Source organism: Mesorhizobium sp. P171375, from assembly GCF_057786075.1.
The window spans coordinates 2,147,701-2,205,371 of sequence record NZ_JBYNWF010000001.1 but is presented as its reverse complement, the minus strand read 5'-3'; the positions used below and the strand labels follow the sequence as shown (position 1 = coordinate 2,205,371).

General features: G+C 60.3%; 37 protein-coding genes and 10 pseudogenes (2 of these 47 only partly in view). 15 read left to right on the top strand and 32 right to left on the bottom strand.

Annotated elements, in window-relative coordinates; genetic code table 11:
• From virB10 to ACYHH6_RS10470, 10 genes are all read right to left on the bottom strand, one after another.
• Positions 1–913: the 5' portion of a type IV secretion system protein VirB10 gene (virB10, locus tag ACYHH6_RS10515; RefSeq protein ID WP_023708086.1), read on the bottom strand. It extends 227 nt beyond the left edge of the window; the window shows 913 of its 1,140 coding nt (coding positions 1–913); it begins with the start codon at positions 911–913; its stop codon lies off the left edge, out of view.
• Positions 906–1,790, bottom strand: a complete 885-nt coding sequence (locus ACYHH6_RS10510) for a TrbG/VirB9 family P-type conjugative transfer protein (protein WP_023679588.1) — start codon at positions 1,788–1,790, stop codon at positions 906–908. Before ACYHH6_RS10510 ends, virB10 begins: the two co-directional genes overlap by 8 nt.
• Complete coding sequence (locus ACYHH6_RS10505; RefSeq protein WP_023685154.1) at positions 1,787–2,500, bottom strand: type IV secretion system protein VirB8; 714 nt, start codon at positions 2,498–2,500, stop codon at positions 1,787–1,789. The genes ACYHH6_RS10510 and ACYHH6_RS10505 overlap by 4 nt, the downstream gene beginning before the upstream one ends.
• Entirely contained in the window at positions 2,497–2,655 is a 159-nt protein-coding gene (locus ACYHH6_RS10500) for a type IV secretion system lipoprotein VirB7 (RefSeq protein WP_081726271.1), read from the bottom strand. The genes ACYHH6_RS10505 and ACYHH6_RS10500 overlap by 4 nt, the downstream gene beginning before the upstream one ends.
• Positions 2,656–2,682: 27 nt before the next feature.
• On the bottom strand, positions 2,683–3,570 hold the full coding sequence (locus ACYHH6_RS10495; RefSeq protein WP_023673703.1) for a type IV secretion system protein: 888 nt from the start codon (positions 3,568–3,570) through the stop codon (positions 2,683–2,685).
• Positions 3,571–3,628: 58 nt separating this feature from the next.
• Positions 3,629–4,312, bottom strand: a complete 684-nt coding sequence (locus tag ACYHH6_RS10490; RefSeq protein ID WP_023673704.1) for a TrbJ/VirB5 family protein — start codon at positions 4,310–4,312, stop codon at positions 3,629–3,631.
• Between the two features lie 13 nt (positions 4,313–4,325).
• On the bottom strand, positions 4,326–6,695 hold the full coding sequence (gene virB4, locus ACYHH6_RS10485) for a type IV secretion/conjugal transfer ATPase VirB4 (protein ID WP_023724243.1): 2,370 nt from the start codon (positions 6,693–6,695) through the stop codon (positions 4,326–4,328).
• Positions 6,695–7,021 (bottom strand): type IV secretion system protein VirB3, encoded by a 327-nt coding sequence (locus tag ACYHH6_RS10480; RefSeq protein ID WP_023673706.1) that lies wholly within the window; start codon positions 7,019–7,021, stop codon positions 6,695–6,697. The genes virB4 and ACYHH6_RS10480 overlap by 1 nt, the downstream gene beginning before the upstream one ends.
• Complete coding sequence (gene virB2, locus ACYHH6_RS10475; RefSeq protein WP_023673707.1) at positions 7,021–7,326, bottom strand: pilin major subunit VirB2; 306 nt, start codon at positions 7,324–7,326, stop codon at positions 7,021–7,023. The genes ACYHH6_RS10480 and virB2 overlap by 1 nt, the downstream gene beginning before the upstream one ends.
• Before the next feature lie 74 nt (positions 7,327–7,400).
• A complete protein-coding gene (locus ACYHH6_RS10470) occupies positions 7,401–8,186 on the bottom strand; it encodes a type IV secretion system lytic transglycosylase VirB1 (protein WP_023724798.1) in 786 nt (261 codons plus the stop codon).
• Between the two features lie 1,294 nt (positions 8,187–9,480).
• On the opposite strand from ACYHH6_RS10470, the gene virG (ACYHH6_RS10465) reads away from it, so the two are divergent.
• The gene (virG, locus tag ACYHH6_RS10465; RefSeq protein ID WP_023685159.1) at positions 9,481–10,206 is read left to right on the top strand and encodes a two-component system response regulator VirG; all 726 of its coding nucleotides are present in this window, start codon (positions 9,481–9,483) and stop codon (positions 10,204–10,206) included.
• Between the two features lie 421 nt (positions 10,207–10,627).
• Here the strand turns inward: virG (ACYHH6_RS10465) and istB are convergent, their stop codons facing one another.
• The 5 genes and pseudogenes from istB to ACYHH6_RS10440 all read right to left on the bottom strand — a co-directional run.
• Positions 10,628–11,356: an IS21-like element helper ATPase IstB gene (gene istB, locus ACYHH6_RS10460; protein ID WP_027038551.1), complete on the bottom strand. Its 729-nt coding sequence runs from the start codon at positions 11,354–11,356 to the stop codon at positions 10,628–10,630.
• Positions 11,289–12,855, bottom strand: a pseudogene (istA, locus tag ACYHH6_RS10455) (IS21 family transposase). The gene istB and the pseudogene istA overlap by 68 nt, the downstream one beginning before the upstream one ends.
• Before the next feature lie 547 nt (positions 12,856–13,402).
• Positions 13,403–15,148 (bottom strand): type IV secretion system ATPase VirD4, encoded by a 1,746-nt coding sequence (gene virD4, locus ACYHH6_RS10450; protein WP_488481992.1) that lies wholly within the window; start codon positions 15,146–15,148, stop codon positions 13,403–13,405.
• 246 nt (positions 15,149–15,394) lie between these two features.
• Complete coding sequence (locus ACYHH6_RS10445; RefSeq protein ID WP_352593613.1) at positions 15,395–16,171, bottom strand: hypothetical protein; 777 nt, start codon at positions 16,169–16,171, stop codon at positions 15,395–15,397.
• 301 nt (positions 16,172–16,472) lie between these two features.
• A pseudogene (locus ACYHH6_RS10440) lies at positions 16,473–16,742 on the bottom strand (integrase core domain-containing protein); the annotation flags it as partial.
• Positions 16,743–17,185: 443 nt separating this feature from the next.
• Between ACYHH6_RS10440 and ACYHH6_RS10435 the strand changes: the two are divergent.
• Entirely contained in the window at positions 17,186–19,105 is a 1,920-nt protein-coding gene (locus ACYHH6_RS10435; protein ID WP_352593616.1) for a potassium transporter Kup, read from the top strand.
• A gap of 127 nt (positions 19,106–19,232) precedes the next feature.
• Here the strand turns inward: ACYHH6_RS10435 and ACYHH6_RS10430 are convergent.
• From ACYHH6_RS10430 to ACYHH6_RS10420, 3 genes and pseudogenes are all read right to left on the bottom strand, one after another.
• Positions 19,233–19,942 (bottom strand): annotated as a pseudogene (locus ACYHH6_RS10430) (IS6 family transposase).
• A gap of 75 nt (positions 19,943–20,017) precedes the next feature.
• Positions 20,018–20,269 (bottom strand): annotated as a pseudogene (locus tag ACYHH6_RS10425) (DUF1403 family protein); the annotation flags it as partial.
• 122 nt (positions 20,270–20,391) lie between these two features.
• Positions 20,392–20,769, bottom strand: coding sequence for a hypothetical protein (locus ACYHH6_RS10420; RefSeq protein ID WP_023679574.1), 378 nt, complete (start codon positions 20,767–20,769; stop codon positions 20,392–20,394).
• 294 nt (positions 20,770–21,063) lie between these two features.
• Between ACYHH6_RS10420 and ACYHH6_RS10415 the strand changes: the two are divergent.
• The 3 genes and pseudogenes from ACYHH6_RS10415 to ACYHH6_RS10405 all read left to right on the top strand — a co-directional run bounded on the left by ACYHH6_RS10415 (position 21,064) and on the right by ACYHH6_RS10405 (position 22,587).
• Positions 21,064–21,794: pseudogene (locus tag ACYHH6_RS10415) on the top strand (IS6 family transposase).
• The gene (locus ACYHH6_RS10410; RefSeq protein WP_031194388.1) at positions 21,791–21,970 is read left to right on the top strand and encodes a hypothetical protein; all 180 of its coding nucleotides are present in this window, start codon (positions 21,791–21,793) and stop codon (positions 21,968–21,970) included. Before ACYHH6_RS10415 ends, ACYHH6_RS10410 begins: the two are co-directional and overlap by 4 nt.
• Positions 21,970–22,587, top strand: a complete 618-nt coding sequence (locus ACYHH6_RS10405) for a hypothetical protein (RefSeq protein ID WP_023737119.1) — start codon at positions 21,970–21,972, stop codon at positions 22,585–22,587. Before ACYHH6_RS10410 ends, ACYHH6_RS10405 begins: the two co-directional genes overlap by 1 nt.
• A 105-nt stretch (positions 22,588–22,692) precedes the next feature.
• Here ACYHH6_RS10405 and ACYHH6_RS10400 read toward each other — a convergent pair whose 3' ends face one another.
• Positions 22,693–22,968, bottom strand: coding sequence for an acyl carrier protein (locus tag ACYHH6_RS10400; RefSeq protein ID WP_023679571.1), 276 nt, complete (start codon positions 22,966–22,968; stop codon positions 22,693–22,695).
• Between the two features lie 79 nt (positions 22,969–23,047).
• Here ACYHH6_RS10400 and virG (ACYHH6_RS10395) point away from each other — a divergent pair, with 79 nt between their 5' ends.
• Positions 23,048–23,773 (top strand): two-component system response regulator VirG, encoded by a 726-nt coding sequence (gene virG, locus ACYHH6_RS10395; RefSeq protein ID WP_023685159.1) that lies wholly within the window; start codon positions 23,048–23,050, stop codon positions 23,771–23,773.
• 152 nt (positions 23,774–23,925) lie between these two features.
• Here virG (ACYHH6_RS10395) and ACYHH6_RS10390 read toward each other — a convergent pair whose 3' ends face one another.
• Positions 23,926–32,796, bottom strand: a complete 8,871-nt coding sequence (locus tag ACYHH6_RS10390; RefSeq protein ID WP_352593570.1) for a Ulp1 family isopeptidase — start codon at positions 32,794–32,796, stop codon at positions 23,926–23,928.
• Between the two features lie 283 nt (positions 32,797–33,079).
• Positions 33,080–33,614, bottom strand: a pseudogene (locus ACYHH6_RS10385) (aldehyde dehydrogenase family protein); the annotation flags it as partial.
• 507 nt (positions 33,615–34,121) lie between these two features.
• On the opposite strand from ACYHH6_RS10385, the pseudogene ACYHH6_RS10380 reads away from it, so the two are divergent.
• From ACYHH6_RS10380 to ACYHH6_RS10370, 3 genes and pseudogenes are all read left to right on the top strand, one after another.
• Positions 34,122–34,480: pseudogene (locus tag ACYHH6_RS10380) on the top strand (DDE-type integrase/transposase/recombinase); the annotation flags it as partial.
• Positions 34,481–34,747: 267 nt separating this feature from the next.
• Positions 34,748–35,124 (top strand): annotated as a pseudogene (locus tag ACYHH6_RS10375) (type IV secretory system conjugative DNA transfer family protein); the annotation flags it as partial.
• Positions 35,125–35,765: 641 nt separating this feature from the next.
• Positions 35,766–38,300, top strand: coding sequence for a two-component system VirA-like sensor kinase (locus tag ACYHH6_RS10370; RefSeq protein ID WP_352592946.1), 2,535 nt, complete (start codon positions 35,766–35,768; stop codon positions 38,298–38,300).
• Between the two features lie 814 nt (positions 38,301–39,114).
• Here ACYHH6_RS10370 and ACYHH6_RS10365 read toward each other — a convergent pair.
• Together ACYHH6_RS10365 and ACYHH6_RS10360 are read right to left on the bottom strand one after the other, a co-directional pair.
• Positions 39,115–39,855: pseudogene (locus ACYHH6_RS10365) on the bottom strand (oxygen-independent coproporphyrinogen III oxidase); the annotation flags it as partial.
• Positions 39,856–40,765: 910 nt separating this feature from the next.
• Positions 40,766–40,924: a hypothetical protein gene (locus tag ACYHH6_RS10360; protein ID WP_352487249.1), complete on the bottom strand. Its 159-nt coding sequence runs from the start codon at positions 40,922–40,924 to the stop codon at positions 40,766–40,768.
• Positions 40,925–41,073: 149 nt separating this feature from the next.
• Between ACYHH6_RS10360 and ACYHH6_RS10355 the strand changes: the two genes are divergently transcribed.
• Both ACYHH6_RS10355 and ACYHH6_RS10350 read left to right on the top strand, forming a co-directional pair.
• The gene (locus ACYHH6_RS10355) at positions 41,074–41,817 is read left to right on the top strand and encodes a Fic family protein (RefSeq protein ID WP_352487248.1); all 744 of its coding nucleotides are present in this window, start codon (positions 41,074–41,076) and stop codon (positions 41,815–41,817) included.
• 23 nt (positions 41,818–41,840) lie between these two features.
• A complete protein-coding gene (locus ACYHH6_RS10350; protein ID WP_352487246.1) occupies positions 41,841–42,269 on the top strand; it encodes a Fic family protein in 429 nt (142 codons plus the stop codon).
• A gap of 70 nt (positions 42,270–42,339) precedes the next feature.
• Here ACYHH6_RS10350 and ACYHH6_RS10345 read toward each other — a convergent pair whose 3' ends face one another.
• Together ACYHH6_RS10345 and ACYHH6_RS10340 are read right to left on the bottom strand one after the other, a co-directional pair.
• Positions 42,340–43,833: an NAD-dependent succinate-semialdehyde dehydrogenase gene (locus tag ACYHH6_RS10345; protein WP_352592941.1), complete on the bottom strand. Its 1,494-nt coding sequence runs from the start codon at positions 43,831–43,833 to the stop codon at positions 42,340–42,342.
• A 123-nt stretch (positions 43,834–43,956) separates the two neighbouring features.
• Entirely contained in the window at positions 43,957–45,336 is a 1,380-nt protein-coding gene (locus ACYHH6_RS10340; protein WP_352487244.1) for an aminotransferase, read from the bottom strand.
• Between the two features lie 161 nt (positions 45,337–45,497).
• Between ACYHH6_RS10340 and ACYHH6_RS10335 the strand changes: the two genes are divergently transcribed.
• From ACYHH6_RS10335 to ACYHH6_RS10320, 4 genes are all read left to right on the top strand, one after another.
• Positions 45,498–46,316 carry a transketolase gene (locus tag ACYHH6_RS10335; protein WP_245263162.1) on the top strand — a complete coding sequence of 273 codons (819 nt, stop codon included), beginning with the start codon at positions 45,498–45,500 and terminating at the stop codon, positions 46,314–46,316.
• Positions 46,313–47,293, top strand: a complete 981-nt coding sequence (locus tag ACYHH6_RS10330; protein WP_352592935.1) for a transketolase family protein — start codon at positions 46,313–46,315, stop codon at positions 47,291–47,293. The genes ACYHH6_RS10335 and ACYHH6_RS10330 overlap by 4 nt, the downstream gene beginning before the upstream one ends.
• Before the next feature lie 33 nt (positions 47,294–47,326).
• Positions 47,327–48,640, top strand: coding sequence for an aspartate aminotransferase family protein (locus tag ACYHH6_RS10325; protein WP_352592932.1), 1,314 nt, complete (start codon positions 47,327–47,329; stop codon positions 48,638–48,640).
• Positions 48,641–48,728: 88 nt separating this feature from the next.
• Positions 48,729–49,412, top strand: coding sequence for a GntR family transcriptional regulator (locus tag ACYHH6_RS10320; protein ID WP_023737066.1), 684 nt, complete (start codon positions 48,729–48,731; stop codon positions 49,410–49,412).
• A 45-nt stretch (positions 49,413–49,457) separates the two neighbouring features.
• On the opposite strand, the gene ACYHH6_RS10315 is transcribed toward ACYHH6_RS10320, so the two are convergent.
• The 7 genes and pseudogenes from ACYHH6_RS10315 to torT all read right to left on the bottom strand — a co-directional run.
• Positions 49,458–51,251, bottom strand: a complete 1,794-nt coding sequence (locus tag ACYHH6_RS10315) for a hydantoinase B/oxoprolinase family protein (RefSeq protein WP_352592929.1) — start codon at positions 51,249–51,251, stop codon at positions 49,458–49,460.
• Between the two features lie 30 nt (positions 51,252–51,281).
• Positions 51,282–53,342, bottom strand: a complete 2,061-nt coding sequence (locus ACYHH6_RS10310; protein WP_352592926.1) for a hydantoinase/oxoprolinase family protein — start codon at positions 53,340–53,342, stop codon at positions 51,282–51,284.
• Between the two features lie 16 nt (positions 53,343–53,358).
• A complete protein-coding gene (locus ACYHH6_RS10305) occupies positions 53,359–54,348 on the bottom strand; it encodes an ABC transporter permease (protein WP_031258573.1) in 990 nt (329 codons plus the stop codon).
• Entirely contained in the window at positions 54,341–55,315 is a 975-nt protein-coding gene (locus tag ACYHH6_RS10300) for an ABC transporter permease (RefSeq protein WP_023768623.1), read from the bottom strand. The genes ACYHH6_RS10305 and ACYHH6_RS10300 overlap by 8 nt, the downstream gene beginning before the upstream one ends.
• A complete protein-coding gene (locus tag ACYHH6_RS10295; protein WP_352592921.1) occupies positions 55,312–56,382 on the bottom strand; it encodes a sugar ABC transporter ATP-binding protein in 1,071 nt (356 codons plus the stop codon). Before ACYHH6_RS10295 ends, ACYHH6_RS10300 begins: the two co-directional genes overlap by 4 nt.
• Before the next feature lie 104 nt (positions 56,383–56,486).
• A pseudogene (locus ACYHH6_RS10290) lies at positions 56,487–56,642 on the bottom strand (ATP-binding cassette domain-containing protein); the annotation flags it as partial.
• Between the two features lie 146 nt (positions 56,643–56,788).
• Positions 56,789–57,671, bottom strand: the 3' portion of a protein-coding gene (gene torT / locus ACYHH6_RS10285) for a TMAO reductase system periplasmic protein TorT (protein ID WP_352480520.1). Its footprint extends 188 nt past the window's final position; 883 of the gene's 1,071 nt are visible here — the last part of the coding sequence; its start codon lies off the right edge, out of view; the stop codon is at positions 56,789–56,791.

The window sequence follows — 57,671 nt, the reverse complement described above, 5'->3', positions numbered from 1 at the left end:
TTCCTCCACCTGAGCTGCCAGCGTATTGACCGGCGGCCTGAAACGCGCCTTGAATGACGCTCATGAGCATTGCTCCGCCAAAGCGCTGCCAGAAGTGATTATCCACCGTGCCAGGCATTCCGGAGCGGCCGAGCTCGTCAGCGCCCGGCGACGCTAGCGAAACGAGGGCATGGTCAGGCGTTTCGATGCGCGTCCACAGCACGAAGACACGCGCATCCCCCTGTTGGAGACCACGCTGGATCTCGCCAATCACGGTCGTCCCGCGATCCAAAAGCACCACGTTGTTGGTGGCGCCGCGGACGTCTTTAGGTAAGACGCACTTCACATAACCCGGTAAATTTGTGTCGACTGCCGTTTGCAAAATGCAGGGAATTATCGTTCCTTGGGTAATCACGAGATCAGGGTGCGGCAAAAGTGTGGCCCGGCTTGGCTCCTGTATATCTGGTTTCAATCGCCCCGTCAGATCGCCAGCGTCTGAAATCTCATGCGAGGTCGCGGGAGCATCCCTATGGTTGTCTTCGCTCCGCTGACCGTCGTTGGGCATTTGACCGCTGCCACTGTAGGCGAAAATTGGTGTTTCCTCCGGCGGCGGATCAGCTGGCGTCGGAGGCGGCGTGGATGGCGCAGAATCTCCTGCCTGCGCCGCCTGTACGGGTGCTGGAGCTTCGGGAGCAATCTCAATCGGCACGGGGCGGAATGGCTCGGCGTCGGCGACAATTGGAGGTTTTGGCTGAGTTGGCTCGTCTTGTGTGCTGGGACGACCGCCGAGCCAGATGAGCGATAGAGATGAGATGAGAACAAGAGCAGCGACGGCCAACTTCTGCAATCCCGAAACATGCCGGCGGGCCGGCTCCGAGACCATCGATCCTGAGGCATGGACATCATGTCCCGACTGTGGGCCGGTTTCATTCATCGGCCGGGCCTTTCAAAACGCGCCACACGTCGGGTGTCACTGTACCGGTCCCTGGCGCTCGTCCCACAGGGTCATAAGCCCTGTTGAAAATGGACAAGACCGTATTGCCATCTCTCAGACGCCATTCCCGGGCGACTGCGGATACTTCAACATAGTCTCCTTTGACCGTGTAATTGGCAGCGGCTTCCTTGCCGTCGGGATTGATAATGTAGAGGGAGGGTATGCGGGAATTGCTTGCGAAGCCAAATACGGTGGTAAAGCCATTATCGAAAACTTCCAGCGGCGCCAGCGATCGATCGCCCTTTGCGACGTAGTGAAAATTGCTTTCGTCCGGACTGGTAGTTGCGGCGGGCCGATTCAACAAATCCTGAACTCTCTCGTCGCGCAGCACTTTCGCCCGGGCCTGACCAAGGATCGAGCGCCTTTCTGCGTCCTTTCTCTGAGCAGCAGCCTCATCAGCAGGATAGGTGAACTGCACACTGTAGTATAGGTCAGGTTGCTGCTCATCGAGTTTTGGCATCGCTCTCGTTGAAATACTGAAGACGTATCTCCGTGTACCGGACTCACTCTCGGCCAGCACGATGACCGGCTGCGGCGGGAGCATCCGGCTAGCCTTAAAAAAGAGATAGTTGGCGCGCGGGAGCGCAGCCAGGTCTTTGCTATTGGAAACGGCCACGGCTGCGACTGTCTCGTTGGCCGCGAATGTGACAACCAGCGTTGCCCCCACTGCGGTAGACAGGCGCACCACTTCGTCAGGACGGTAAGCCAGGTAGCGCATGCGCGCATCGTGCTTGCCGGCAAGTGGTGTGTCTTCCGCGGACGCTTCCATCGTTAAGAAGAGTGAACAGACCAGCGCGAGAAACGCTCTTTTTGTCATGGCTGCACATAGCCCAGGTTCGATACGCTATCTTCCGAGCTTTGATAGGAAGTGACGAGTAGACCTCCCGGATTGGTGAGCCTCGATTGCCCAGGCAGACCCGTCAAGCGCTCGTAGCGGATGGTAGCTGTCCAGGTGGTCACTATCGGCATCTGCCCATCGACAACAAGCGAACGTTTGTAACGGATCTGTTGAACGTCCGGACTGATGTCGTTTGAAGAAATATGCCCGACCTCGAGCTTGCCGCGTTTGCCGACCGTGACTTGCGGGGAGGTGGGATTCGGATAGTTGAAGAAATCTTGATATTGCTGTCGCACAGCCGGCGCGCTGAAACTGGATACGAGGTCATAGGCGTATTGGGCTGTATCTGCTGTGTACCCCTCGCGCAGGCGTACATATTCCCACAGCGAAGCATTTATGACGGCTCGGTCTTGGGTTGCCGGCAGTCGAGAGACTGACACTTCGCTGTCGACGGTCCCATCCGGCCGGACCCAGAGGAACACAGGTACGAGCTTGGCCAACGGGACCATGGCAGCAATGGTAAATGCCTGTGCAACATTTCCTAGGACCGCCGCTGCGGCAAAGGCTATCAGGGCCTTTGACAGGCGCCGCGCAGACTTCGCTCGTGAAGTTTGAAACGCTTCCACCTTCTTATAGTGGGCGGCTAGCGTTTCTCTCTCCACCAGAAGGGCATGTTCAGGAACTTTCACTTTGGCTCTTCCGCGCATTCGACCCGAAGATCCTCAGGGGTGGTTTCCCATTGTCCCACGTTCAGTTGGAATGGGGCACCCGCGCATGTCGCAAGCCCATGGCTCGTCTTGCAGGCGGCCAAAGCGAGGATTGACAGAAGTAGGCAATATTTCATGTTTTTGGCACCGAGCTTGTCGATTGATTAAGCACCCGCCGTTTTGGCAAAGTGGCGATTGAGGCTGTTAAGAGGTCGGTTCGCACCTCCCCAAGAGCCGCCGGCGATGCTGCTGGCGATCGTCGGAAGCGCGACGATCAGAGCGTCACCAGCTAGGAAAAGCATGTCGAGCTCGTAAAGCCCGATGATCTTGGCTGCTGTCGTGCCCGAGAATTTGATCATCAAAAGCATGGCTGCCAGCGAGACTGCTTCGGCAGCGATTACTATCGTTGCAACGATGTTGAGGAGGAGAAGCAGCAGCCCGTACGAGAGCAGTTGGCCGATCCATCTGGTGGCTATGTCTCGAGTGTGATCAAAAAGGTAGCCTACGAGGACCAGGGGGCCGATCGTCAAGAGCACCTTCGTCAGAATTCCAACGGCATCGTAGATCTCGAACGCTGTCCACAGCGCGCCGTAGAAAATCCATTGCGCTCCCTCGAAAGCAAGTATGTCCTGGCCGTTCATAGGCCCAATTTCGGAAGCAATCAGCTGAAAGACATACTGGCTTGAAGCAAACATGAGATCGAGCTTCTGGGGGATTCCGATGAAGGGCAAGTCGCTGCCACTGATGTCGTGAGCCAACCTCGGAATCGTGTCGTCGAAGAGCGCTTCAATGTACTGCTGATAGTTGGCCTGCCCTAAGATAAGGGCGACGACAATCGACACCATAATTACGCGCGAGATACCCCCGCGCGCATCGACTTGACCACGCATGACCAGACAGCCTTGGATTATTATCCAGAGCGTGACACACGCAACCAGAGGCGCACTGACCGCCGCTTGGACGTTTTCAAGCACTTTGTGCAGCCCGGACGTGAAGGCCCCATGAAAGATCGTGTGTATAGTCGTGAATGGCGCGGGAATTTTGAAATTCATGGCGTGAGCCTGATGTGTCCCTGATCAGCGCAGCTGAGCCTGATGAACTCTGTGTGGTTTACGGGAGGATGCTAAACATATTAGCGGTGTCCTGATGTTCGCGACGCTGCGTGGCGGCCTCCTCCACGGCGTGAAGGCTCCCTTGTGCAGTGGCCATTGTCAGCAGACTCGTGGCCTGGACATTTTGGATCATCGCATCGTGAATCTGCTTGAGGACCAGACCGTTGGTCACGGTGGCCTGCATAATATTTCCCGAGCGGGAAAGCTGACCAAGCGTGCCGGCGTTATCCTTAAGGCGCTTGTCCATCATGCCCAAAGTGTCGGCTGCAATAGCTGCGGCATTGGCGGCCCCGGCGATTTGTCCCTGTAACAGTTTCGCTTCTGAATCGGTGCCGTTGACTATCCGATTTGGGTCCTTCGCAATGTTACGGGCCATAATCGAAGCTGGCGCCCGAGCATCAAACATCTGCTCCTCCAGCTTATTGCTCGACGGGTAGTGATTTCCTTGGTTAAGTGAGCTTAGCAGTCCCGTGACAGCGAATGACGACGTTAGAATTGTCACCATTTCAATCGTGGTAGCGAGCGTCTCGATTGACCTCTCAAGGATCGCCGCATTGGAAAGCGCTGTTAAGGTCGCTTGTGTTTCTGTTACAGGGTCGCTGACGATAAATTGCGAACGGGCCTGTCCGTGAAGCAGAAGGGAAGCAGCAAGGGTCGTTACTGCAAGTTTGGCAAATTTCATGAATATTCCTCCGTCAGTCTTGAACTTCGTGGTACCGGGCCATGAACTTGTCGAGCCACCCACTTGGGGCGTCTCCGTGCTGGTTACGAAGCTGGTCGGCAAAGCGCACTGTGTTGGCCCGCCCCGAGAGTACGGCTACGTACTCGCGCATCTGCCCAAGATCGAATTCGCAAACAATACTCCCGCTATCGCGCTTGAGCAAAAACTTGCGGCTGCCGATTGCCATTCCCTGGCGGATTGCCTCGAACTCCTGCGCAGTGCACTTCAAGCCATCGACATACGCAGAGCGGTCCGCCGTCGGTGATGGGTAGAAAATTTTCGTCATACATTGCGCAACGAGACTAGCTCCGAGAGGCGATTCCAGAACGTGTTCAGGCTGCTGCGTTGCGAGTATCAACATGCCGTTGTTTTTGCGGACCGTGAGCAAGAACTTGTCGATAACGGCCGAGAATTGGGGGTTGAGTAGATAGAATCGAAATTCGTCGCAGCTCATGACGAACCGACGACCATCGACGATAGCGCCCACTCGATGCAGAAGGTATGCGGCGGCCGGTGCACAGACCTCCTCATATTCCAGGAGCTGCGTCATGTCGAAGCCCGTAATGGAGGCATCCAGCCTTACTTCGTCCACGTCGCCGTCAAAGGCCCATCCAAGCGCCCCCCCTCTACACCACCGCTGCAGCCGTGCTCCTGCGCCCTCGGAGGGGCTGTGCAATAGGAACTCGCGCAGGCCCGCAAGTGAGCGCATAGGGGGTTCGAACGAAAGCTGACGAACAATGCCGCGTTCCAGCCGACGGCTTTCCTCCGGCGAGATCGGACCACGGCCGTCACTCTCGATCAGGGCCATCAACCACTCGCGCAGAAAGTCCCGGGAGGCGGAGGTGTTGTCCAGTCCACGCAGAGGGGCCAAGCCGCTCGGAGCGCCTCTGCGCAACGCAAGATATGTCCCTCCCGTGGCTCGCACCAGCAGTTCACCACCCCGATCCTTGTCGAAGAAGACGATCGCACCATTGCGATCGACCAAGCTTTGCTCAAGCATCGCGAGGACAAAGGTCATCAGCGTCGTCTTGCCTTTGCCAACGGGCCCGAATATTGCCGTCATGCCGACGTCATTCTCATGGGGGATGTAGTCGAAAGAAGTTCCACCGTTTGTGCGAAAGCGCGCAACAGCATTGCCCCAGTGGCCGGAACTGGAACCGCTTGGGAAGTTCTCAAATGAGACGAGCCCGGCAAAATTGTGTGAGGTGATCGCCCCCGGGCGCGTGCGCCACCTGTTGTTCCCCGGAAGTTGGGACCAATATGCGGCCTCCATGCCGATGCCCTCTTGGACGATAACGGCGCCCGCGTCGGCCAGCCGTGCGCGGGCACTTGCTGCGCGATCTGCAAGGCTATTGAGGCTGTCGCCATAGACGCACAGGCTCAGATGATGCGAACCCATCACGAATTCGTTGCTTGCCAGTGCGTCCTCTGCCTCGGCAAGTTCATTGATCTGGGTGAGAGCCTTGTCGCCGGCACTCGTCATCTGGCTGGACTTAAGGCTTAGTTTGGCATGAGCTTGTGGGCGAGTGAGGAAGGAAAAGCTCTGGCTCAGGACAAGCGGGAAGTTGGCGGACAGCAAGGAATTTAGCATGCCCGGCCGCGTCGTCGCCGGATATTCACGGAACGAAAACAATGATCCGACGGAGCTATCCCCGGGCCTTCGAATCTCAAGCGCCCGCTTCCCGCAGATGACCTGGTCAGTGTAGATCGAGGCGCCAAGTGAGCCGGTAACCATCGGAACCGGAAGAAACCGGCAAGTCATCATGAGCCGAAGCGCCTCGCCGATTTCCGTGAAGAGCACGTTGCCTTTCTCACGAATGCCCAACCGGCGCAGACCGTAACCGCCGAGTGCGCCAGCAGTGATGTGCCAGAGGTCTTCCAGGCTCCGCATTTGGGTGGCTAGATCGTGCTCATTCCGTCTGCGGGACTTGGCAATCCGCAAGCCGATCTTGCCGATTGCGGTGCGGGGGGACACGATCAAAGTGAGGAAGTGATCGTTGCGAAAGAGCTTTCCCGACAGCACACGACGCTCGTAGGCCTCGCTCAGACTGCCAGCGAATGCACTTTGAAACTGGCGCGGCGCCGGCGCCGGCACATCGTTGTGTCTCACAAGATGAGCGTATATCGAGACATTGTCATCGGCGATGTTGCGCAAGAGAGTGTTGAACGCGCGGCAGCGCGAGTTGCGCATCTCAGCGTCTTCCAAATCAAAGGGCACACCGTTCACATGTGCCATGGCCATGATCGATCCGTCTTCCAGAAGGACAACCTGATCGCTTACGTGACCAACATACGGAAGGTAGATCTCGCCAGACCTCTCGGTCCGGCCGCTGGCGCCGAACATTACACCATTCCTCTTCCGCGTTTCGGCACTCTGATCGGATTGGCGCTGACGCTTGCGCCTCCCCAGACCGGCCCGTCCACGCTTCTGCCGGCCGTCTGCAAATAGAGCAGCACGACGCTTGCCGCGTTATAGTCACGCTCAACAACCAGCCGTGCTCCGAACCAGAGTGGCACGAGAACGATTTCGTAGAGCGGGTTCTGAAGGATAATGATAACAAGCCCAGCCAACATCATGAGCAATCCGGCCAGCGTCAGCGGCACCCCCAGAAACAGTGCGGGGCGCGTCGCCGCCACATAGAGGGTGCTCACTTCCAACCGGTCGCTCATCAGCCGCCGCCTATGAGCGCCTTGCCCAGGAAGCTGGCCCCGAACATGATGACGATCCCTCCAACGACACCCGCAACCAGGCCAAGTGAAGCACGACCGAACATCCAAGAGATACCGATGGCTACGAGCCCGAGCACGGCCAGTGATTGTCCAAAGGGGCCAAGTATGAACGTGCAGATATTCTGGACCATCTTGGCAGGATCCGTCCCTCCGGTCACCTGAGCCGCGGCTGGCCCGCTGTAGAAGACCGTCCACGCCGCGCCTGCAGCAGCGGCCGGTACATATTCAGCCGCCATGCGCAGCATGGAAAAAGGCGAAGGAACACGCGTTTTAAGCGCACGAAGTATCTTGAGTGGCGTCATCATTGCATCTCCATGTTTCAATCGAATACGAGTTTGTTCGGGTTCGCGGGTTCCCGTGCTTTCGCAGCCTGGCTGCCTGTCGGACCGGAGGGATCGGCCCCGGAGCGGTCTGGCTGATACGAGCCCCAAATGTCCCAAGAATCTTGGTTGGGCTGCTTCTTTCTATTGGCCTGTTGGCTCTGCTGGAGCAGAGGCGGCACGGCTTTCCGACCGGGTGCCTCAAGGTGCGGCACATCTCGAGCAGTCGGCTCCAGCGTTCGCTCAAGGAGACTTGAGATGTCCTTTGCGGCCGACTCGACCTTGCGTACATAACCGTTGGCGAAGCCACGCGTGACGTCGCCCGTGTTATAGGCCGAGATGGCACGGCGAAGCGCCAGTTGCTGTGCCACAGCAGTGGTGCCGCCGGCATACCGGCTTTCAAGCAAGTGGGCGGCTGCCGAAAGCGAGGCGCAGGGCTCGAAAGCCCTTTCCGGCGTAAGATTGAGCATGGCAAAGTTCTTGCTGTTTATCTGCATCAATCCAACATCGACAGAATGTTGTGCTTCGAGGCGTTCCTTGATGCCCCGCGTGGCTTCCAGGTGGTCTATCCAGCGAAGCTGCTCACCTGTGGTGTTGTCATGAGCCACCAGCGTGTCAAAGCCACTTTCAATCTTGGCAATCGCGGCGAGGGTGGACGGCGCAACCCAGGGAGCGCATTTGCGCGACAGGCTGCGGAACTCACGCGGAGAAAGTGGCGCGGGCTCGGCTGGGAGTGACATGGATGTCAACAGGACGACGGCCAGCGGCCAAGCTGCAATAAACATTCCCTATCACCTACCTTTCCAAGCCGCCGGACGGGTTCTGGCCCTGTCCGGCACGCGCTTATCGGGGAGGTTTGTTACTGTGTGATGTTCAAGTTCAGCTTTTCGGTTTCAATTGAAGCAAAGACCGTGTTCGTATCAGCGTGGGTGAGCATCTTGCGCATGCGTGGGTGGCGCGGGCCCGATCAGCCAGCGACATCCGGAGCATCTTGGTACAATGACTCCTGTACAGGATTTTTGCTCGTCCCGGCCGTCCGTTGCTCCTGGAGTGTGGGCCACGACTTTGGCGTCATGGATGGTACTTCTGTCAGCGCCAAGCCAAGGACAAAATGGGGAGCTTGGCGGGCTTGTTCAGGCTCGGGATCACCGTGGGGATTCGACTAAGGCGATAAAGCGGCCCAACTTTGCCGGTATGCTGCCGGTCGTTAAAGAGCAGCCATGCGCGGCCCTGCACACTCAGATCATTGCTTGAGACGCGAGCTCGTCCGCGAAGCTGGCTCGAGGGCGCAAATCCGCGGCGGCGAGGGTCAACTGGGAAGACGTGGCGGCGCAGCCCATCCTGGTGCGAGCCTCGTTCAGCTGTTCGGCCGCCGCCGCCAAAGGGTGGATCATGCACAGTCCCATCGGCAGATAACCGCACGTCATTGACGGAGTCCGACGGCGCAATGGACAAGCATAGTGACACGCTCAAGATGGAGGAGTTGCAGTAACTGAGAAATGTTAGCCCGGACGTTCACCGCAACCGGCGACCTGCCGGTCGCCGAACAGCATTTGAGGCCGCCGGCCACCTTGGACGAAGCCGGCTTGGCAGGAGACACACTATTTTGCACAAGGCCGCTGCAGCGAATCACGGTCTTCTTCCGCCGACCGCCTCTCCGATCAAGCCAAACGCCGCGCTGCTCAACCATGTCCGAGCTGGATCCACGAGCCGGAGGATATCGAGATGATCCAGGTCCGCAAACTCCAGGATGACCAGGATGCAAGGGCATAGCAGGAAACTTGGCATCCATGAGGTCGAACTTGAGTGATATTGGCAGGCCTGCACCAACGGGGGAGCTCGAAGCGAAAAAGCGAAGGACCACACGGCAGGGTCATGTCGGCGCTTGGACCTGTCTGGTGGCCACGGGCTGCCTTGGTGCGGTCAATTCGCTGGGGATGAAAAGAACAGGACGAGCACGGCCTCACATTGGCCGCACGCAACGGCGAGTGGTATCAAGGAGCAGCTGTTCTGGGTCGGTGCCCCAGGGTTGCTCGGCAACAGGTTTAGACAAGGGGATTCAAGATTGAAGGTGTGCCGTTGAAACATGTTCTTGTCATTGACGATGATGCCGCAATGCGGCGCCTCATCGCCGAGTATCTCACGATGCATGCCCTGAAGGTAACCGCAGTCCACGATAGCAAGCAGTTTGACTATGTTCTTTCACGTGAGCCAGTCGATCTCGTGGTTGTTGACCTTAACCTAGGCCGGGAGGATGGACTTGCGATCGTCCGCAATCTGGCGACAAAATCGGATGTTCCTATCATAGTGATCAGCGGCGACCGGCTTGATGAGGCGGAAAAAGTGGTTGCACTGGAGCTCGGCGCAACCGATTTCATTCCCAAGCCTTTCGGGATGCGCGAATTCTTGGCCCGCATTCGAGTAGCGCTACGCCAGCGCATTTCTAGTCCGCGAACCAGAGAGCAGCGCTCATTTCGCTTTGGGGCCTGGAAGCTCAGCGTGAAGCAGCGGCGACTGATCTGTGCGGAGCGTGGCGAGGTCAAGCTTACCGCATGTGAGTTCAATCTCTTGATCGCATTTCTGGAGAACCCCCGCAACGTGCTATCCAGAGAACGGCTTTTGCTCGCGAGCCGTGTGCGTGGAGAAGAGGTGTACGATCGAAGTATCGATGTCCTAATCATGCGCTTGCGCCGAAAGCTGGAGGCTGATGCGGCCAACCCTCGCCTGGTCAAAACATCCCGTGGCGCAGGGTACTTCTTCAACGCTGACGTAGATGTTAGCTACGGAGGCACGTTGGCCGCGTGACAGTGAGCTATGCTGGAGATTGGGGTGACGAGGCTGATCAAGCCTTCCAACAGTACCAGCCTGATCAATTACGGCGAGAGCTACCGGTCCGGAGATCGCATCAGCCCCTCTCTGCATATGCACGCGGCCGCCTGAATTGCCGATTTCGCTCAGCTGCTGCTGAATGGCGACGGCTTGCGGCGTATTCAGGGCCCTCTGCGTCTGCGCTGGCCACAACAGCGCTGGTGAATGTTCATTGTTGGGACGACTCACTCGGGTGGCAGGTGGTTGTCAAACGGCTTCCAAAACTGACCCCGGATCGGCGTCCAATTTTGACCCCCCCTTATGTAATGCGCGGCGGTCAGCGTTCGCCCGGGCGGAGCTGGTCAGGGTTGCGCAGCCCGGGCGAGCGCGGATGGCGCTTGGCAGCTTGATGGGGTGATCAGGCGCGGTTCTTGAAGCGCCAGGATTCGTTTCCGGTCTCGATGATCTCGCAATGATGGGTGAGACGGTCGAGCAGCGCTGTCGTCATCTTGGCGTCACCGAAGACGGCGGGCCATTCGCCGAACGCCAGGTTCGTGGTGACGATAATGGAGGTGCGCTCGTAGAGCCTGCTGATCAGGTGGAAGAGCAATTGCCCGCCGGCTTGTGCGAACGGGAGATACCCGAGTTCATCGAGCACGACGAAGTCCAGCCGGGTGAGGTAATCGGCGATACGGCCCTGCTTGCCGCCGCGGTGCTCGGTCTCGAGCCGGTTGACGAGATCGACGACGTTGAAGAAGCGGCCACGTGAGCCATTGCGGATCAGGGCGCGGGCAATGGCGATTGCGAGATGCGACTTGCCGGTTCCGGTGCCGCCGATGAGCACGGCGTTGCGCTGGTCGGCGACGAAGGTGCCGTTGGCAAGGTCCCGGACCAGCACCTCGTTGACCGGCGTGCCGTCGAAGTCGAACTCATCGATGTCCTTGGCGATCGGCAGCTTGGCGACAGTGAGCTGGTATTTGATGGAGCGGGCCTGCTTCTCGGCGATCTCGGCCGACAGCAGATCGCCGACGATCCTCGGCGGCTCGTGCTGGCGCTTGATGCCTGTCGCCATGACCTCGTCATAGGCGCCGCGCATCCCGTAGAGCTTCAGCGTCCCCATTAGTTCCAGAACCTGCGTGCGTTCCATCAGCTTGCCCTCCTGAGGCTGTCGTAGCGGGCGCAGTCGGCCTGCGGCTCGTGCTGCAGGCGAAGAGCGTCCGGGGTGAGAATGGTGACGGCCGGCGCCGGATCGCGCCGCCGCGCCAGGATGTTGATGATGACGGCGGCGGAGCAGACATTCTGGTCGAGCGCTTCCTGGCAGGCGGCCTCCACGGCATCGATGCCGTCGGTCAATACCGCGGCCAGGATCGACACCATCTGCCGATCGCCGTCATGCGCCGCCTTCAATCTGCGTCGGATACGCTCCATCGCCGAGGGCAGAACCCAGCTTTGGAAGGGCGCACCGTTGCGCAGTGCACCGGGCTTGCGAGCGAGGACCGGAACATAGTGCCAGGGATCGTAGACCGTCTCGTTGCGGCCGAAGGAGCGGGCATGTTCGGCGACGACCACGCCGTCCTGGCGGATGACGATCTTGCCGGCATAGGCATGGATCTCGACCGGGCGGCCGACGGCGGTCGACAGCACCGAGTATTTGTTGTTGTCGAAGCGAACTGTGCAGGTCTTCGACACCGAGGCAGGCACCGTGTGGAAACCGTCGAAGGGGCCGCGATACTCGACCAGCTTGCCACGCTCCTCCTCGAACACGTTCCAGATCGTTCGTTCCGGTTGCTCGACGTGACGATGCGCCTTGGCGTAGACGACGCACTTGTCATGCAGCCAGGCATTCAGCTCCTCATAGGTCTTGAAGCGCAGCCGCGGCGTGAAGAAGCGCTCGCGCACCAGCCCGACCTGGTTCTCGACCTGACCTTTCTCCCAGCCCGACGCCGGCGTGCAGGCGACCGGCTGCACCAGATAATGGCTGCACATCTGCAGGAGGCGGCGATTGTATTGCCGGTCCTTGCCAACAAAGATCGTTTCCACCGCCGTCTTCATGTTGTCGTAGATGCCGCGCGTGCAGGCGCCGCCGAAGAAGGCAAAGGCCCTGTCATGAGCGTCGAACACCATCTCCTGGGTCTCGCGCGGATAGGCCCTGACGAACATCATGCGGCTGTGGCAGAGCCGGACATGGGCGACCTTCACGGTCACTGTCACGCCGTTGATCAGGACGATCTCGTGGCTCCAGTCGAACTGGTAGGCCTCGCCCGGCGCGAAGAACAGCGGCACATAGGCGTCCGACATCGCCGACCCCTGCGCCTTCGCCCAGCTCTTCGCGTAGCGGCGGACGGCGTCATAGCCTCCCTCGTAGCCGAGGCTGCAAAGCTCTTCGTAAATCCGGATCAGTGTCAGTTGCTCGCGCGCCGCCTTGCCACGGTTGCCATTCAAAAACCCGTTAAGCTGATCCTGCCACGGACCGATCTTCGGCTTGGGCTGCCGCTCGCGTTCGTAGGAGAACGATGTCTCATCGGATCTGAGAATCTTGCGGACGGTGTTCCGCGACACATGCAGTTCGCGGCAAATCCGCTTGAGCGACCATCCCTGCACATGGAAGGCGCGCCGAACCCGGGCAATCGTATCCACCGACTTCATCCCCACACCATCCGCTCGCTACGACGAGCTGATGGTCGCAAATCAAAGCATCAGGGGGGTCAAAATTGGACGCCGATTCCCCGGCTTATAGGGTCAATTTTGCACGCCGATTCACAGGTGGTTGCCCTGGTCAAGCTCATCCGGCGAAGGGCGGATCTGCTGTTGGCTGGCAGCCAAGACTGGGGGCGGCGGCCCGAACTCCGGCGTCCCAGAGCTTGCGAAAGCCTCCGACACGCTTCCCTTGAGGTCATCCCGTCCAGCGGGCATCCCTGGGTTGCTGAAAAAAGACGAGGCGGCTTGATGATCCTGCCCTCGCTGAAGCACCTCGCGAAACCCCCTGTTCCAGTCGCAGAAGCTCCTCTGGTTTGGTTGGCGGCTCGTCAGCTCGACCATCGAACAGCGGCCGGAGCGCCTCGGACACGTGCTGCTCAAAGCCCACTCGCCGGGCCTGGACCGCTTGCCCGTCTTCCAAGCCGGCGTCCTGCACCTGCGACAAAGCTGTTACACGGGATGGATTACTATTTCGCGGGTTCATACTAGCCTCACATCAAACTGTATCGTCAAAGTCCTGCGCCAATTCACACAGCGGGTCATCGAGTTGAGATTCTGCGGAGAGCGCCTCCTCTGCTCCCGTCAAGGGCGCCGGCTCCGGGAGGGCGCCTGTCTGGCTTTCAAAGATGCGTTTCAGAATGCGATCCGAAAAATATCGCACCTTCCTCAATTTTAATGGTGGCAGACCTTTGATGAGAACAATCTCGTAGTCGTCATCGAGCAGCCGAACCTGTTCGGGACGCAATAGCGGTGCACCTTGATGTGAATTCTGAATGGTCCAGTCGAACGTTCGCGCCTGGCTGTGGGAAATCGATTTGGCTTCAAACGTGTATTCACCGATGGCCTTGGAAATGTAGTTCGGAGTCTCGTCATCAGCCGTGGCCATGAACACTTGCAGTCCGGTATTGCTGAGAAAATTCTGCTTGCCAGCCTCTCCATAAGCCCCCGTCAGTGCCGAAAGGCTTTGGATGATGAGCATGAAACGCCCCTTGTAGCCCGCGATAGTCGTGATTGCGGTCTCGATCGCTTCCAGCTTACCCAAGTGCTTGAACTCGTCGAGCAGGAAGAGAACCTCGTGCTTTTCATCCCGGCGGGCCAGCGACCGCTGCAGAATTGAAACGATTTGCTGAAAAAACAAGCGTATCAGAGGCGCGATCACCTCAAGGTCGTTCGGACCAACGCAAAGATAGATGCACGTTCTGCGACGGCGAAGATCATAGACCGAAAAGTCCGAGCGACTTGTGGCCGCCTTTACAGCGGGATCCGCCCACAGGTTGAGCCCGCCATCGCCGAGCACGGAAGTGTAGGAGGTTAGGATTTTCGTATCGTTCCCCGCCATGTCGTCGAAGATGCGTTGTGCCTCTTTGTTCTGGGTCTCCATGGCGAGTCGCGCGAAGAGCTTAAACTTCTCCCCCGGCTGGGCGAAGAGGTCATAGACGGCGCCGATTGTTGGCGTGCCCCGCTCGATGCAGGCAAGTATTCCCGCGACAAAGATATCTCGCGCGCCGCTGACGAAACCTTCCGCGCCCTCCCCCTTGGCCGTAATCAGGTTTGCGGCCAAGCGGCGGGCTTCGGTGAATTGCTGCTGTGGAGGCAACGCTATAAGATCCAACAGCGGATTGTAGCAGTTTGTGCGCCGCTCCGAATCCAGCGGCGCGAATTTAAACACGTCGTCACCTGCGGCTTTGCGCGCCCTCGAGGTGAGCTCAAAGAGCTCCCCCTTGACGTCCAGAGCTATCACCGAGCCTTTGAATGTAAGTAGCGTTGGAATGACTATGCCGACGCCCTTGCCAGCGCGGGTCGGTGCAACGATGAGGCTGTGAGGCTGCTCGCCATTGGTCAGGTAGTAGCCAGGCCAGAAAGGGCCACTTGTCTTCCCAAACACCGGCCCTGTCACGCCACGGTATCGTCGCAGATATCCCGCGCGTCGCATTTCATCCACTCGAGCCCAACGAGCCGTCCCGTGGTGTTCGAGCTTGCGGCGCAATACGATCTGCTGAATCAGCAAGACGACCGCGGACGTCGAGAGCACGATAGCCGCGCCCCGATAGAAAACGGGGGTTGCGAAACCCAAATAGAAGGGCGTCTCAAACCAAAAGGCACGGACATCAAACGCCATCAGAGCCTCGCCGCTGCCGCCGTGGCGGAAGGTTGCGTAAAGACTTGCCGCACAGAAGCCCACGGCGAGTGAGCACGCGATGCTAATGGCTATGTTGGGGGGCGTCGTTTTTGTTGAAAGCATTGTTCCATTGCCGGATTAGCCGTAGCTAATGCTGCGCGTGCTTCAGAGACCGAACCGGCGTCGCGCGATGTCGCCGCTCGACAGATCGATGCCGCAGTGGGTGGTGCGATGCTTGCAGCGCATCACCCGGCAGACGTGGTTTTTGAAAGTTACACTAAGCAGGTACGTCAACGGCCAGCGAATTGGAAACGGCAAGGCCGTAAACGGATTCGGGAGAGAAAGCGTCACTGTACCATGGCCGAGACCTCAACGGCCGGAGCGATCTCTGCTTCTGGTGGCCTCCATTAGGTCCTCTCGGGCGTGATTGAAGGCGTGGTTTATGGACCGCCCGATTTGAGCACCCCGCTGCAGCTGTTCATAGGAGGTTTGCGGGCCTACTGTATCACGGACTGCAGCCTCAATACCTGCTATGTGGCCGTCCAGATTCGCACTCCGTTCCTCTGCTGCATGCTGCGGCGGCGGCATGTGCGGCAAGATGTCTTGCATGCCGGGAAAAACTGAGTGAGCTTGGGCCTGTTGATTTGCGTCTAACTGGGGATACATGTTGAGAATAGCATTGGATGCCATGTTTCTGACATTGCCATCCGGATCAGAAGAAGCCAATCCAATGGCCTGATCAAGAATGCGAGATTTATTTTCGTGAGTAAACTTACTGAAGTGTGGCGCAACGTAATAAGTTCCGAGAGCTTGCGACGGCGGATCCATGTTGCCAATGCGATTAACAATAGCATCTTGCAGCCCTGGCGTTAGGTAATCGCCTAGATTACTGGCCGCTCCGACTTTCTGCAATGCTATGTCATCCGTGCTGTACCCCAATTCGGCTGTTAATGTCGCGGCCAGATCGATGGCTGATCGTCCAAGACGATTGGTCCGCCTTTCAAATCTCGCGAGGTCAGTTTCTGGCCCGGGTTGAGTGCCCCGAACGGCTGTTCGCTCGTGCGTCCCGAGGCCTTTGAAGCCCCCAAGATTTCGCGCTGTATCGCGCGGGTTAGCGGTTACCAGCCGTTCTGCAACATCGCTCAATGGCCCCTCTGGAACGTCACGGAGGCTACTGCTCCCCACGCCTTGAGATGATCTTGCAGCTGCACGTGCCCGTTTGTTATCGCGATCCATTGCTCGCCTCCAAAGTAGTTATTCTACCCAATGAGGTTACCACCAAAGCTTGACCTGCTAAACCGATATGATGTTACAGTTGTAGTATGGCAAAGGGTTCCCAGCTCTGTGGGTCTGCCAAGTGCCCGTCCAAGCCGAAGAAAATACGATGAAGCTGGCATCAAATGCGATGTGAACTGCCCCGGGCATTCCGGTGGCCGTTTCGTTTGAGTCACGCGGCTATGGCTGGTTCATCCAACATGCCGTAGTAGCGTTCCTCGGCTTCGGCCGGCGGGATGTTGCCGATGGGCTCCAGCAGCCAGCGATTGTTGAAGCAGTCGACCCATTCGAGCGTGGCGAACTCGACGGCCTCGAATGAGCGCCAGGGTCCGCGTCGATGGATCACCTCGGCCTTGTAAAGACCGTTGATCGTTTCCGCGAGAGCATTATCGAAAGAGTCGCCGACACTGCCCACTGCGGGTTCGACGCCGGCCTCCGCAAGCGCTCGGTGTATTGAATGCCGAACCCTAGAGAATCAGCCCTCAGAGCCTTTGGTAATAGACCGACCCCTCGCACCTGTTTGGGCTGGGTGTACAAGTCAGGTTTTCATCAGGTTGGACGAGTATGTCTGGCAGCCAGAGCGCGACCACTTCCGTGCCCGCCCGCTCGTCTGGCAGACACACAAAGGAGAAAGACATGCCGTCAGCTACAAGCAGCGCCATCGTTTCCTGCCGCAGATCATCGCCCATCCGGTCTGGCCCTCCTTCAGGTCCCCTTGGCCTGTGTCTCGTCGAGGAAATGGCCCGGGAGCGGGATCGTGGTTTCGTATGAGACAATCCGCCGGTGCGGCAACAAATGCGGTCCGCATACGGAGCCATTACGTCGCGGCACTTGATATTGCAGTGCAGCAAAGGTAGAGGGCCGCCCCTTATCGGAGTGTCGTCCATGGTCCTTACCAATACTGGTAGCGAGGCAGAACCCGTCGAACAGTCGAGCCATCCGGCAATCGAACAGCAAAGCCCCGAGGTGCTGATGCTAGGCGCGCTCGGCGTTGTCTATGGCGATATTGGCACCAGCCCGATCTACGCGTTCCGTGAGGCGCTGGTGGCGTCGTCGGGCGGCAATGTCGCCGAGCGCGGCGATATCCTCGGCGTTTTGTCATTGATCATCTGGTCGCTGACGATCATCGTCACCATCAAGTACATCATGTTCGTGCTGCGCGCCGATAACGGCGGCGAGGGCGGCGTGCTGTCGCTGATGGCGCTGGCGCGCGGCAGTTTCCCCAAGCGCTCGGCGCTGATGCTCGGCATCGGCATCGTCGGGGCATCGCTTTTCTTCGGTGATGCCGTCATCACACCGGCGATATCGGTGCTGTCGGCGGTTGAGGGCATGAATGTCGTCACGCCGACCTTCCAGCCCTATGTCGTGCCGCTGACACTGGTCATTCTTACCATGGTGTTTGCGGTGCAGCGCTTCGGCACGGGCGGGGTAGGATTGGTGTTCGGCCCGGTGACGGCGGTGTGGTTCCTGGCAATTGGCCTTTCCGGGCTCAACCACATCATCGCCGATCCGGAAATCCTGTGGGCGGTGAGCCCGCACTACATCGTCGCGTTTCTGATCAATTCGCCCGACGTCGCTTTCGTGACCATCGGCGCCATCTTCCTCGCCGTCACCGGCGCCGAAGCACTCTATGCCGATCTCGGCCATTTCGGCCGCAAGCCGATCGTGCTGGCCTGGCTGGCGATCGTGTTTCCCTGCCTGCTGCTCAATTATGCCGGGCAAGGCGCCTTCGTGCTGGCCAAGAATGGCGTCGTCGGCCATCCATTCTTCGAGATGAACGAAGGCTGGACGCTGATCCCGATGGTCGTGCTGGCGACGGCCGCGACTGTCATCGCCAGCCAGGCGGTCATCTCCGGCGCCTTCTCGCTGACCCGGCAGGCGGTGCAGCTCAATATGCTGCCGCGCCTGGAAATCCTGCACACCTCGGAGAAGCAGTCGGGCCAGATCTACATGCCGCGCGTCAATCTGTTGCTGGCGCTGGCGGTGATGCTGCTGGTCGTCGGTTTCGGCGAATCGAGCAAGCTCGCCTCCGCCTATGGCATCTCGGTGACCGGCAACATGCTGGTGACGACGGTGCTGCTGTTCGTCGTCATGACCCGGATCTGGAAATGGCGGCTGTGGGTGGCGGTCGCCATGACGGCGCTGTTCGGCTTCATCGATGTCGGCTTTTTTGCCTCCAACATCGTCAAAGTGTTCGAGGGTGGCTGGGCTTCGCTGGCGGTGGCCTTCGCTATCATCATGGCCATGTGGACCTGGGTGCGCGGCAGTCGCTATCTGTTCGACAAGACCCGCCGCAACGAAATCCCGCTCGATTTCCTCGCCGGCAATCTGTTGAAGAAGAAACCGCAGCTGGTGTCCGGCACCGCGGTGTTCCTGACCAGCGATCCACTCAGCGCGCCAACCGCGCTGATGCACAGCCTGAAGCACTACAAGGTGCTGCACGAGCAGAACGTCATCCTTTCGGTGGTGACCGCGCCGCAACCGGTGGTGCCCGACAGCGACCGGGTCAAGATGGAGACGGTCAACGAGCTGTTCATGCGGGTGACGCTGACCTTCGGCTACATGGAGCAGCCGAACATCCCGCGCGCGCTGGCGATCTGCCGCAAGCAAGGCTGGAAGTTCGACATCATGACGACCTCGTTCTTCCTGTCACGGCGTTCGCTCAAGGCCTCGCCCAATTCCGGCATGCCGGTGTGGCAGGACCGGTTGTTCATCGGCCTGGCGCGTACGGCGGCCGACGCGACGGAGTACTTCCAGATCCCGACCGGACGCGTCGTCGAGATCGGAACGCAAGTGACGATTTAGGGCATGCCGCGGTTGAGAAGAATCGGTGCTGTCACATTGATTGAGCGGTAAGGAAATTCAGGTAGCAGCGCGCCCGGCACTGTAAGTTTCAGCGGCTTGATGCAGCGATAGCTGGCCGGGACGGCTGTCACGCTGTGGCGACACACGCGATTTTGTTCCAGATTTGCATGGGGCGTTACGCAGGTCTCGATGTTGAGCCGATGACAGCGCATTGCAGGGAAAGTGAGCAGGTCGGCAATCGGATCATGGATGGAAACGAACCGCTGAAGCTGGCGTGCCGACTTGAAGCGTTTCATGATCCTTTCGCGTCGTCGGGTCGGCTGGTGCGAATTTTCCGCTCGATTATTCAGGCCTGTGTGCGACCGGTGTTCGACGCCGGGCATGAGGTCGCGCATGGCGGCATCATAGGATCGGAGCTTGTCGGTGATCATGATCCGTGGTGTCCGCCCTTGAGCTTTCAGCAACTTGCGCATCAGACGCTTTGCCGCCTTGGCATTTCGGCGGCTTTGTACCAGCACTTCGAGGACGAAGCCGTCCTGATCGACGGCACGCCGGAGCCACTGCTTCTTGCCACTGATAGCCACGACACATTCGTCGAGATGCCATTTATCGCCCAGGCAGCCGGCTGATATTGATCTCCTGGGCGGAATGCCGTCCGAATTTCTCCGCGCAGCTTCGAACGGTCTGATGCGTGACGATGATGCCGCGGGCCGCCAGCATGTCCTCAACCATGCGCAGGCTGAGCGGAAAGCGAAAGTAGAGCCATACCGCGTGCGCAATGATCTCGGCGGGAAAGCGGTGGCGACCATAGAGCGGATCACGAGCAACTTCTGACATGGCCCAATGTACGCACATCTTCATAAGCTGTCGGTTGACTTTACGATGCCGCGCTAAGCGAGCAGCATCCGGCCGGCGGGGCCGACCCCGTCTCCCGGCCGTGAGCAGAACGGCATCGCGCAGGTGCCGCTTCATCCTCGACCGGCCAGCCTGCTTTGCCGTTACCGCCGCCGCCGAAAGCGCCAGGCGTTGCCGCCAGGCGCCGATCCGCCGGCAGCGGTTCGTTTCCACCGATGATCCGAGTGCCAACCAGTTCCACTTTCCCCCAATACCTGCGTAACGCCGCCATGCAAATCTGGAACAAAATCGCGTATGTCGCCGCAGCATGACAGCCGTCCCGACCAGCTATCGCTGCATCAATACGCTGATATCTTTACAGTGCCCGCACGCCTCTCGCGCGCCAACGGCCAGTCGGGTGTCGCGAATGAGGCGCGCTGAAGCCATCCGGCTCAGCCGATCATGGCGCTTCGGTTGCCGGGTTCGAGGTCGTGGCCTCTGCCGCTGCGCGATTCTAGCATTTGCGCCTTGGAGAGCTCTGCTTCAGCCTCGGCGAGGCATGGCTCGGCTGCGGTTCTCTGCCGCAGAAGGTCCGATTGCGAATTCTTGACGTTGTCACGACGTAGGCGAGCGGCCTTGGCGAACGTCGGATAAGCGAAATGATTGACATCGGAGATGCCGGCCTTCGTTTCCTCGGCGTTTAACTGGAAGTCCAGTTCTCGCGCCATGCGTTCGAAATCGGCAATCATGATGTCTAGCTGGTGCAACTGTCGCCGCTTCTCATTCACCTGAAATTGCTTCAGTCGGACCAGATTACCTCGTGGCTTCATGACTCGGTACTCCGGTACCCATTTCGTCCAATCAAACCGCTCTCTCCCCTTAACGTTAGGCCTACAGCGACTCTCACGTTTTCTGCTGCGAGCGGAAACATATTTTCCAAAATCCTTGGCCGATGGCTATGAGTTCAATGGCATCGACAAGCATGCGAGCGGGGGACTTAAGGGGCGGTAAAAAAAGGCGGAATAGGGCGATTTTCACAATGTCTGCATTGAACGCGTTGAGACCTGCGGCGGGCTTGACACACAAAGCAATCGTCAAGATTTGCGACATGGACGCCGGGGGGCATGAATACGCCCGCCGTCAGCTACACGCCCCCCGATTTCCGCCGCCTATTATCGCCCACGCGGTCTGGCTTTATTTCCGGTTTCCGCTGAGCCTGCGCCTGGTTGAGGAAATGCTGCTGGAACGCGGCATCGTGGTTTCGTATGAGACAAGTCGCCGGTGGGGCATCAAGTTCGGGCTGGACTGCGCTCGCTGCTTGCGCCGCAAGCCGCCGTGCCGGAATGACGTCTGGTACCTGAACGAAGTGGTCGTCACCATCGCCCGGCAAAAAGCTTTGGTTGTGGCGCACCGTCGACCAGGATGGATATGTGCTGGACGAAATCGTGCAAAACCGCCGCAACACCAAGGCCGCCAAGCGCTTGCTGACGCGGCTGTTGAAGAAGCAGGGGCTCGCGCCGAAGCGCATGATCACCGACTAGCTGCGCTCGTATGGAGCGGCAAAGCGACAGGTGATGCCGGACGTCAAGCACCGGTCGCACAAGGGGTTGAACAACGGAGCGGAGAATTCCCATGTGCCGCCGCGAAAACGGGAGCGGATGATGCAGGGGTCCGATCGCCGAGAGGCCTGCAACGCTTCGTCTCGACCTTGTCAGCCCTCCGCAACCTCTTCGTCCCGCCCCGCCCCAAACGTTCTGCTCTCGCCATACATGTTCATCGCCTCAGCGCGATGGCGCTGGTGATATCACGACGCGTTTGTACCGCTCGACCTACGCCACAGGTGCCGACGCTGTGACGAGCTTCGTCGGTCGCGTGTCGAGTGACGGCACCGGGGACAATTATCGTCGACCGCAGTCCATTGCCCAGACCAAGGCGCTTCTCGGCGTCGGCACGATGGCAAATCGCAGCGTCACGATCTCGGCCGCTGCCCCTTCTGGCGGCGTGGACGGTGATTTCTGGGTGCAGCCGTAATGGCACTTTACGTCAAAGCCTCCGGGGTCTGGGGGGCGGCCAGCGCCGTCTGGGTGAAAATCTCAAGCCTCTGGACCAAGGCTCGACAGGTCTATGTGCGCAGCTCGGGCGTCTGGGAGAAAATGTTCCCGATAGATCTGGTCTTCAATGGCACTCACGAAGACTCGACTGCCACGACCGTTTACACCCACACCAGCATTCCGCTTCTTGTCGCGCCACACGCTAATCGTCGTGTCATCGTGACAACTGAGACCACTGACACCGAAAGTGCAGTGACCGTCAACAGTATGACGATTGGGGGTGTGGCTGCCACCCTTCTCGCTCAGGTGGAAAGCATCTTCAATTCTGGTGTGGTCTATCTGTCAGTGTGGTCAGCCCTCGTGCCAACCGGTACGACGGCAACGATCGTGACCACGTATAGTGAGAGCGTGTTCCGTGACTACATGTCGGTCTATACGACCACCGATTGGGATGGTGTGGTGGGCACTGTTGCCTCTGACAACAATTCAACGGGTGGCCTGACAACGACCGTCAGCATTGGTGCCCTGGGCGCAGCGATCGCAATTGCGGGCAACGCCACCAAGGGGGCATCGGCACTGCGACATGGACCGGGCTGACCCAACAGTTCTCAAACACACCAGTCACGGATACAAACCACAGCGGAGCAATGGCCATAGCTACCGCCGCCCAAGCTGCCCTCACCGTAACCTGTGCCTACAGCACTACTCCAGCACTTGCCGCACTGCTGGTGGTTCCGCGGTGCGCAACTCCTGACTGGCGACGGCGTCGGCGACATGCCTTACGGACTCGTATTGCCAGAGCTTGTAATCGTCGACAAACCAGCCAAGTCGGCTCTCGATCGCCGTAGCAAGCTCGTTATAGTCGAGGCTGTCGAGGCCGAGATCCCGCATTCTGGTTGTCATCGAGACCTCTACTTTTTCGGCAACTAGAGCGTTGAGGGTTTTGAGAACCAGTTGTTCAATTTCAAGTAATGTCATCACTAATACATGCCTTTTGATTGCAGATTCAGGTAATGCAACCCTGATCGGGGCCCAACCCCCAAAACGAGGTGTGCCGTTGAAACATGTTCTTGTCATTGACGATGATGCCGCAATGCGGCGCCTCATCGCCGAGTATCTCACGATGCATGCCCTGAAGGTAACCGCAGTCCACGATAGCAAGCAGTTTGACTATGTTCTTTCACGTGAGCCAGTCGATCTCGTGGTTGTTGACCTTAACCTAGGCCGGGAGGATGGACTTGCGATCGTCCGCAATCTGGCGACAAAATCGGATGTTCCTATCATAGTGATCAGCGGCGACCGGCTTGATGAGGCGGAAAAAGTGGTTGCACTGGAGCTCGGCGCAACCGATTTCATTCCCAAGCCTTTCGGGATGCGCGAATTCTTGGCCCGCATTCGAGTAGCGCTACGCCAGCGCATTTCTAGTCCGCGAACCAGAGAGCAGCGCTCATTTCGCTTTGGGGCCTGGAAGCTCAGCGTGAAGCAGCGGCGACTGATCTGTGCGGAGCGTGGCGAGGTCAAGCTTACCGCATGTGAGTTCAATCTCTTGATCGCATTTCTGGAGAACCCCCGCAACGTGCTATCCAGAGAACGGCTTTTGCTCGCGAGCCGTGTGCGTGGAGAAGAGGTGTACGATCGAAGTATCGATGTCCTAATCATGCGCTTGCGCCGAAAGCTGGAGGCTGATGCGGCCAACCCTCGCCTGGTCAAAACATCCCGTGGCGCAGGCTACTTCTTCAACGCTGACGTAGATGTTAGCTACGGAGGCACGTTGGCCGCGTGACAGTGAGCTATGCTGGAGATTGGGGTGACGAGGCTGATCAAGCCTTCCAACAGTACCAGCCTGATCAATTACGGCGAGAGCTACCGGTCCGGAGATCGCATCAGCGCCTCTGTCGTCAAGAGAGCTGTTCTGCTTGACCCCAGCCATGGAGCTCAACGCCCCGCGTCGGAGCGCTCCCTGCTTCTGAAGGAAGCCACTAGGTCCGCTCGGGCTTGATCGGAGGCTTGGCTGATGGACGTCGTGGTTGCTTCGCTCAGTTGCCGCCCCATGGCGCGGCTTTGCGGATTATCAGTCCTCTGCCTCTTCGCCGGTCTCAACAGCGCTGTGGAATGTTCATTGTTTATGATGACGCCCCCGCTGTTCACGAGGTTGCTCCTGTCAAGTGTACTCGTCAGTCCGTCCTGGGCCTCGCGCTTCTTGCCCAAGTGCCGTTCAAACGGCGCTGGCGCGACTTGTTGAGCTCGAGAGATGGGTCCCTGCTCTCCTGCGTGGCCATGAGCTTGTGCCGCGGTCTGCGCAGCGGCGTCCCCAATGGCACGAGCCTCCATGCCGACTGCGTCTTCCGGACGAGCAGCAAGGGCAATTTCGCGCCCGAGTGCGAACTTCCGGACATGAGTTAGTGCACTGATTTCAGCGGTTTTCATATAGCGCTTGGCATCTTCATCCAGCGACCGCTCGTGAAGCCGATCCGCAATCCCCGGCTTTTTGTTTTCAACCAGGCATTGACTGAAACGTCTAAGAGCAGACCCATAGACCTCAACGGTACGGGGTTTCGGCCCGGTCGGCGCTGCCTCGTACGCTTTGATGAGAGCCGCTGTGTACTCTCTGATGAGCACGGCGTCGGCAGGGTGGGGATTCAGGGCAGGGCGGCCCACCACTGGCGCTCCGCCCGCCCACGTCTTGAGACGACCCAGTGACCCAGCCACGGCCGAGGGGCCGCCACCCCAGATCTCGTACTCCTTGCGATCCCGATCCAGCGACGAATCGTGAAGCCGATCCGCAATCCCCGGCTTGTTATTTTCAACGAGCCAATGACCAAAGCCGAAAAGAATATCTACATGGCGCTTGACCGTGATCTCCCCGACCTTACCGGCATAGAGTGCTGACCTCAGCCCTTCGACAAGGGTCGCATCGTTGGAATAAAGAGGCCCCTTGTCGGGACCGGAGACCACTTTTGGGCGATCTGGCTGCACCGCCGCCGGCACAGAACGAGCATGGTCACGCAACTCGGACGGTGCGGGGGGATTCAGATCAACCACTGACGAATCCGGCGCATCATGATGGCGCGCCGTTGAGTGACCCGGCTGCAGCACCGAGGCACCCAGCATCGACCCACTGCCTCCGGCGTACGGCGCCGCGGCGTGTTCTTGTCCGCTCCCTTGCATCATGGGCTGCGCCTCCCATGGCAATGCACCCACTTGATGGGTGGGGGCCTGCATCAGCACGCGAGCGCCTGAATTGCCGATCTCGCTCAGCTGCGGCTCAGTGGCAACGTCCTGCAGACGACTGTTCAGGGGCCTTTGCCTCTTCGCTGGTCTCAACTCCGCTGTATCATGCTCACGGTTGATGAGGACCTCCTCGCTTGATAGCTGGTTGCTCCTGTCCTGTGCAGCGATCCGCTCGTCCGGCGCGCGCTGGTCGCCGTCGCGCCAGCTCAGGGGACGAAAGGACCCTGCGGGATCCGAGGCTTGGTGATGGGGCCCAGTTGGCACGAAAGACGATGCCAGAACAGCGTCGTCTTCATTAGCTTTCCCAGGGGGGAGATACTCTGGCCAACTGTATTCCTCCTGCGGCCCGCTGCGCTGCGCAGCGGCGTCCCCCTTGCTCTCAAGACTTTGAAATTTAAATGGGTCCCCGGGAGCAACGTCTGGCGCTGACTGGCCGAGCCGCTTGATCTGCTGGTGAAACGTCCCAACGGGGCTTTCCTTAACCGCGTCTCGGGCCTGTCGGTCCATGAGTTCAAAGTTCGTGAGATTATTTGCCGTTCCGAATGTATTGTCACCCCTGAGGCGGGTTTGTAGTGCCTGCCGATTGACGACGAGGTTGTTGAGGTTCAGGTTATCTGGCTGCGATTGCAATCGCCCAACCAGCGCCCGCGTGCCGTCCACCACGTAGACTCCGCAATCCACCACGTTGCTCTGCTGGGCGATGCGGGATACGCCCACGCGGGTCTCCAGGCTGGCGCCCAGATTTTCTGCGAGCTCTTTTGCAAGCGTGTCATTGCATCCGTTGTAGGAGTCATAATGATAGGCAACCGGCCGTTCCCGGTCGCTGCGATCAACGAACAGCAGCGACCAATGGGTGCCGCGCTCCGCAAGAGTCTTACCGCCATCGCTCACTGGCACGAACAGGAAGTCGGCTGTGTCGTTACCGTTCTGATGGACGATGCGCTGGAATGCGCTTAGCATGACGCTCTCGGAGCCCAAGCGCAGATGATAATTGGCTACGAGGGGATCCACGAACCGCGTCCGGGCGGCGAGATCTGGATTGTTCCCCTGCAACTCCTGCTCCAGGAGCTGGTAATCCCTCTGGATATGTTCGTCGCCTAGCCATTCCAATGCGCCGAGCACCCGCCCGTCTTTAGCTTTCCCAGGGGGCCTCTCTGGCCGACCCAATGCCTCCTGCGGCCCGCTGCGCTGCGCAGCGGCGTCCCCAATGGCACGAGCCTCCATGCCGACTGCGTCTTCCGGACGAGCAGCAAGGGCAATTTCGCGCCCGGGTGCGAACTTCCGGAGATGAGCTAGTGCACTGATCCTCCGGTTACCACCGGAGTTCACATAGCGCTTGGCATCTTCATCCAGCGACCCCTCGTGAAGCCGATCCGCAATCCCCGGCTTTTTGTTTTCATGCAGGTATTCACTGAAACGTATAAGAGTAGATCCATAGACCTGAATGGTACCGCGATTCGGCCCGGTCGCAGGCGCTTCTTTGTACTCTTTGATGAGAGCCGCTGTGTAATCTCTGATGAGCGCGGCGTCGGCAGGGTAGGGCTTCCGGACAGGGCGGTCGACCACTGGCGCTCCGCCCGCCAACGTCTTGAGACGACCCAGTGCTCTAGCCACGATCGAGGGGCCACCCCTGCTCTCGTACTCCGAGGGGCCACCCCTGCTCTCGTACTCCTTGCGATCCTGATCCAGCGACGATTCGTCAAGCCGAGCAGCAAATCCCGGCCTGTTATTGTCAAAGAGCCAACGACCAAAGCCGAGAAGAGAATTTACATGGCGCTTGACCGTGCTCTCCTTGACCTTACCCGCGTAAGCTGACCTCAGCCCTTCGACAACGGTCGCATCGTTGGAATAGAGGGGACCCTTGTCGCGACCGGAGACCCCTATTGGAGAATCTGGCTGCACCGCAGCCGGCACAGAACGAGCATGGTCACGCAACTCGGACGGTGCGGGGGGATTCAGATCAACCACTGACGAATCCGGCGCATGATGATGGCGCGCCGTTGAGTGACCCGGCTGCAGCACCGAGGCACCCAGCATCGACCCACTGCCTCCGGCATACGGCGCCGCGGCGTGTTCTTGTCCGCTCCCTTGCATCATGGGCTGCGCTTCCCATGGCAATGCACCCACTTGATGGGTGGGGGCCTGCATCAGCACGCGAGCGCCTGAATTGCCGATCTCGCTCAGCTGCGGCTCAGTGGCAACGTCCTGCAGACGACTGTTCAGGGGCCTTTGCCTCTTCGCTGGTCTCAACTCCGCTGTATCATGCTCACGGTTGATGAGGACCTCCTCGCTTGATAGCTGGTTGCTCCTGTCCTGTGCAGCGATCCGCTCGTCCGGCGCGCGCTGGTCGCCGTCGCGCCAGATCAGGGGACGAAAGGACCCTGCGGGATCCGAGGCTTGGTGATGGGGCCCAGTTGGCACGAAAGACAATGGCAGAACAGCGTCGTCTTCATTAGCTTTCCCAGGGAGCTCGCGCCCGAGTTCGGACTTCCGGAGATGAGCTAGTGCACTGATCCCACCGGAGTTGTTATAGCGCTTGGCATCTTCATCCAGCGACCCCTCGTGAAGCCGAGCCGCAATCCCCGGCTTTTTGTTTTCAACCAGGTATTCACTGAAACGTCTAGGAGCAGATCCATAGGTCTGAATGGTAGCGGGATTCGGCCCGGTCGGCGCTGCCTTGTACTCTTTGATGGGAGCCGCTGTGTAATCTCTGATGAGCGCGGCGTCGGCAGGGTCGGGATTATTCAGGACAGCGGCGCGGTCCAGCACTGGCGCTCCGCCCGCCCACGTCTTGAGATGACCCACTGCTCTAGCCACGTCCGAGGAGCCACTCTTGCTCTCGTACTCCTTGAGATCCGGATCCAGCGACTCCTCGTGAAGCCGAGCAGCAAATCCCGGCCTGTTATTATCAAAGAGCCAACGACCAAAGCCGAGAAGAGAATTTACATGGCGCTTGACCGTGCTCTCCAATGCTGACCTCAGCCCTTCGACAACGGTCGCATCGTTGGAATAAAGAGGACGCTTGTCGGGACCGGAGACCCCTATTGGAGGATCTGGCTGCACCGCCGCCGGCACAGAACGAGCAGGGTCACGCAGCTCGGACGGTGCGGGGGGATTCAGATCAACCACTGACGAATCCGGCGCATCATGATGGCGCGCCGTTGAGTGACCCGGCTGCAGCACCGAGGCACCCAGCATCGACCCACTGCCTCCGGCGTAGGGCGCCGCGGCGTGTTCTTGTCCGCTCCCTTGCATGAGTTGCGCCTCCCATGGCGATCGTAGAAGGTCCGCGTGCGGAATCGAGTCGAAATATCCCGACAAATCAGCGTCGACCATCTGCTTTTGCGACCGAGCCAGCGTTTCGGCCACCGCGGCCTCGCCAACCGCGGAGGGCGTCTCCTCAGCCCTGGCGAACGCTGGCCCGGCAGGCGCCGCCGGCACAGAACGAGCATGGTCACGCAACTCGAACGGTGCGGGGGGATTCAGATCAACCACTGACGAATCGCGCGCCGTTGAGTGACCCGGCTGCAGCACCGAGGCACCCAGCATCGACCCACTGCCTCCGGCGTAGGGCGCCGCGGCGTGTTCTTGTCCGCTCCCTTGCGTCATGAGTTGCGCCTCCCATGGCGATCGTAGAAGGTCCGCGTGCGGAATCGAGTCGAAATATCCCGACAAATCAGCGTCGACCTTCTGCTTTTGCAACCGAGCCCACCTTTCGGCCACCGCGGCCTCGCCAACTGCGGAGGGCGTCTCCCCAGCCCTGGCGAACGCTGGCCCGGCAGGCGCCGCCGGCACAGAACGAGCAGGGTCACGCAACTCGGACGGTGAGGGGGGATTCAGATCAACCACTGACGAATCCGGCGCATGATGATGGCGCGCCGTTGAGTGATCCGGCTGCAGCACCGAGGCACCCAGCATCGACCCACTGCCTCCGGCGTAGGGCGCCGCGGCGTGTTCTTGTCCGCTCCCTTGCACCATGAGTTGCGCCTCCCATGGCGATGTATCCACTTGAGGGCCGGGATCATGCACTGGTTCGTCCATTTGCTTTTGCAACCGAGCCCACCTTTCGGCCACCGCGGCCTCGCCAACCGCGGAGGGCGTCTCCTCAGCCCTGGCGAACGCTGGCCCGGCAGGCGCCGCCGGCACAGAACGAGCATGGTCACGCAACTCGAACGGTGCGAGGGGATTCAGATCAACCACTGACGAATCCGGCGCATCATGATGGCGCGCCCTTGAGTGACCCGGCTGCAGCACCGAGGCACCCAGCATCGACCCACTGCCTCCGGTATGCGGTGCCAGGTGCTCGTCCCCCAGCATCATGGACTGCGCCTCCCATGGCAATGCACCCACTTGATGGGTGGGGGCCTGCATCAGCACGCGAGCGCCTGAATTGCCGATCTCGCTCAGCTGCTTAGCTTTCCCAGGGAGCTTCTCTGGCCGACCCAATGCCTTCTGCGGCCCGCTGTGCTGCGCAGCGGCGTCCCCAATGGCACGAGCCTCCATGCCGACTGCGTCTTCCGGACGAGCAGCAAGGGCAATTTCGCGCCCGAGTGCGGCGTACGGCGGGAACTTCCGGAGATGAGCTAGTGCACTGATCCACCGGTTACCACTGGAGTCCAAATAACGCCTGGCATCTTCATCCAGCGACCCCTCGTAAAGCCGAGCCGCAATCCCCGGCCTGTTGTTTTCATGCAGGTATTGACTGAAACGTCTAAGAGTAGCCGCATAGTCCTGAGTGGTTTTGGGATTCGGCCCGGTCGCAGGCGCTCCCTTGTACTCTTTGATGAGAGCCGCTTTGTACTCTTTGATGAGCACGGCGTCGGCAGGGTCGGGATTCAGGGCAGCGCGGCCCACCATTGGCGCTCCGCCCGCCGACTCTTTGAGACGACCCAGTGCTCTAGCCACGTTCGAGGAGCCACTCTCGCGCTGGTACTCCTTGAGATCCTGATCCAGCAACGGATCGTCAAGCCGAGCAGCAAATCCCGGCTTGTTATTATCAAAGAGCCAACGACCAAAGCCGAGAAGAGAATTTACATGGTCCGTGACCGTGCGCTCCCCGACCTTACCGGCATAGAGTGCTGACCGCAGCCCTTCGACAACGGTCGCATCGTTGGAATAAAGAGGACGCTTGTCGCGACCGGAGACCACTACTGGAGGATCTGGCTGCACCGCCGCCGGCATAGAACGAGCATGGTCACGCAACTCGAACGGTGCGGGGGGATTCAGATCAACCACTGACGAATCCGGCGCATGATGATGGCGTGTTTCCCCGGGAACAACGTCCCGTACGAACACCGAGTCTGGGTTGCCTTGGTCCGGCGCGACTGGAGCCAGGGCTCTGTCGTGCAACGCTCGCGCTGACTGGCCGAGCCGCTTGATCCGCTGGTGAAACGTCCCAACGGGGCTTTCCTTAACCGCGTCTCGCGCCTGTCGGTCCATGAGTTCAAAGTTCGTGAGATAATTTGCCGTTCCAGATGTATCGTCACCCATGAGTCGGGTTTGTAGTGCCTGCCGATTGACGACGAGGTTGTTGAGGTTCAGGTCTGGCAGGTCTGGCTGCCATCTTTGCAATCGCCCAACCAGCGCCCGCGTGCCGTCCACCACGTAGACTCCGCAATCCCACTCGTTGCTCTGCTGGGCGATGCGGGGTAAGTCCACGCGGGTCTCCAGGCTGGCGCCCAGCCTTTCTGCGAGGTGTTTTGCAAGCTTGTCATGCCATCCGCTGACGGAGTCATAATGATAGGCAACCGGCCGTTCCCGGTCGCTGCGATCAACGAACAGCAGCGACCAATGTTTGCCGCGCTCCGCAAGAGTCTTACCGCCATCGCTCACTGGCACGAACAGGAAGTCGGCTGTGTCGTTACCGTTCTGATTATGGACGATGCGCTGGAATGCGCTTAGCTTGTCGCTCTCGGAGCCCAAGCGCAGATGATAATTGGCTACGAGGGGATCCACGAACCGCGTCCGGGCGGCGAGTTCTGGATTGTTCCCCTGCAACTCCTGCTCCAGGAGCTGGTAATCCCTGTGGATATGTTCGTCGCCTAGCAATTGCAATGCGCCGAGCACCCGCCCGCTGGGGTCGCCGAAAACACCAAAAAACCCTTCGACCGCGGGGGACATCCCCTCAGGAAAGAGCTCTGGCGAGGCGGAATTCCCCGCCCGCAAGCTGGGAGGAGCGAATTCCGGTGGCCTCAGTGGCACCTCCTCGCTTGGTAGCAGGTTGCTCCTGTCCTGTGCAGCGATCCGCTCGTCCGGCGCGCGCTGGTCGCCGTCGCGCCAGATCAGGGGACGAAAGGACTCTGCGGGATCCGAGGCTTGGTGATGGTGCCCAGTTGGTACGAAAGACGATGGCAGAACAGCGGCGTCTTCATTAGCTTCCCCAGGGAGCTTCTCTGGCCGACCCAATGCCTTCTGCGGCCCGCTGTGCTGCGCAGCGGCGTCCCCAATGGCACGAGCCTCCATGCCGAGTGCGTCTTCCGGACGAGCAGCAAGGGCAATTTCGCGCCCGAGTGCGGCGGACGGCAGGAACTTCCGGAGTTGAGCTAGTGCAATGATCCTCCGGTCACCACTGGAGGCCTTATAGCGCTTGGCATCTTCATCCAGCGACTCCTCGTGAAGCCGAGCCGCAATCCCCGGCTTGTTGTTTTCAACCAGGTATTCACTGAAACGTCTAAGAGTAGCTCCATAGTCGTGAATGGTTTGGCGATTCGGCCCGGTCGCAGGCGCTCCCTTGTACTCTTTGATGAGAGCCGCTTTGTACTCTTTGATGAGCACGGCGTCGGCAGGGTCGGGATTCAGGACAGCGCGGCCCACCATTGGCACTCCGCCCGCCGACTCTCTGAGACGACGCAGTGCCACAGCCACAGTCGAGGAGCCACCACTGCTCTCGTACTCCTTGAGATCTTCATCCAGCGACTCCTCGTGAAGCCGAGCAGCAAATCCCGGCTTGTTATTTTTAAAGAGCCAACGACCAAAGCCGTAAAGAGAATTTACATGGCGCTTGACCGTTTCCTCCTTGGCCTTACCCGCGTAGAGTGACCTCAGCCCTTCGACAACGGTCGCATCGTTGGAATAAAGAGGACGCTTGCAGCCGCGACCGTCGGAGACCACTACTGGAGGATCTGGCTGCACCGCCGCCGGCACGGGGGAACGAGCATGGTCACGCAACTCGAACGGTGCGGAAGGATTCAGATCACCCACTGACGAATCCGGCGCATGATGATGGCGCGCCGTTGAGTGACCCGGCTGCAGCACCGAGGCACCTAGCATCGACCCACTGCCTCCGGCGTACGGCGCCGCGGCGTGTTCTTGTCCGCTCCCTTGCATCATGGGCTGCGCTTCCCATGGGGCCGCGCCTTCGATGAGGCTCAGGTCTCCGTGAGACGGATGAGGATGGAACGGGTCTGGCAGAGCCGGAACGCCGGGGGCGGGAATTTGGGCAGCGGCTTGGCGCGCCTCGCCCGAGCGCTGCTCAAAGCCCTCTTGCCCGGCCTGTGCCGCTTGCTCTTGAGATGCCGGGGGCTGCACCTGCCGCCAACCTGTTACATTGGATAGGTCAAATTTGTGCCGGTTCACGTTAGCCTCACGTCCACAGATCAGCTGAGCAACCTACTCGGGCATACTTACGAGAAGCTGACGAGGTCCGCGGTCCCGGAGCGGGTAGGCCTAATTTTCTGCGCGCCGATTGCGCTGGCGCGACGTAGCCCGGCCTTTTGCCAGCTCGGCAGCTACGGCTCGCAAAGAGCGTCGTAAGGCTTGCGGAGCCGCCCCTCAGCTCCCGTCGAGGAGCAATCCACAATTCACATATTTGGAGATGGCTCGCTGGTTTACCGGTCTGCGAGCCCTGCAAGCCCATGCTTCAGATGCCGCCCGTGCAGAGGTATTTCATTTCGAGGTAGTCCTCGAGGCAATGGCGGGAACCCTCCCGCCCGATGCCGGACTGCTTCACTCGGCCGAAAGGCGCGGCTTCCGACGACATGCGTCCCGTGTTCATACCACTATGCCATATTCCAAGGCCTCGGCGACACGCCAAACACGCTTCCGTTTGAGGCACAAATGTGGGGGAAGGCCGTAGATCGTGTCGTTGGCCTCATGCACGACCTATCCGCATCGTCGAAGCAATCACAGGCGCCAGCCGCCCGAATGTCTCTTTCTTGCGCGATGGTCATCTCGCTGGAGACAGGACCGATAGTTCGACGTGCCATTCGCGCGATGCGTTTGCCCCCGCATCGATTCTGCGGCCTTTCGCGACGGCATGGGATTCGATTTTGGCCAGAGCCTGCCTGTCGATCAGCGCACCGATCGCCACTCCGGAGCAAAGCCCTCGCCAACGATAAGTGGCGGACTTTCTCCACGAACTCTCGACAAACACCTTCGTGAACGCCTGACTGGACGGGGGTAGCCATGCCGAACAGGTCGCATAACCACGCCATCGTTCGGCGACTGCAGCCGCGAAGCGTCTCGAACACATCGGCTCGATGCGGTTGCGTCCAGAATGCATCAGCGAGCGGCGGGAGTCTTCGCTATATTCGCCCCCGACATCCCGAAGTCCACCAGCTTGCCTGCCAAAAAGGGGTGTTGCATGAATAAACCCGCTTTCGTCGCCGTCAGCCGCGTGCCCAGGAAGGACGACAGTCTCCATAGCAAGAATGCGAGATGATCATCGTATTCAGCGGCAGCGTGCCGGCGAAATTGGGTGTTCGGCAAGCCAAATAGCGCGATGCAGAAGGATGGTGAGGATTTCGCGTCCGCCACTGCGATGCATAGAGCCACCCTTCGCAACCGACCAGCGCAACAAAGCTCGTTATGCGGCGCGTAGGTTCGTAGACGCTTATCCAGTATCGAGATAACAAGGCCGCTGCGCAGGAACGAACTCTGAGAGCGCACCCTGCGAGAGGTTGCGCTTGCTGACGCGGCTGTGGAAGAAGCAGGGGCTCGCGCCGAAGCGCATGATCACCGACTAGCTTCGCTCGTATGGAGCGGCAAAGCGACAGATGATGCCGGACGTCGAGCACCGGTCGCACAAGGGGTTGAACAACAGAGCGGAGAATTCCCATGTGCCGCCGCGAAAACGGGAGCGGATGATGCAGGGGTCCGATCGCCGGGAGGCCTGCAACGCTTCGTCTCGACCTTGTCAGCCCTCCGCAACCTCTTCGTCCCCCGCCCCAAACGTTCTGCTCTCGCCATACATGTTCATCGCTTGCAAGCCACCGCCGAATGGAAGGCCGTGACTGGAACGCCCGCAACGATGGATTGCTAACGGCGAACTCATGCTGGTCGGCAAGGCGATACTGGCTGGAGCATCAACTCGGCCGACGAGAGTGGCCACACCATCCTAGACAGGATCGGCCGATATGCCCGGCATCGCCGCTCTGCAAAAAGCACAGCGGGCATCCAGACGTTGCCGGGTTGACTATGGGTGTCCGAACCGCGAAAAGAGGCCGCTCTTTATGAGTGCCGTGCGCTGGCAGTCTAACCCCAAGCCCCCCGCCCGGGCTGCCGGCGCGCTTCTAGGAACATCGAGGTAGATGACGAGACTCCGAACTACATTTCCAAAGCTATCGGTGGATTCACATTTCAAGCCCAATCGATTTCCTACAGCCAGGCGCGAACGTTCGATTGGAACGTTACGAATTCACATCAAGGTGCACCGCTGTTGCGTCCCGAACAGGTGCGGCTGCTCAATGACGAGTACGAAATCGTTCTCATCAAGGTCTGCCACCATTAAAATTGAGGAAGGTGCGATATTTTTCGGATCGCATTCTGAAACGCATCTTTGAAAGCCAGACAGGCGCCCTCCCGGAGCCGGCGCCCTTGACGGGAGCAGAGGAGGCGCTCTCCGCAGAATCTCAACTCGATGACCCGCTGTGTGAATTGGCGCAGGACTTTGACGATACAGTTTGATGTGAGGCTAGTATGAACCCGCGAAATAGTAATCCATCCCGTGTAACAGCTTTGTCGCAGGTGCAGGACGCCGGCTTGGAAGACGGGCAAGCGGTCCAGGCCCGGCGAGTGGGCTTTGAGCAGCACGTGTCCGAGGCGCTCCGGCCGCTGTTCGATGGTCGAGCTGACGAGCCGCCTACCGGTCCAGAGGAGCTTCTGCGACTGGAACAAGGGTTTCGCGAGGTGCTTCAGCGAGGGCAGGATCATCAAGCCGCCTCGTCTTTTTTCAGCGATCCAAGGATGCCCGCTGGACGGGATGACCCCAAGGGAAGCGTGTCGGACGCTTTCGCAGCAGCCGGCTCTAGGCACGTCGGAGTCGAGGCCGCCGCCCCGCCAGTGTTAGCTGCCAGCCAACAGCAGATCCGGCCCTCGCCAGTTGCGTTTGACCGGCCGGTATCATCCTCGGCTGCTGCAGGCGTGCGCTTGTATGCCCCTTCGATGATCTCTCGGAAGACCAGTTCCGAAAACTGCGATCAGTTGCCCGCCTTGTGCTGCCGCCTCGCCGTCGAGGTCGAAACGCCCGCGAATCAATGGAAGGTCAGCGGGCCATGGGGGCAGAGTGCGACGGCGTCTACACCGCCTATTTGAGGGGAGAGGTACACTTGGCTTTCCTGTTCCAGCAGCATCCGGCCGCACACCGACGCGATGGGGAGCTAGAATTCAAATCGGACCTTCGCAAGGCACGCACCGCGGATCAAACGCCGTTCGTTTGGGAAAAATGGCTCAGTACCGACAAAGCTTCTGTAATGGCCCTAGTGGCCTCGGTTGCGCTCTTGGTCGCGATACAGTGGCGAGACCCCCAGATCAACGAGGCGGTCCTAAGCGAACTGCGGACGATTCAGATCAACTACGCATTGCTCCAGCGAGACGTCGCCCGCGCCGACATGGTATTGGACTTCCGTTCCGTTGCTTCTACCGGGCAAGCATTAAAAAGGAACCTTCAAAACTACCAACGCCTTGTTGAGATTTCGCGCAATGAGAGCTCCGGGGTGCACTCCAGGTTGGTTGCACAGCTCAAAAATTCCCTCGAAAACACAGAAGCTGCCATCTCGGCCTCGGCCGCGCAAAATGAGCTTCTGCAAAGCTCTCTCGTACGCTTTGCTCGCTCGGCTAATCGCCTTCGGGGGGGAGTGTCGAACAGGCCTGAATTTTCCAATCTGATCCTTCAATTTTCGGCCAGACCGGGATTCAGCCTCGCATTACAAATCGATCAGTCTCTCCGCCGACTTCCTCCTAGCCAGGACCAAGTCACGGAGGATGTTGCCCGCGAGGGCCGCGCTATCCTGTCCTCAATGTTGAGGTTGGACCGCGCTGTCAATCGGATCCCATCCTTCGACACGTTCGCCAAGGCTGCCGAATTGGAGCGAGAACATCTGAAAGCCTACAGCTTCGCCAGCGCGCAAGCGCAGCGTACACGACTTTTCTTTGGCTTGGTGTCCATATGCCTCTGCTTGTTTGCGACCATTCGAGCCTCCACGCTGCATGTGCGGACGAACCGGTTGGAAAGGCGGTTAGAGCTTGAAGCGGCGATGAGTGAGATCGAAGCTTGTTTCATCGACAGTCAAGCAACGAAGGCTTCGCGGCGCTTCTCCACCGAAGCAGCGCTTAGACTCATTCAATGCGTTTTCGATGCCGATCAATGCGCGCTTGCTCTGGTGGATCCGAGTATCAGCAGGAATACCGAGTACTTTGTCGCGAACAAGCGCATGCGCGTCTGGAACGCCACGCTAATCCATGAAGTCGTCTCACTTGTACACCCGGAACAGCCAGTGTTTCGCGTCGTTCCGGCGTCGGAAGTGGTTCGGACTGCCGTAGGCACTACCGGTGTTTGTCAAATTGTTGGTTGCAGGGCCTCCGACCAGCAGGCTGCGGTTTGTATCCTTGTTTTTGAAGGAGATCGCTCACCACCATCCACAGACGACCTCCTGGTTCTGGCGAGCGCTACTGTGCGTTTAGGCAACCATCTTGAAATGCAACGTGTACACACGGAACGTAACCTTTTTGAGAGTCGATGGGAGCATGCGGAAAGGCTGACGGCTGTCGGCACAATCGCAAGCGGCGTTACACATGAATTCAATAATGTTCTAGGAGCAATAGTCGGCTACGCAGAGATGGCTAAAGGTCTTGTGCGTCGCCCCTCGAGAATTCGGGGCCACATCGGCCAAATTATCTTGGCCAGCAACCGAGCCAAACTGATTATTGATCAAATTTTGTCACTAAGCCGAAATCGGAAGCGCGTGACGATGCCTTTCGACGTCTCGGAGAGTGTAATGGATCTCGCGCCATTGCTGCGGGTTACACTTCGTGCGGATGTTCAGTTGAACATCAAGATCAACGAGTCGCAAACGGTGATCGAGGGCAGCCCGACCGAGATACAGCAGATCCTTATGAATCTATGCAAGAACGCGTCGGAGGCTCTCTTGAATGAGGGCCGTGTCGAGATTAGCGTTTCTCGCGCTCACGTCTGTCAAACGAAGCCCGTGGCTAAGGGCACCTTGAAACCGGGAGATTACGTTCTCCTCTCCATCAGCGACGATGGCCAAGGAATCGCAAGTTCGGTGCTTCCGCATATCTTTGAGCCCTTTTTTACCACGCGCTCTCGCGTCGGCGGGACCGGACTGGGTCTTGCTGCAGTGGACCGCCATGTGAGCGCGCTCGCAGGATGCCTTGACGTCACCTCGGCTGTTGGCCGAGGTACACGCTTCGATCTCTACTTACCGGCCTGCGCTGAGGAGCAGGTCAGAGCTGATAGCGCTTTCGGCCCATGCGATGGATCACTTGGCAACGGAGAAATCATTGCAGTCGTTGACGCCGATCCAGCAGCGTTGGAGATCTACAAGGATAAGATCGCCGCGCTGGGTTATAAGCCGGTCGGCTTCGCGACCTTCGAGAGTCTTTGCGACTGGATCGAGAGCGGGAAGGCAGCCGACCTCCTAATTTTCGATAAAGCGACTTTCCTCGGGCCAGGACAGCCCGAAGCCGTACGTACCACCCTGATGACGGTGCCCATCATCGTCGTTGGTGGAAGCGACCCCATGCCGATCACATCTGGTAATCAGACCTTCGTCCTTTGGCTAGCCAAACCGGTCTCGTCCAGGACGATGGAGCATGCAATTCGTAGGATGATAATGGCATGATGCCGCCGACGCGCTCAGGATGCCGAGCTACCGAGGCAGTCGGAGGCGGAGCCGGCTGGGATCCAGCAAATACAAGAGCGTCGGACGATCTCTGCGCACCCGGCTCATGGCGAGTTCCCCTCGAACACTGTCGTCGGCTCCGCCCAAGGAAGGGCTCCCCGACCACGGCAAACCTGCCGCCGTGCTCGTGACCGTCAAGGACAAGTCGCCGCGCGATGGGGTCTGCGGGCCTCCATCCTTGACAAGTCACTGCGCGCTGGCGGCGACAGGCAACGGGTAATATAAGGTCGGGACGAGGAGATGGTCGCCAATCGGTCACGCAAGATGGTTGACGAAATGACTCGAGAGCAAAGCTTGACAATCATCGCCCCATTCACGCCAGACTTCTCCTGTGCGTTCATCATCGGCTACGGCTCCTCGCTGCCCCGACAAGGCTATCGCCGCCCGGCCGGGCAAGCGATATCCAAGGTTCCGACGTGTTCCTTTCATGCTAGATTGACCTAGGCCCCGGCAGGGCGGGAGCATGAGGCTGGGTTCTCGGTCGCGGATCTGTGAGGCAAGCACGGGGTAAGCGACGGCTCGACCCACCATTGGGAAGGCCGGCTTCGGCACGGAGGTGCGGCCTCGGCGTTGAGAGGCATCGGATCGGGTGTAGCAGGACTTTCGAACTAACTGCCGACAACACACTGGATAGGCTGTTCTCGTCGTTCGGTCCAGTTCACCAACGCCTATGTCGACATTTTACGGCGCTTCACTACTAACCGGGCACCGCACGATGGCAGCTCGTTCTCTCCGGCAAAAGATACCCCCTGTGTTAGCTTCCGTGTGTCTGCTTGCCCTCACCTGCGGGATACGTAAGGCCATCTCTAAAAGCATCGAATGCGGCAGCAACAGCGCGAATCCCAAAGCGATGCTCCCGCCGTACGCGGACAAGACCGTTTTCGAAGTCCACTATTCCGTCCTTGGCCAGCATCGCCAAACGCTCATCTGAACCGCGAAGACGGATCGGATCAGATCCGTGGGCGACACAGATTGCCGGCACGTCAGCCTCGAAATCGCACATTAATCGCTCGATAATTGCGGCTCGCACGCGGTCGTCGTCTGTGAGGCGATGGCCCTTCGATGTAGCCAGTCGGCCAGCTGCGATGTGCTGGATGTAGGAATCCCGTGTAACTTCGTTTTGAACGTATCCCTGGCCGGTGCGGCCGATAGCCGACGCGCCGAAACCGATCAGGGTTCTGCAGGTGTCAGCCGAGTAGCCCAACGAGTTACGTCGCAGGCGACCTGTTTCCTGTGCCAGCGCGAGCTCGTCGTGCGGAAAGGCGAAATGGTCGAGCCCGATCTGTCGGTAGCCGGCGGCAATCAGCCTCACGGCGACAGCCGCATACTGTTCAGCGCGGGCAGCGCTGTCGGGAAGAAATTCCGCCTCGATGAGGCGCTGGTTCTTTATTTGGGATGGGATATGCGAGTAGCCGAACAAGGCAAGCCGGTCGGGGCGCATGGCGACCGCTGCCCTCGCCGTCTCGACCCACGACACCACCGTTTGACGCGGCAGGCGTCCCATGGTGATAACAAACCACCTTGCCGCTGAGCTCGCCTGTGTCTTTGCGTTATGCCAGTCCGTTCCGCTTAGATGTCTTGGCTGTTCCCGCCGAGACCTCACGCGCACCGTTTTATTCCCACCATCCCTCCCCGTCAGCTCCGCCTGGGAAATTCTGCCAGCTTGCCGGATCCGACGAGATAATGCAGCGCTGGGACGGACTTTGCTCGCCAGCTAGCGACCGTGGTGATCTCTGCCAAAAGGACGAGGCCATGAACGCGATCGGCGCAAACGGTGGCGGTTTGTATAAGCCTTGGGGTGGGAACTGGGCCTTCTATGCTGAGCGCCACATACAAGCTCAACGAGACAACTTCGTTCTACCTTCGGCTCTCCCGGTGACCAGCTCTCAGTAGCGTCGCGGCAAACGTTGCCTATGGGCTTCTTTCCGATTTCACAGCTACGGCGACTCCAAACTCAGCAGTCGGCAAGATGGAAGCTTCCAACGGGAACTGCCCAATGCGAACAAGAAGAGCAGTGTCGGCAGTAATCCTGCGCCTCGAACGCTCATCCTAACGCCGTGAAGCGTTGAGCTCCGAGGTTGAGCAGACCAAGCCCGCAACACGCTCCAAGAGAACGGCGCATAGAAGCCATACGAGATTGCAGCCTAGCCTTCGGGGCCGGACGTTGTTTCATATCAGACCGGTGGGGATGAAGCCTGCCATCCAGCACCCGGTCAGTTTCAGGTCAAACTTGAACTCCCAGTCGGGTCAGAACGCGATCAACTGGCAGTCCGACGCACTTAAAAATGACAAATGGATCGCCTGCTTTTGGGCCATCCATGGGGAATTCGGGCGCGAGAGAACAAGCTCACACAGCATAAGCGAGCCTCCAGGCGAATCTTGCGCTGGCCGAGGCAGAACCATGTTTAAAGCTGCCTGTTTTCCACCTCGAACCTGTCTGAGTCCGGCCGATCGTCATAGATCGGCCAAAGCATCGGCCAGATGGCTCCCTCAATTACGGTTTGTGCATAGTTGTCAGTGCGATAGGCCTGCCGAACATCGGCCATGATCATCATCGGCAGCATCGATTTGTGTCCAAGCCTGGCAGCGGTGGCAGTGCCGAGGCCCGCAAGTCCGCATGCCGACGATCGGCCAGAAGATCGGCCAAACAATCTGGTCAACTGAAAATTTATGTTTATAATCAGGCATTTGGAGGAACCCAAGATCGGCCAATATGGAAGAGAGCGTACAGCGCATCGAACCGGCACGCCTACCCGATGTATCCGAAACTATCTCGGATGCGCTGGTAGAGCTGTCGGCGACGTCGGCTGTTTTGGGCAAAAGCCTGCACTCGCGTACCGCAGCCAACCTCGCCCATCTCGTGCGCATTATGAACACCTACTACAGCAACCTGATCGAAGGCCACGATACGCGCCCGCGCGACATCGAACGGGCGCTGGTCGGAAATTTCGATCGAGACGAGAACCGCCGCAATCTGCAGCTCGAGGCGGCCGCGCACGTTCGCCTGCAAGCCGAGATCGACCGCCTGGCTGCCGATGGGCAGTTGCCGGAACCGGCATCGGTAGGTTTTCTTCGATGGCTGCACGCGGAATTCTATCGCGATGCCGAAGCGCCCATGCTGACCATCAAGGGTGCCGGCCGTGAGTTCGTCACGGCGCCAGGTGAGTGGCGATCGAAGCCAGAGCATGATGTCGCCATCGGCCGGCATGAACCGCCTTCGAGCGATCGCGTCAACGATTTCATGCAATACTTTGCCATGCGTTATCGCTTCGATAAGCTGGGCAAGGCCGGACGCATCCTGACCATTCCTGCCGCGCATCACCGCTTCAACTACATTCACCCGTTTCCGGACGGCAACGGACGCGTCAGCCGATTGATGAGCCACGCCATGGCCCTCAGGCCGGGATCGCCGCGCACGGGCTGTGGTCGATCTCACGAGGCTTGGCACGTGGCGTGAAAAGCCGAACGGATTACAAGAGCATGATGGATCATGCCGATATGCCCCGCCAGGGTGATCTCGACGGACGTGGCAACCTCTCCGAACGCGCACTCGGCGATTTTACCTTATGGTTCCTGCAGGTGTGTATCGATCAGGTGAGCTTCATGACCGGACTGTTCGATCTCGACACGTTGGCCAAGCGGCTGTATCGGCATGTGGAGCGCAGTGGTCTGAAGCCCGAAGCCGGCCGCCTCGTGGAGGAAGCGCTCACGCGCGGTGAGTTTGACCGCGGCGAGGCATCCCGTATTAGCGGACTACCCGAACGTACGGCGCGTCGAGTGTTCAATGACGTAATCGCGCTCGGACTATTGGCGTCGGAAACGCCAAAGGGCCCAGTGTCCCTACGCTTTCCGGCGGACGCTCTGGACGCGCTGTTTCCGGAAGCTTTTTCCGGAAACGTAAGAGCATAGGGCGCTCACGATCTTAGGTCACTTCTCCTCGGAACCGGAAAGATTTTCCACCGGATCACCGGCGGGTTCGTCATTCCGCGTTCTGAGACACGGGAAAAGCCGGCGCACTAGAGCCGAGGCCGCCGATGCAGACATATTTGGTATCGAGGTAATCTTCGATGCCCTGATGTCCGCCTTCCTTGCCGAGGCCGGATTCCTTGACGCCGCCAAACGGTGCCTCCGGCGTGGTGATGAGGCCTTCATTGACCCCGACCATGCCGTATTTCAGTCCTTCCATCACGCGGAAGGCGCGGCCGAGATCACCGGTGTAGAAATAGCAGGCGAGGCCGAACTCAGTGTCGTTGGCGAGCGCGATGGCTTCCTTTTCGGTCTCGAACCTGAACACCGGGGCGATCGGGCCAAAAATCTCTTCCTTCATGAAGCGCATCTTGGGTGTCGCGTTGGCAATGACGGTCGGCTGGAAGAACGAGCCGCCGAGCGCATGGCGTTTGCCGCCGGCGACAACCTTGCCACCCTTGGACGTCGCATCGGCAATCAGCTCTTCGACCTTCTCGACCGCCTTCTCGTCGATCAGCGGCCCCTGCTGCACGCCGTCCTCGAGCCCGGAGCCGACCTTCAGCCCGTTGCTGGCGGCAGCGAGCTTCTCGACGAATTTGTCATAGACGCCAGATTGAACCAGGAAGCGGTTGGTGCAAACGCAGGTCTGACCGGAATTGCGATACTTGGCGGTGATCGCGCCGGCGACGGCACGCTCGAGATCGGCGTCGTCGAAGACGATGAACGGCGCGTTGCCGCCGAGTTCCATCGACACTTTCTTGACGGTGACGGACGACTTCTGAATGAGAAGCTTGCCGACTTCGGTCGATCCGGTGAAGGTGATCTTCGACACCAGCGGATTTGCGCAGATCTCGTCGCCGATCTCGCCGGCGGCGCCGGTCAGGATGTTGACGACGCCCTTGGGAAAGCCGACTTCCTCGGCAAGCGCCCCCCAGGCAAGGCCGGAATACGGCGTCTGCGAGGCCGGCTTGACGACCGCGGTGCAACCGGCGGCAAGTGCGGGACCGAGCTTGCGGGCCAGCATCGAGGACGGGAAATTCCACGGTGTGATCGCGGCGATGACGCCGACCGGCTCCTTGGTCACTAGGATGCGGCGATCCGCCCAGGGTGACGGCACCACGTCGCCATAGGTGCGGCGGCCTTCCTCGGCGAACCAGAGGATATAGGCCGCGGCCGAGCCGATCTCGCCCTTCGATTCGAACAGCGACTTGCCCTGCTCGATGGTCAGCAGTTCGGCCAGCACGTCCTGATTGTCCATCATCGCGTCATGCAGCTTGCGCAGCAGCTTCGAGCGCTCGAGCGCGGTCGTCTTGCGCCAGGTCTTGGAAGCTTCTGCGGCGGCTTCGATGGCGCGGCGGGTTTCGGCTTTGCCCGACTTCGGCACGGTGCCGATCTTGAGGCCGGTGGCCGGATTGTTGACGTCGACCGTCTGGCCGCTATCGGCCTGCACCCACTCGCCGTTTATGAGATTGGCTTGGCGCATGAAATGGCTGGTTTTCTGAAGCATGGTCTGGCCTCCTTTCGGATAAGACAATCAGGATCCTGTATGCTGGCTGCGGCTCGCGCTTGCCCAAGCGCCTTTCGCGCGGCCGGCCGCTCCAGCGATGTCTCGCCGCCTCGCCGGGCGGGTTCATGCCGACTGGTCAGTCCGCGCATGGGCCGCCGCGGTATCATCAAGAGCCGCGCGAATGCCATCAACCATGTAATCGATCTCTTTAGGGGCGATGACGTAGGGCGGGCAGATTGCCAGCACGTCGCCCATGTTGCGGATCATGACTCCGTGCTCGCGGCACCGCCGCTCGACATCGGTGCCAATTCGCAGCTCCGGCGCAAAGGCGCGACGGGTGGCGCGATCCTCGACGATCTGGATCCCCGCTATAAAACCGCGGCCGCGGACCTCGCCGACCAGTGTATGGTCGTTGAGCGCGTCCGCGAGCGCTGCATGCAGATAATCGCCGAGACGGCGCGCCTGGCTCACGAGATCGATCTCGCGGTAGATCCTGATCGCCTCGGCGGCGACGGCGGCTGTCACCGGATGGCCGGAATAGGTGAAACCGTGGCCGAACACGCCGACCTTGTGGGCCTCATCGGCGACGCACTGGTAGACCTTGTCGGAGATAATGACGCCGCCAATGGGCAGATGACCGGATGAAAGCCCCTTGGCGACCGACAGCATGTCCGGTTCCATGCCAAAAGTCTGGCTACCGAACCAGTTTCCGGTGCGTCCGAAACCGCAGACCACCTCGTCGGACAGCATCAGGATGTCGTATTTGCGCAGCACCGCCTGAACCTTTGGAAAATAATTCTCCGGCGGTACCAGCACGCCGCCGGCGCCCATGACTGGCTCTGCGATCATCGCGGCAATCGTCTCTGGCCCCTCCGCCAGGATCAGGGCCTCGAGTTCCTGGGCCAGGCGCGTGGCGTAGTCATGCTCCGCCTCGCCCGGCAGACCGTCGAGATAGTGGAACGGCCGCGCGGCGAATATGACGGGAAGCGGCGGCAGGTTGAAGGACTTGTGCATGTGCGGCAGCCCACTCAGCGCCGCGCCCATGATCGTACTGCCGTGGAAGGCGCCAAACCTGCTGATGATCTTGCGTTTCTCCGGACGTCCCCGCGCGGCCTGGTAATACCAGGCGAGCTTGATCATCGTATCATTGGCTTCCGAACCGGAGCCGACCAGAAAGACGCGCGCGTGGTCGAACGGCGCCAACGCGGTAAGCTGCTCGACGAGTTCGACGGTGGGCTCGTTCGAGCGGTGGTTGAAGGTGTGGTAGACGGCGAGCTTGCGCATCTGGCGGTCAGCAGCGACAGCCAGCCGGCTGTCGCTGAAGCCAAGCGAGGCGCACCAGAGTCCGCCCATGCCCTCGATATAGCGGTTGCCCGCGTCATCCGTGACGGTCGCGCCTTCGCCGGCCACGATCGTCAACGGACCATGATCCTCATGCAGGCGTGGATCCGTTTGGGAATGAAAGTGCCTGGCCATGTCCAGCACGCGCGATTCGTTGTTCATCAAAATTCTCCTTGCGACCAGATAGGAGGTTGCTTCGGCGAGGAATATCTTATAACTTATAAGTTGTCGAGAAAAAATGATCCTGAGAGTGACGTCCAATGGCCAACGCACCCACTCCTTCAAACAACACCCTGCCACCCGACGCGGAGCGGATCGCCCTGTTGCGCGACAGGGCAGAGTTCGTCCGGCTCGAGACGCTGCGCCTCATCCAGATCGCCAAGGTGGGCCACTATTCGTCGGTGTTCTCCTGCGCGGAAATATTCGCCACGCTCTACTACGATGCGATGCGGCTGAGGCGCGGCGAGCCGCAATGGCCGGATCGCGACCGCTTCCTGATGGGCAAGGGACATGCCGCGGTCGGCCTTTACCCGCTGCTGGTCGACTGGGGCTTCTTCTCCAAGGACGTCCTCGATGGCTACACCCGGCTCGGCAATCCGCTTGGCGATCATCCCGACATGCGCAAGGTGCCCGGCGTCGATTTCAGCTCCGGCTCGATCGGCCATGCCCTGTCCGGCGGCCTCGGCATGGTGCTTGGCGGCCGTGCGGCCAACCGGCGCTTCGATGTCTATGTCCTGCTCGGTGACGGCGAGATGCAGGAGGGCCAGGTCTGGGAAGCGGCGCTCTCCGCCGCCCACCATAAGGCCGGCAATCTGATCGCCATCGTCGACCGCAACGGATACCAGCTCGACGGGCAGGTCGACGACATCATCGGCATCGAACCGTTGGCCGACAAATGGGCGGCGTTCGGCTGGCAGGTGCACGAGGTCGATGGGCACGACGTCGTCGCTCTCGCGACGCTGCTGCGACAGTTGAAGGCCGAGGCAGACCGCACCCGGCCCGTCTGCATCATTGCCAAGACCTCCAAAGGCAAGGGCGTTGGTTACATGGAAACCGAACCCGGCTGGCATCTGGGCTATCTCGCGCCATCGGACGAGGCCTTGGCCGCCGAAGAGATCAAGCGTGGAGGCAAAACACAATGAACGGCCCGATCGATACCAACTCCTGGCAGTACCGCCAGATCAACGCGCGTGCGCCTGGCCTGAGTTATCTGGCCAACGCGCTCATTGATCTGGTCGAAGACGGTTATCCGGTCGTGGCCGGTACGGCCGACCTTCAATATTCCAACGGGCTGGTGCGGTTCGCGCAACGCTTTCCCGAACGCTTCACGCAATTTGGCATTTCCGAGCAGAACATGGTTTCGGCTGCTGCCGGCATGGCCAGCACCGGCGCCATGCCGTTCGTCGCTACATTCGCTTCTTTCCTGGCGCTGCTGTGCTGCGAACAGATCAGAACCGACGTCGCCTATTCGGCGCTGCCGGTGCGGCTGATCGGTCATCATGCCGGTATTTCACTCGGCTTCTACGGCACCTCCCACCATGCGACGGAAGATCTTGCCATCATGCGAAGCATCGCCGACCTCACGGTCGTCGCGCCGGCTGACGGCCCGCAACTGGCGGCCGCCGTCAAGGCGTCTGTCAATCATGCCCAGCCAATCTACTTCCGCATTGGCCGCGGCCAGGAACCGCTGGTCTATGAAGACGACGGCGTCGAGTTCCAGTTCGGCAAGGCGATCGTTCACGGCGAAGGATCGGAACTGACCATCATCGCCTGTGGCTCGATGGTCCATCCCTCAAGGGAGGCTTACCGGGCGCTGCGCGCGGCGGGCAAGTCCGTCGGACTGATCGACATGCATACGGTGAAGCCAATGGATACGAAGGCAGTGCTCTCGGCCGCGGCTCACTCCCGCTTCATTCTAACCATCGAGGAACACAATATCCTGGGCGGTCTGGGCGGCGCCGTGGCGGAAATCCTGGCGGAGGCGGGCAGCCCGGCACGGTTGATACGCCATGGCATCCGCGACGAATACAGCCTGATTGCGCCGCCAACGCATCTCTACAAGCACTACCGGCTGGACGCGGCGGGAATCGAGGCCACCGTTCTTGAAGCCCTCGGCTGAGCCGGCGGACCATAGCCATGCACGGACATTCCGATGACCGATCAGAATAACACCGCCCGACTCATCGAGCGCGCCGGTGCGGTGATGCCGGGCGGATTGCTCAGCCCGAGCCGCAGGCTCGGCGCGCCGCATGTATTTGCCCGGGCGCAGGGTGCGTTTCTCTACGACGTCGATGGACACCAGTACACCGACTTCCACTGCGGCTTCGGCGCCAATGTGCTTGGCCACTGTCATCCGGCGGTGCGTGAACGCATCGCTGCGGTCTCCCAGGACATCGATCTTGTCGGCGCGGGAACGATGCGGCTAGAGATCGAGGTGGCGGAGGCGCTGGTCGACTGCATCCCTTGCGCGGATCTCGTCGCCTTCTGCAATTCCGGATCGGAGGCGACCTATCACGCCCTGCGCCTTGCCCGTGCCGCCACCGGTCGCAAGCGCATCATCAAGTTCCAAGGCGGCTATCATGGCTGGCACGACTATGTCGCCATGAACGTACAGTCGCACGCGCAGGCGATCGGCAAGTACGATCCCATCAGTGCTGGCATCCTCGAGGATGCCGCCCGTCACACCATCGTGCTGCCTTACAACGATGCCGGCGCCGTCGAGGATTATCTCAAGGCCAATCCCGGCGATGTCGCGGCGATCATCATCGAGCCAATCGCTCACAATATGGGGTCGGTGATCGCGACGGATGTTTTCCTGCGCGAGCTGCGTCGCCTGACCAGCGATCATGGTGTCGTGCTGATCTTCGACGAGGTCATCACCGGCTTTCGCCACGCGCTCGGCGGCTATCAGTCGATCGCCGACGTCACGCCTGATCTCGCGACCTTCGGCAAGGCGGCCTCCTCAGGCTATCCCGTTGGCGTGGTGGCCGGTCGTCGCGATCTCATGGCGCTCGTCGGCCGGACCGGGGAAGGATCCGTGTTCATGGGCGGTACTTTCAACGGCACGCCGTCGACGCTCGCCGCCATGCAGGCGACGATCGAGGAGCTGTCGAAACCAGGCTTCTACGACCGCCTGTTTGCCCTCGGCGCTTTCATGCGCACGCAGCTGAATGGCATTATCGATCGCCTCGGCCTGCCCGCGCAGAGCGCCGGGTTTGGCTCGGTCTGGCTGATCTATTTCCTCAGCGGTCCTTACCGCGACTACCAGGACTTGCTGGGCAACGACGATGTTTTCGATCTTGCATTCCGCAGAGAGATGGTGGCGAACCGGCTGATCGGTCAGCCGCTTCCGCTCAAGCGTCTCTACCTGTCAGGGAGCCATGACCGGGCCACGATTGAGAAGTCACTGGATATCATCGAGACAATCCTGCGCAAGCTCTCCGCTGGGAAACCCGCCAGCTCCTAGCCATGTTTCGCAACGGACTTATAGGATATAAGAGCGTCTCGCACTATCCGTTGTCGATTCGGTGCGGCCAAGATTGCAGCGGTGGACCATGAGCACGATGCAGCCAATCGAGCAAGGCAGTCTGTCGGCGAGAACTTATATCTCGCTGCGCGAAGCCCTGATCGCCGGCAATTTCCGGCCTGGCGAAAGACTGTTGATGCAGGATCTGGCACAACGGCTGGGCACCAGCGTCACGCCTGTGCGCGAGGCCTGTTTCAGGCTCGTCAGCGAGCAGGCGCTGGAACTGCGGTCAGGGCGGTTCATCACCGTTCCAGAGCTGACCCGGTCGCGTTACTGGCAGGTCCGGCTCATTCGCATCGCACTCGAGGGACTAGCGGCCGAACTCGCCGTTGAGCATGTTTCGGAGAAGGACATTGCAAAACTGGTCGAGATCCATCGCGATTTCGTGGCCGGCGAAACGTCCGGCGATGCTGACCGCGCCCGTCGCGCCAATCGTGAATTCCACTTCGGCGTCTACCGCCTGTCCAAGATGGATATGCTGATCGCCCAGATCGAAAGCCTGTGGGTCTCGATGGGCCCTATCCTTAACGTGTATTATCTGCAGGCCGAGAACGATTACATCGGTGCGGAGGAGCACGAGACGCTGATCGAAGCGTTCCGGACCCGCAACAAGAAGGTGGCGCGTAAGGCGATCGAACGCGACATCGTGCGCGGTGGCATGAACCTGTTGCGGTATTTCGACGAGCAGGACGCGGCCGCCAAGCGGGCGTGATCGAAGCCGCCGGTCATTTGCTGGCGACCTCTTCTTCGCGCTGGCTCAGGCCGCCCGAAGGCGCGCGGTGGCGTCCTGGTCGACGACCCAGACGCCCTGCTCGGCGTCCAGCACCAGGGCCACCTTGTAGGATTGGCGAGCCGCTTCGCTCGTCAGCCAGCCGCGGTCAACGCTGGCCGCGACACGGCGGACATCGCGCTTGGTCGGGTCGCCGTAGCCACCGCCGCCACAGGCAACGAACTCGATGCGCTCGCCGGCGCGACACGCCTCCTCATGGAAGGCAGGCAATTCCACCAGCTTGCCGTCCGTGCCGCGCTTGGCGCTGCGACTGGCCTTGGCGTCACCGCCGCCGAGCACGCCGCGCGGCGGAAAAGTTGTGCCATCGGCCGAGTAGACCAGTGTCATCTCGTGGTCGACGGGATAGAAGACACCGCCCACCGCGGGAGCGCCCTCGAACTCGCCAATGCCTTGGGTATCCGCCACCACGCCGCGCGATTCAATGATGATGGGATACATGGATTCGTCCACCTCCACGGAATCCAGCGCGATCAGGCCGCCATTCGCCGGCCCGCAATATGTCAACCAGCCGTCATAGCCGTGACGCGCGCCGCCGCCGGCGTAGCCAATGAAGACCTGGTTGACGTAGGGCTGCCCGTCCTTGAACGGATCCTTGCCCGAAATCACCCCGATCCCCGCCGGCAGGTGCGAGCCGCTCTCGGCCTGGCCATAGGGTTCTCCCATCGTCGAGAACACGCAATTGCCGGCGATGATCAACCGGTCGTTGACATTGGTGGTCGCCACCGAGGTGCCTACGGGGTAGCGGGGTTTGCCAACCACGCTTCCCTCCCGCATCAACACCTTGATCCGGCTCTTGGCGCCCTCGTTGTGCGGGATGCCGTCGTCGAGATTGTTGAAGACGCCAATGCGGCACGAGCCCGTGCAGGTGTTTTCCGAAAGGTTGAGACCACCAGGGACGTTATCCATGTTGTCACGCACATCGACCGTGATCTCGCCGGCTTCAGGGTCGACATCGATGGTGATCCGGACCGGGATGCCCTCCTCCGCCACGCCGGGGACCGGGTCATGGCGGACCTCGTAGGAGAACTTGCCCTTCGGCAATTTGGCGATTTCGGCCATGGCGCGACGTGCACCGTAGTCGAACCAGTCCTCGACAAAATCCAGCAGCGTGTCGCGGCCGTATTTTTCAAGCAGTTCCAATAGACGGCGTCGACCGGTCCTGCAGGCGCCGATCTGGGCGCGCACGTCGCCCAGCCAGATGTCTGGAACACGGTTGCGCATCATGCCGATGCGCAGGATGTCCTGCTTCTCCCTGTGCTGTTCGACCACGCGCACGCAGGGAAAGTGGATGCCTTCCTCATAAACGTTCGTGGCGAATGGCAGATAGGTCGAAGGCGTCGGCGCGCCAGTATCGGCGTGATGGGAAAGCGCCACGGCCCAGAACAGCGGCTTGCCATCGAAAAAGATCGGCATCGCCATGATCAGGTCGGCATGATGGGTGCCGCCCGTGTATGGGCAGTTGTTGAGGAAGATGTCGCCGTCGGCGATATCGTCGAACAACTCCGTTATCGGACGGGTCGCCAGATCCATCGACATGACGTGGATCGGCAGCGCGTCCTCGGTGGAAACGAGGCGGTGATCATAGGTCAGGATCGCACAGCTCAGGTCGCGGGCGTTCTTGATCACCGCCGAGCGGCTGGCCCGCATCACGACCAGCGTCATTTCCCGCACGACGGCCTCGAACCGGCTTTTGAGAACCGACATCAGGAACGGATCGACGCGGCGCGTTGGCGTCTCCAGGCGAATGACAGGTGAATTCATTTTATGATGCCTTGCTCGGGAGGGTTGGTGTCAATCGACGGTCACGACGATGTTGCCTTGTGGGTCGACGCGCCCGCGATGTCCGTCCTTGAGGAAGGCGGTGAACGTCGTCGCCTCCACCAGGCATGGCCCATCAAGCGCCGCCCCCGCGCCCAGCTGGTCCATGTCGTAAACAGGTAGAGAGCTCGTCCGCCGGGTTTCATGCAAATAAGCTGACCGATGGGTCTTGGCGACCGGCGCCGTCGCCTGGTCGGCCAGCCTGAAATCCTTCCAGGCATCCTGATTAGCCCGCTTGCCCACCGCGCGCAGCTTCCAGTTGGTGAATTCGACAATGTCGCGGTCGGATCTGATCGAATAAATGCGTTCGTGCATCTGATGAAACGCTTCGACGAGACTTGGGAGTTTTTCCGCTTCGAGGCGCGGCTCATTTGCCTCGAAATGGACCTCGATTTCCCAGGACTGGTACTCGTAGCGACCAAGAAAGGAGAACTCGAAACGCCGCAGCTCGGGCTCAACGCCGGCCTGTTCGAGGAATGCCTCGCCCGACACCTTCAACCGCGCCAGGATGTCGGAGACGCCAGCGGCGTCGAAGCGCCGGGTCGAGGTCAGGAAAACCGCGCTTTCCTCGCGCGTGATATCAGAGATCAACCCGCCGAACGCGCTCAACCCAGCCATGAAGCGCGGGATCATGTAGCGTTTCAAGCCCAATATGTCGGCCATCTCGGCGATGTGGATGGCGGTCGCGCCGCCGCCGCAGACAAAGAAACTGTCGCGTGGGTTTATGCCCTCGCGAATGGTGATTTCCTCGATGGCCCCGACCATGTTGTGGTTGCTGGTGGTCTGGATGGCGTAAGCCGCGTCGAGCAGCGGGATGCCGAGCCGCGTCGCGATGCTCGCGACCGCTTTCTCGGCCAGTTCGCGGCTGATCTTGATCCGGCCGCCTAGAAAATAATCCGGGTCAATGATGCCGAGCACGACATTGGCATCGGTGACCGTCGGCGCGGTGCCGCCCGCTCCGTAGCATGCCGGCCCCGGCCGCGCGCCAGCGCTCTGAGGTCCGACCCGCAGCAGGCCGCCATCATCGACCCAGGCAATCGACCCGCCGCCGGCGCCGACCGATCTCACATCCACCTTCGCGATCCCCAGCGAGTCGTCGTGGATCATGCTGTCCGGGGTGACGATGATCTGGTGGTCGCGCAAAGCCGAGACGTCGAATGTGGTGCCGCCCATGTCACCGACGATGACATCGGCTTCGTCGCTCAGCGCCAGCGCGGCCATCGGCGCCAGCGTCGGCCCCGACATGACGCTGTAGATTGGCCGCCGCAGCATCTCGGCGGGAGGCATCATTCCACCGACGCAGTTGGCCAGCAGCAGCTCGCCCTGGAAACCCGCCTGCGACAGTGCTTGCCGCAAGTCCTCGATATAGGTGCGCACGATCGGATTGATCGACGCGTCGATAGCGGCCGCGATGATGCGCTTATACTCGCGCGACATCGGATTGACTTCATGGCTAAGCGTCACCGGGATCTCGGGCCATGCCTGCGCGATGATTTCGCGCACCGTTGTTTCATGGATGGGATTGACGACCGACCAAAGCAGACCGACCGCTATCGCTTCGACCCCATAGCGCCGGAAGTCGGCTATCGCCGCCTCGACATCGGATCTCGACAGAGGCGTGAGCTCCCGCCCGCGCGCATCGACGCGGCCCCGCGCCGTCTTCGTCAGGTGGCGCGGGACATAGGGCTCGGGATAGTCGAGCCGCCACTGGAAGGCGCCCTTGCGCGGCCCCTCGCGCAGGACGAGGATGTCCTGATGTCCTTCGTTGAGGATCAATCCGACCTTGACGGTCTTCCGCTCGACCAGCGCGTTGGTCGAGACGGTCGAGCCGTGTACGATCAAGTCGATCTTGGTCATGAACGTCGCGGGATCGAGCCCGTATCCGGCCGCCGCCACGTGCAGCACGTTGATGAATCCCTTCTCGAATTCGCCGGGCGTGGTGGGCGATTTGAAGATCGAGATTTTCCCACCGGGCTCGGAAATCAGGCAATCGGTGAAGGTTCCGCCGATATCGATGCAGACTTGATAAGCCATTTAAGGTCCGAAGCTGTTAGCGTTTCTTGTAATCGCGGCCCAGTATCAGGCTGGCCAGAATGATGAGGCCCAAAAGAACCTGCTGCAGATAGCCGTCGACCTGCATGAGGTTCATGGCGTTGGAAATGACCGTGATGAACAGGGCACCGAGCAGAGCCGCGGTGACGCCTCCTTCGCCGCCGGTCAGGCGCACGCCACCGACCACCGCCGCCGCTATCGATTCCAGGGTCAGGTTGCCGCCAAGATTGGGCTCGCCCGATCCGGTGCGCGCGGTGAGCAGCATGGCGCCAATCGCGGCCAGCAGCGAGCAGACCACGTAGTCGATCGCAACGACGCGTCCGGTTCGAACGCCCGCCGCCGTCGCCGCGCGAGGGTTGGCGCCGATGAGATACAGGCCGCGGCCGAACACGGTGAAGCGCAAGACCAGGAAGAGCAGTGCGAAACACAGCGCGGCGAACACGATGGGCACCGGAATGCCGATCAGCCGTCCCTCCGCCAAGGCGTCCGTGAAGGCCTCGGGAACGCCCGGCACGGGAAAGCCGCCGCTGACGGTTGAAGCCAGTGCCATGACAATGTTGGCCATGCCGAGCGTCGTCACCAACGGGTTGATGCCGATACCGGCGATGAGGACGCCGTTCAGCCCGCCGATCAGCAGCCCGACGCCGAGGCCGGCGGCGATTCCCCACAGGATCGGCATATCGCCGGTTCCGGTCATCACCATCGCCGATATGACGCTGACGAGCGAGACGGTGAAACCAAGCGACAGGTCGAAGCCGCGCGTCAGCAGCACCATGGTCTGCGCCATGGCAAACAGTGCGAGATAACTCGTCTGGATCGCGATGTTCCAGAGATTGCCGCTTGAAACAATGCGCGGGTCGAGCAGACCGAGAACTAGCAGGGCCAGGAATACGAGCCCCGGCAGCTTGGCCTGCGCCGCGAACTGGCGGATGTCCGGGCGAGCGCGGTCAAGAACAACCGGAGCCGCCATGTCTGGACGATCAGACATTGGCCCGCCTCCCCTGAACAATTCGGTCGAAAGCCAGTGCGCCGATGAGCACCGAACCCAGCACCAGGGTCTGGAATTTGCTGTCGATCTGCGTGAGGTTCATCGCATTGGCGATGATCGCCAGGCACAGCGCCGCCATGGCGACGTTCTCGGCGCGGCCTGAGCCGCCGCGCAATGAAACGCCGCCGATCACCGCCGCTGCGATCGTCTCCAGTCCGAGGGTCCCGCCGATCGTCGACTGGCCGGAACCGATACGGGCGGTGATCAGCACGCCGGTGAGTGCGGCCAGGAGACCGGAGAGCACATACGCGGTAATCAACACATGGTGTGTGCGCACTCCCGACAGTCGGGCGGCGCCGACGTTGCCGCCGACGGCGTAGAAGTGGCGCCCGAGCGCGGTCCGACGCTGCAGAATGATGGCGATGGCGATCACCACGATCGCCAGCAGCAAGACCGGCGGCAGGCCAAGCACCTGCCCTCGCCCGATGGCATAGACGAAGGCGTCGGAAACGCCATAGATCGGGATACCCTGCGTGTAATAGAGCGTAAGTCCCGCGACGATCGACAACGATGCCAATGTCACCATGAAAGGTGATAGGGAAAGACGCGCCACCAGCGTGCCGTTTACCAGGCCAACACAGGCGCCGCTGGCCAAGGCCAGCGCCACCGGCATCAGCAGCTGGAGCCCATGCGCGTCGGGCATCGCGGCCATCGCCGCGGCCGTGACCACGGACGCCAAGGCCATGGTGGCGCCGACCGACAGATCAAAACCGCCGGTGGTCATGACGATCATCTGGCCGATCGCCGGAACCGCCAGGAAGGAGAAATTGCGCAGGACGTTGAGGATGTTCAGGCGGTTCAGAAAACGCGGTTCGATGATCGCGGCCGCGGCCGCAACCGCGACCAGAAGCAGGATGACGATCCCGCCGGTTTCCAGAAAACGGCGCCGCAGCGTGTCAGGGCTCATGCTGCCTCCGTGGCGCCGGTTTCGGCGTCGAAATAGTGACGCAGCACAGTGGCCTCGGTGATGCCGTCGGCTTTGAGTTCGGCGACTATGCGCCCTTCGCGCATGACATAGACGCGGTTGGCCAGGTGAACGAGCTCTGGCAGTTCGGACGATGACAGCAGAATAGCCGCGCCATTCTCGACCAGGCTTTTCATAAGCCTGTAGACCTCGCTTTTGGCGCCCACGTCGATGCCGACCGTCGGTTCATCGAAAATATGGACCGAGACAGGACGCATCAGACCGCGCGCCAGCACGAGTTTCTGCTGGTTTCCTCCCGAAAACGACGACGCCGCGCGTTCCGGCGCCATCGGTCGTAGACCCAGTGTCTTCAACGGCGCGGCTATCGCCCGGCGCTCGCGCCAGAACTTGAGCAGTCCGGCCTGGGACAGTCTCGGGTCGTCGAGCGCGGCCATGGTCACATTCTCGCGGCCTGGTCGGCCAAGCGCCAGTCCCTCGGCGCCGCGATCGGCCGGGTAGTAACAAAGTCCGGCACGCAACATGCTGTGCGGCACTGGCGCTCGAACCACCGCGCCATGGAGCTCGATCTCACCGGACGTCACCCGCTCCAAGCCGAACACCGCCCGGCAAAGTTCGCTGCGGCCGCAGCCAACCAGGCCTGCCAGGCCGACGATTTCTCCAGCCCTGACCGTGATGGAGGCGTCCGACACGCTACCGGAGACACGCAGCCCCCTGGTCGCCAGCACGATTTCGGCGGGGCGCTGGCTGATTGACGGATAAAGTCGTTCGACCGGCTGGCCGACCATCATCTCGATCAGGGTCGCGTCCGATGCCGCGGCGATGGCCACTGTGTCGATCTTACGCCCTCCTCGCAGCACCGTGACACGGTCCGCGAGCCGACGGATCTCCGCCATGCGGTGCGACACATAGATGATACCGACGCCCCGCGCCTTGAGGCCCGCGATGGCGGCGAACAGTTTTTCCGCTTCACCGTCGGTAAGCGACGCGGTCGGTTCGTCCAGGATGAGTATCTTGGCATCCGAAAGCATGCCCTTGGCAATCTCGACCATCTGCTTTTGCGCCCGGGTGAGCGTTTCGATCTTGCTGGCCAGCTCGACGTGAAAGCCAATGTCGCGGGGACGAGACTGAATTCCTGGAACACAGCCGCCACCCCGGCATCGCGGGATTTCTGGGGGGTCAGCGCGGAAACGGTTTCGCCGTCGATACGGCACGAGCCTTCGGTCCAGCCATAGGTTCCCGCTATAAGATTGATGAGCGTCGACTTGCCGGCGCCGTTTTCGCCGAGAAGGGCATGGACCTCGCCGCTCAGCAGCGTGAAGTCGACGCCGTCAAGCGCCACCACACCCCCGAAACGCTTCGTCATACCCGTAAGTTCAAGCATCGCTGACACCACCGAACTCGAAGCAAAAAGGGCGGCAGGCCAAGGCCGAGGTCTACCACCCATCGTAGATGCGACTATTGTACCGAAAATTCAGGCTTCCACCCATCGGGCGCGAAAATCTGCGTCGGGTCGATCTTGTCGACGTTGTCCTTGGTCACGATGCCCGGCGCGACCAGCAGAACCTTCTCATAGTCCTTCTTTTCCAAGGCGCGCACCGCGAGGTCGACGCTGATGCGGCCCATCATGACCGGATACTCGGCGGCAAAGCCAAGCACCTTGCCTTCCTTGACCAGCTTCAGCATCGTCTGGTTCTCGTAAGACGACATGATCACGACATCGTCGCGGCCGGCGTCGGCGACGGCACTGACGGCCGCTTCCGCCGCCGCGGCCCCGCCCCAGATGACATTGAGATCCGGATAGGTCTGCAGGGCGTCCTCGACGAGGCGTAGGCTCTGCGGAACGCCCGGCTCCCCATAGAGCTCGGCCGCTAGCTTGATGTTGCCGGTTTTGGTGCTGTCGCGGAAGCCCGCCATATAGCTCTCAGCCCAGCCCGATCCCTGCGGACCCGGCAGGCCGATCGCGGTCGTCTTTTTGTCGCCGAGATACTTCTTGAGGTACTCACCCTCCTGAAAACCCTTCTGGTAGGTATCGGGAGTGATGCGCGCGGTGATCGGAGTTTCCAGTATGGGATTGGCGACGGCGATCTGGACAAGACCCTTGGCATCGCCCTCCTTCAGCTTGGCCGCCAAACCGGCTTCCGAGATGGCGGCGACGAGGATGCCCTGGGCGCCGGATGCGACGCAATCGTCATATTGCGACAGCTGCTTGGGCAGTGCGTCATAGCCGCCGGCCTGCAGCACCGTCACTTTGACACCCAGGCGCTTTGCTTCCTCAACGATACCGTAGTCCACCGAGACCCAGTAGCTGTCCTTGAGGTGCGGAAACAAGACGCACAGG

Coding starts and splice junctions, on each gene's coding strand:
- ACYHH6_RS10510 (WP_023679588.1), bottom strand. CDS start 1,790: ATGACAAAAAGAGCGTTTCTCGCGCTGGTCTGTTCACTCTTCTTAACG.
- ACYHH6_RS10500 (WP_081726271.1), bottom strand. CDS start 2,655: ATGAAATATTGCCTACTTCTGTCAATCCTCGCTTTGGCCGCCTGCAAG.
- ACYHH6_RS10495 (WP_023673703.1), bottom strand. CDS start 3,570: ATGAATTTCAAAATTCCCGCGCCATTCACGACTATACACACGATCTTT.
- ACYHH6_RS10490 (WP_023673704.1), bottom strand. CDS start 4,312: ATGAAATTTGCCAAACTTGCAGTAACGACCCTTGCTGCTTCCCTTCTG.
- virB4 (WP_023724243.1), bottom strand. CDS start 6,695: ATGTTCGGCGCCAGCGGCCGGACCGAGAGGTCTGGCGAGATCTACCTT.
- ACYHH6_RS10480 (WP_023673706.1), bottom strand. CDS start 7,021: ATGAGCGACCGGTTGGAAGTGAGCACCCTCTATGTGGCGGCGACGCGC.
- virB2 (WP_023673707.1), bottom strand. CDS start 7,326: ATGCTGCGCATGGCGGCTGAATATGTACCGGCCGCTGCTGCAGGCGCG.
- ACYHH6_RS10470 (WP_023724798.1), bottom strand. CDS start 8,186: ATGTTTATTGCAGCTTGGCCGCTGGCCGTCGTCCTGTTGACATCCATG.
- istB (WP_027038551.1), bottom strand. CDS start 11,356: ATGGAACGCACGCAGGTTCTGGAACTAATGGGGACGCTGAAGCTCTAC.
- virD4 (WP_488481992.1), bottom strand. CDS start 15,148: ATGCTTTCAACAAAAACGACGCCCCCCAACATAGCCATTAGCATCGCG.
- ACYHH6_RS10435 (WP_352593616.1), top strand. CDS start 17,186: ATGGTCCTTACCAATACTGGTAGCGAGGCAGAACCCGTCGAACAGTCG.
- ACYHH6_RS10420 (WP_023679574.1), bottom strand. CDS start 20,769: ATGAAGCCACGAGGTAATCTGGTCCGACTGAAGCAATTTCAGGTGAAT.
- ACYHH6_RS10405 (WP_023737119.1), top strand. CDS start 21,970: ATGGCACTTTACGTCAAAGCCTCCGGGGTCTGGGGGGCGGCCAGCGCC.
- ACYHH6_RS10400 (WP_023679571.1), bottom strand. CDS start 22,968: ATGACATTACTTGAAATTGAACAACTGGTTCTCAAAACCCTCAACGCT.
- ACYHH6_RS10360 (WP_352487249.1), bottom strand. CDS start 40,924: ATGCTGCCGATGATGATCATGGCCGATGTTCGGCAGGCCTATCGCACT.
- ACYHH6_RS10355 (WP_352487248.1), top strand. CDS start 41,074: ATGGAAGAGAGCGTACAGCGCATCGAACCGGCACGCCTACCCGATGTA.
- ACYHH6_RS10350 (WP_352487246.1), top strand. CDS start 41,841: ATGATGGATCATGCCGATATGCCCCGCCAGGGTGATCTCGACGGACGT.
- ACYHH6_RS10345 (WP_352592941.1), bottom strand. CDS start 43,833: ATGCTTCAGAAAACCAGCCATTTCATGCGCCAAGCCAATCTCATAAAC.
- ACYHH6_RS10340 (WP_352487244.1), bottom strand. CDS start 45,336: ATGAACAACGAATCGCGCGTGCTGGACATGGCCAGGCACTTTCATTCC.
- ACYHH6_RS10330 (WP_352592935.1), top strand. CDS start 46,313: ATGAACGGCCCGATCGATACCAACTCCTGGCAGTACCGCCAGATCAAC.
- ACYHH6_RS10325 (WP_352592932.1), top strand. CDS start 47,327: ATGACCGATCAGAATAACACCGCCCGACTCATCGAGCGCGCCGGTGCG.
- ACYHH6_RS10320 (WP_023737066.1), top strand. CDS start 48,729: ATGAGCACGATGCAGCCAATCGAGCAAGGCAGTCTGTCGGCGAGAACT.
- ACYHH6_RS10315 (WP_352592929.1), bottom strand. CDS start 51,251: ATGAATTCACCTGTCATTCGCCTGGAGACGCCAACGCGCCGCGTCGAT.
- ACYHH6_RS10310 (WP_352592926.1), bottom strand. CDS start 53,342: ATGGCTTATCAAGTCTGCATCGATATCGGCGGAACCTTCACCGATTGC.
- ACYHH6_RS10305 (WP_031258573.1), bottom strand. CDS start 54,348: ATGTCTGATCGTCCAGACATGGCGGCTCCGGTTGTTCTTGACCGCGCT.
- ACYHH6_RS10300 (WP_023768623.1), bottom strand. CDS start 55,315: ATGAGCCCTGACACGCTGCGGCGCCGTTTTCTGGAAACCGGCGGGATC.
- ACYHH6_RS10295 (WP_352592921.1), bottom strand. CDS start 56,382: ATGGTCGAGATTGCCAAGGGCATGCTTTCGGATGCCAAGATACTCATC.